At 43.4% G+C, this 57,671-nt stretch carries 60 protein-coding genes, 1 pseudogene and 1 riboswitch (2 of these 62 only partly in view); of the genes and pseudogenes, 52 read left to right on the top strand and 9 right to left on the bottom strand.

Going from position 1 to position 57,671, the window contains the following annotated elements; translation table 11 throughout:
* The 6 genes from BLV00_RS05295 to BLV00_RS05270 all read left to right on the top strand — a co-directional run.
* Nucleotides 1–99, top strand: the 3' end of a protein-coding gene (locus BLV00_RS05295; protein WP_093043156.1) for a hypothetical protein. Its footprint begins 186 nt before the window's first position; 99 of the gene's 285 nt are visible here — the last part of the coding sequence; its start codon lies beyond the left edge, outside the window; the stop codon is at nt 97–99.
* 59 nt (nt 100–158) lie between these two features.
* Nucleotides 159–536, top strand: a complete 378-nt coding sequence (locus tag BLV00_RS05290; protein WP_093043154.1) for a hypothetical protein — start codon at nt 159–161, stop codon at nt 534–536.
* 104 nt (nt 537–640) lie between these two features.
* Nucleotides 641–1,063, top strand: coding sequence for a DUF4181 domain-containing protein (locus BLV00_RS05285; RefSeq protein ID WP_093043152.1), 423 nt, complete (start codon nt 641–643; stop codon nt 1,061–1,063).
* 15 nt (nt 1,064–1,078) lie between these two features.
* On the top strand, nt 1,079–1,603 hold the full coding sequence (locus tag BLV00_RS05280) for a hypothetical protein (protein WP_093043150.1): 525 nt from the start codon (nt 1,079–1,081) through the stop codon (nt 1,601–1,603).
* A gap of 3 nt (nt 1,604–1,606) precedes the next feature.
* Nucleotides 1,607–2,281, top strand: a complete 675-nt coding sequence (locus BLV00_RS05275; protein WP_093043148.1) for a VOC family protein — start codon at nt 1,607–1,609, stop codon at nt 2,279–2,281.
* A 243-nt stretch (nt 2,282–2,524) separates the two neighbouring features.
* Complete coding sequence (locus BLV00_RS05270; RefSeq protein ID WP_093043146.1) at nt 2,525–3,337, top strand: helix-turn-helix transcriptional regulator; 813 nt, start codon at nt 2,525–2,527, stop codon at nt 3,335–3,337.
* Here the strand turns inward: BLV00_RS05270 and BLV00_RS05265 are convergent.
* Nucleotides 3,272–4,510, bottom strand: coding sequence for an MFS transporter (locus BLV00_RS05265; RefSeq protein ID WP_093043144.1), 1,239 nt, complete (start codon nt 4,508–4,510; stop codon nt 3,272–3,274). The genes BLV00_RS05270 and BLV00_RS05265 overlap by 66 nt on opposite strands.
* 99 nt (nt 4,511–4,609) lie before the next feature.
* Between BLV00_RS05265 and BLV00_RS05260 the strand changes: the two genes are divergently transcribed.
* The gene (locus tag BLV00_RS05260; protein ID WP_093043142.1) at nt 4,610–5,326 is read left to right on the top strand and encodes a hypothetical protein; all 717 of its coding nucleotides are present in this window, start codon (nt 4,610–4,612) and stop codon (nt 5,324–5,326) included.
* Nucleotides 5,327–6,005: 679 nt separating this feature from the next.
* Here the strand turns inward: BLV00_RS05260 and BLV00_RS05250 are convergent.
* Both BLV00_RS05250 and dapA read right to left on the bottom strand, forming a co-directional pair.
* Complete coding sequence (locus BLV00_RS05250; protein WP_093043138.1) at nt 6,006–6,401, bottom strand: SET domain-containing protein; 396 nt, start codon at nt 6,399–6,401, stop codon at nt 6,006–6,008.
* A gap of 470 nt (nt 6,402–6,871) precedes the next feature.
* Nucleotides 6,872–7,759: a 4-hydroxy-tetrahydrodipicolinate synthase gene (gene dapA, locus BLV00_RS05245; RefSeq protein ID WP_093043136.1), complete on the bottom strand. Its 888-nt coding sequence runs from the start codon at nt 7,757–7,759 to the stop codon at nt 6,872–6,874.
* Between the two features lie 130 nt (nt 7,760–7,889).
* Nucleotides 7,890–8,068: riboswitch (Lysine riboswitch) on the bottom strand.
* Between the two features lie 392 nt (nt 8,069–8,460).
* On the opposite strand from dapA, the gene BLV00_RS05240 reads away from it, so the two are divergent.
* From BLV00_RS05240 to BLV00_RS21885, 4 genes are all read left to right on the top strand, one after another.
* On the top strand, nt 8,461–8,910 hold the full coding sequence (locus BLV00_RS05240; RefSeq protein ID WP_245728833.1) for a DUF5392 family protein: 450 nt from the start codon (nt 8,461–8,463) through the stop codon (nt 8,908–8,910).
* 55 nt (nt 8,911–8,965) lie between these two features.
* Nucleotides 8,966–9,571 carry a TetR/AcrR family transcriptional regulator gene (locus tag BLV00_RS05235; protein WP_093043134.1) on the top strand — a complete coding sequence of 202 codons (606 nt, stop codon included), beginning with the start codon at nt 8,966–8,968 and terminating at the stop codon, nt 9,569–9,571.
* Between the two features lie 291 nt (nt 9,572–9,862).
* Nucleotides 9,863–10,777, top strand: coding sequence for a VanW family protein (locus BLV00_RS05230; RefSeq protein ID WP_093043132.1), 915 nt, complete (start codon nt 9,863–9,865; stop codon nt 10,775–10,777).
* A gap of 20 nt (nt 10,778–10,797) precedes the next feature.
* Entirely contained in the window at nt 10,798–10,968 is a 171-nt protein-coding gene (locus tag BLV00_RS21885; protein ID WP_176791330.1) for a hypothetical protein, read from the top strand.
* 97 nt (nt 10,969–11,065) lie between these two features.
* On the opposite strand, the gene BLV00_RS05225 is transcribed toward BLV00_RS21885, so the two are convergent.
* The 3 genes from BLV00_RS05225 to BLV00_RS05215 form a co-directional block, all read right to left on the bottom strand.
* The gene (locus BLV00_RS05225) at nt 11,066–12,049 is read right to left on the bottom strand and encodes an MBL fold metallo-hydrolase (protein WP_093043130.1); all 984 of its coding nucleotides are present in this window, start codon (nt 12,047–12,049) and stop codon (nt 11,066–11,068) included.
* Between the two features lie 124 nt (nt 12,050–12,173).
* A complete protein-coding gene (locus tag BLV00_RS05220) occupies nt 12,174–12,419 on the bottom strand; it encodes a ferredoxin (protein ID WP_093043128.1) in 246 nt (81 codons plus the stop codon).
* A 51-nt stretch (nt 12,420–12,470) separates the two neighbouring features.
* Nucleotides 12,471–13,469: an NAD(P)/FAD-dependent oxidoreductase gene (locus tag BLV00_RS05215; RefSeq protein WP_093043126.1), complete on the bottom strand. Its 999-nt coding sequence runs from the start codon at nt 13,467–13,469 to the stop codon at nt 12,471–12,473.
* 306 nt (nt 13,470–13,775) lie between these two features.
* Here BLV00_RS05215 and BLV00_RS05210 point away from each other — a divergent pair, with 306 nt between their 5' ends.
* From BLV00_RS05210 to BLV00_RS05180, 7 genes are all read left to right on the top strand, one after another.
* Nucleotides 13,776–14,570 (top strand): enoyl-CoA hydratase/isomerase family protein, encoded by a 795-nt coding sequence (locus tag BLV00_RS05210; protein WP_093043124.1) that lies wholly within the window; start codon nt 13,776–13,778, stop codon nt 14,568–14,570.
* 86 nt (nt 14,571–14,656) lie between these two features.
* Entirely contained in the window at nt 14,657–15,571 is a 915-nt protein-coding gene (locus BLV00_RS05205; protein WP_093043121.1) for a CoA transferase subunit A, read from the top strand.
* Between the two features lie 15 nt (nt 15,572–15,586).
* Nucleotides 15,587–16,342 (top strand): CoA-transferase subunit beta, encoded by a 756-nt coding sequence (locus BLV00_RS05200; protein ID WP_093043119.1) that lies wholly within the window; start codon nt 15,587–15,589, stop codon nt 16,340–16,342.
* Between the two features lie 18 nt (nt 16,343–16,360).
* A complete protein-coding gene (locus tag BLV00_RS05195) occupies nt 16,361–16,804 on the top strand; it encodes an acyl-CoA thioesterase (protein WP_093043117.1) in 444 nt (147 codons plus the stop codon).
* A gap of 67 nt (nt 16,805–16,871) precedes the next feature.
* Nucleotides 16,872–17,750: a PaaX family transcriptional regulator gene (locus tag BLV00_RS05190; protein ID WP_093043418.1), complete on the top strand. Its 879-nt coding sequence runs from the start codon at nt 16,872–16,874 to the stop codon at nt 17,748–17,750.
* Nucleotides 17,751–17,780: 30 nt separating this feature from the next.
* Nucleotides 17,781–18,557 (top strand): enoyl-CoA hydratase-related protein, encoded by a 777-nt coding sequence (locus BLV00_RS05185; RefSeq protein ID WP_093043115.1) that lies wholly within the window; start codon nt 17,781–17,783, stop codon nt 18,555–18,557.
* A gap of 44 nt (nt 18,558–18,601) precedes the next feature.
* Nucleotides 18,602–19,582, top strand: a complete 981-nt coding sequence (locus BLV00_RS05180; RefSeq protein ID WP_093043113.1) for an MBL fold metallo-hydrolase — start codon at nt 18,602–18,604, stop codon at nt 19,580–19,582.
* 203 nt (nt 19,583–19,785) lie between these two features.
* Here BLV00_RS05180 and BLV00_RS21880 read toward each other — a convergent pair.
* A pseudogene (locus tag BLV00_RS21880) lies at nt 19,786–20,027 on the bottom strand (IS5/IS1182 family transposase); the annotation flags it as partial.
* A gap of 243 nt (nt 20,028–20,270) precedes the next feature.
* On the opposite strand from BLV00_RS21880, the gene BLV00_RS05175 reads away from it, so the two are divergent.
* The 16 genes from BLV00_RS05175 (at nt 20,271) to BLV00_RS05105 (ending at nt 34,293) form a co-directional block, all read left to right on the top strand.
* A complete protein-coding gene (locus BLV00_RS05175) occupies nt 20,271–21,209 on the top strand; it encodes a Phenylacetic acid catabolic protein (RefSeq protein WP_093043111.1) in 939 nt (312 codons plus the stop codon).
* Nucleotides 21,209–21,532 carry a metal-sulfur cluster assembly factor gene (locus BLV00_RS05170; protein ID WP_093043109.1) on the top strand — a complete coding sequence of 108 codons (324 nt, stop codon included), beginning with the start codon at nt 21,209–21,211 and terminating at the stop codon, nt 21,530–21,532. The genes BLV00_RS05175 and BLV00_RS05170 overlap by 1 nt, the downstream gene beginning before the upstream one ends.
* A complete protein-coding gene (locus BLV00_RS05165; RefSeq protein WP_093043107.1) occupies nt 21,529–21,759 on the top strand; it encodes a hypothetical protein in 231 nt (76 codons plus the stop codon). Before BLV00_RS05170 ends, BLV00_RS05165 begins: the two co-directional genes overlap by 4 nt.
* Nucleotides 21,760–22,398 carry a Phenylacetic acid catabolic protein gene (locus BLV00_RS05160; protein WP_093043105.1) on the top strand — a complete coding sequence of 213 codons (639 nt, stop codon included), beginning with the start codon at nt 21,760–21,762 and terminating at the stop codon, nt 22,396–22,398.
* Nucleotides 22,361–22,555 (top strand): PaaD-like zinc ribbon domain-containing protein, encoded by a 195-nt coding sequence (locus BLV00_RS22740; protein ID WP_425441645.1) that lies wholly within the window; start codon nt 22,361–22,363, stop codon nt 22,553–22,555. The genes BLV00_RS05160 and BLV00_RS22740 overlap by 38 nt, the downstream gene beginning before the upstream one ends.
* A gap of 16 nt (nt 22,556–22,571) precedes the next feature.
* Nucleotides 22,572–23,432, top strand: a complete 861-nt coding sequence (locus tag BLV00_RS05155) for a 3-hydroxyacyl-CoA dehydrogenase NAD-binding domain-containing protein (RefSeq protein ID WP_093043103.1) — start codon at nt 22,572–22,574, stop codon at nt 23,430–23,432.
* Nucleotides 23,416–24,165, top strand: a complete 750-nt coding sequence (locus BLV00_RS05150) for a 3-hydroxyacyl-CoA dehydrogenase family protein (protein WP_093043101.1) — start codon at nt 23,416–23,418, stop codon at nt 24,163–24,165. Before BLV00_RS05155 ends, BLV00_RS05150 begins: the two co-directional genes overlap by 17 nt.
* Complete coding sequence (locus BLV00_RS05145) at nt 24,162–25,361, top strand: thiolase family protein (RefSeq protein ID WP_093043099.1); 1,200 nt, start codon at nt 24,162–24,164, stop codon at nt 25,359–25,361. The genes BLV00_RS05150 and BLV00_RS05145 overlap by 4 nt, the downstream gene beginning before the upstream one ends.
* 24 nt (nt 25,362–25,385) lie before the next feature.
* On the top strand, nt 25,386–26,894 hold the full coding sequence (locus BLV00_RS05140) for an aldehyde dehydrogenase family protein (protein WP_093043097.1): 1,509 nt from the start codon (nt 25,386–25,388) through the stop codon (nt 26,892–26,894).
* A gap of 36 nt (nt 26,895–26,930) precedes the next feature.
* Nucleotides 26,931–27,731 (top strand): enoyl-CoA hydratase/isomerase family protein, encoded by an 801-nt coding sequence (locus BLV00_RS05135; protein WP_093043095.1) that lies wholly within the window; start codon nt 26,931–26,933, stop codon nt 27,729–27,731.
* 98 nt (nt 27,732–27,829) lie between these two features.
* Entirely contained in the window at nt 27,830–29,404 is a 1,575-nt protein-coding gene (locus BLV00_RS05130) for a benzoate-CoA ligase family protein (RefSeq protein WP_093043093.1), read from the top strand.
* Between the two features lie 326 nt (nt 29,405–29,730).
* Nucleotides 29,731–30,942, top strand: coding sequence for an ABC transporter substrate-binding protein (locus BLV00_RS05125; RefSeq protein ID WP_093043091.1), 1,212 nt, complete (start codon nt 29,731–29,733; stop codon nt 30,940–30,942).
* 28 nt (nt 30,943–30,970) lie between these two features.
* Nucleotides 30,971–31,843: a branched-chain amino acid ABC transporter permease gene (locus tag BLV00_RS05120; RefSeq protein WP_093043416.1), complete on the top strand. Its 873-nt coding sequence runs from the start codon at nt 30,971–30,973 to the stop codon at nt 31,841–31,843.
* Entirely contained in the window at nt 31,843–32,820 is a 978-nt protein-coding gene (locus tag BLV00_RS05115; protein WP_093043089.1) for a branched-chain amino acid ABC transporter permease, read from the top strand. Before BLV00_RS05120 ends, BLV00_RS05115 begins: the two co-directional genes overlap by 1 nt.
* 16 nt (nt 32,821–32,836) lie before the next feature.
* Complete coding sequence (locus BLV00_RS05110; RefSeq protein ID WP_093043087.1) at nt 32,837–33,601, top strand: ABC transporter ATP-binding protein; 765 nt, start codon at nt 32,837–32,839, stop codon at nt 33,599–33,601.
* Nucleotides 33,601–34,293 carry an ABC transporter ATP-binding protein gene (locus BLV00_RS05105; protein WP_093043085.1) on the top strand — a complete coding sequence of 231 codons (693 nt, stop codon included), beginning with the start codon at nt 33,601–33,603 and terminating at the stop codon, nt 34,291–34,293. The genes BLV00_RS05110 and BLV00_RS05105 overlap by 1 nt, the downstream gene beginning before the upstream one ends.
* Nucleotides 34,294–34,349: 56 nt before the next feature.
* Here BLV00_RS05105 and BLV00_RS05100 read toward each other — a convergent pair whose 3' ends face one another.
* Nucleotides 34,350–35,411: an SDR family oxidoreductase gene (locus BLV00_RS05100; protein ID WP_093043083.1), complete on the bottom strand. Its 1,062-nt coding sequence runs from the start codon at nt 35,409–35,411 to the stop codon at nt 34,350–34,352.
* A 292-nt stretch (nt 35,412–35,703) separates the two neighbouring features.
* On the opposite strand from BLV00_RS05100, the gene BLV00_RS05095 reads away from it, so the two are divergent.
* From BLV00_RS05095 to BLV00_RS05050, 10 genes are all read left to right on the top strand, one after another.
* Nucleotides 35,704–37,029, top strand: a complete 1,326-nt coding sequence (locus BLV00_RS05095; RefSeq protein ID WP_093043081.1) for a phenylacetate--CoA ligase family protein — start codon at nt 35,704–35,706, stop codon at nt 37,027–37,029.
* Nucleotides 37,030–37,253: 224 nt separating this feature from the next.
* A complete protein-coding gene (gene paaI / locus BLV00_RS05090) occupies nt 37,254–37,655 on the top strand; it encodes a hydroxyphenylacetyl-CoA thioesterase PaaI (protein ID WP_093043079.1) in 402 nt (133 codons plus the stop codon).
* 329 nt (nt 37,656–37,984) lie between these two features.
* On the top strand, nt 37,985–39,133 hold the full coding sequence (locus BLV00_RS05085) for an acyl-CoA dehydrogenase family protein (protein WP_093043077.1): 1,149 nt from the start codon (nt 37,985–37,987) through the stop codon (nt 39,131–39,133).
* The gene (locus tag BLV00_RS05080) at nt 39,133–40,248 is read left to right on the top strand and encodes a CaiB/BaiF CoA transferase family protein (RefSeq protein ID WP_093043075.1); all 1,116 of its coding nucleotides are present in this window, start codon (nt 39,133–39,135) and stop codon (nt 40,246–40,248) included. Before BLV00_RS05085 ends, BLV00_RS05080 begins: the two co-directional genes overlap by 1 nt.
* Nucleotides 40,245–41,393 (top strand): thiolase family protein, encoded by a 1,149-nt coding sequence (locus tag BLV00_RS05075; protein ID WP_093043073.1) that lies wholly within the window; start codon nt 40,245–40,247, stop codon nt 41,391–41,393. Before BLV00_RS05080 ends, BLV00_RS05075 begins: the two co-directional genes overlap by 4 nt.
* Before the next feature lie 3 nt (nt 41,394–41,396).
* Nucleotides 41,397–42,164: a 3-hydroxyacyl-CoA dehydrogenase gene (locus BLV00_RS05070; protein ID WP_093043071.1), complete on the top strand. Its 768-nt coding sequence runs from the start codon at nt 41,397–41,399 to the stop codon at nt 42,162–42,164.
* A 51-nt stretch (nt 42,165–42,215) separates the two neighbouring features.
* A complete protein-coding gene (locus BLV00_RS05065) occupies nt 42,216–43,769 on the top strand; it encodes a fatty acid--CoA ligase (protein ID WP_093043069.1) in 1,554 nt (517 codons plus the stop codon).
* Nucleotides 43,770–43,981: 212 nt separating this feature from the next.
* Complete coding sequence (locus BLV00_RS05060) at nt 43,982–45,502, top strand: coiled-coil domain-containing protein (protein ID WP_093043067.1); 1,521 nt, start codon at nt 43,982–43,984, stop codon at nt 45,500–45,502.
* Between the two features lie 294 nt (nt 45,503–45,796).
* Entirely contained in the window at nt 45,797–46,549 is a 753-nt protein-coding gene (locus BLV00_RS05055; RefSeq protein ID WP_093043065.1) for a coiled-coil domain-containing protein, read from the top strand.
* A gap of 158 nt (nt 46,550–46,707) precedes the next feature.
* Nucleotides 46,708–48,153: a carbon starvation CstA family protein gene (locus BLV00_RS05050; RefSeq protein WP_093043063.1), complete on the top strand. Its 1,446-nt coding sequence runs from the start codon at nt 46,708–46,710 to the stop codon at nt 48,151–48,153.
* A gap of 48 nt (nt 48,154–48,201) precedes the next feature.
* On the opposite strand, the gene BLV00_RS05045 is transcribed toward BLV00_RS05050, so the two are convergent.
* Nucleotides 48,202–49,008 carry a LysM peptidoglycan-binding domain-containing protein gene (locus BLV00_RS05045; protein WP_245728832.1) on the bottom strand — a complete coding sequence of 269 codons (807 nt, stop codon included), beginning with the start codon at nt 49,006–49,008 and terminating at the stop codon, nt 48,202–48,204.
* A 217-nt stretch (nt 49,009–49,225) separates the two neighbouring features.
* Here BLV00_RS05045 and BLV00_RS05040 point away from each other — a divergent pair, with 217 nt between their 5' ends.
* The 8 genes from BLV00_RS05040 to BLV00_RS05005 all read left to right on the top strand — a co-directional run.
* Nucleotides 49,226–49,789 (top strand): CotY/CotZ family spore coat protein, encoded by a 564-nt coding sequence (locus BLV00_RS05040; RefSeq protein WP_093043059.1) that lies wholly within the window; start codon nt 49,226–49,228, stop codon nt 49,787–49,789.
* A gap of 123 nt (nt 49,790–49,912) precedes the next feature.
* A complete protein-coding gene (eutB, locus tag BLV00_RS05035; protein ID WP_093043057.1) occupies nt 49,913–50,893 on the top strand; it encodes a hydroxyectoine utilization dehydratase EutB in 981 nt (326 codons plus the stop codon).
* A 23-nt stretch (nt 50,894–50,916) separates the two neighbouring features.
* Entirely contained in the window at nt 50,917–52,593 is a 1,677-nt protein-coding gene (locus tag BLV00_RS05030) for a PucR family transcriptional regulator (protein ID WP_093043055.1), read from the top strand.
* A gap of 397 nt (nt 52,594–52,990) precedes the next feature.
* Nucleotides 52,991–54,196: a M24 family metallopeptidase gene (locus BLV00_RS05025; RefSeq protein ID WP_093043414.1), complete on the top strand. Its 1,206-nt coding sequence runs from the start codon at nt 52,991–52,993 to the stop codon at nt 54,194–54,196.
* A gap of 11 nt (nt 54,197–54,207) precedes the next feature.
* Nucleotides 54,208–55,155, top strand: coding sequence for a cyclodeaminase (locus BLV00_RS05020; protein WP_093043053.1), 948 nt, complete (start codon nt 54,208–54,210; stop codon nt 55,153–55,155).
* Between the two features lie 20 nt (nt 55,156–55,175).
* The gene (locus BLV00_RS05015) at nt 55,176–56,375 is read left to right on the top strand and encodes a cystathionine gamma-synthase family protein (protein ID WP_093043051.1); all 1,200 of its coding nucleotides are present in this window, start codon (nt 55,176–55,178) and stop codon (nt 56,373–56,375) included.
* A gap of 15 nt (nt 56,376–56,390) precedes the next feature.
* Nucleotides 56,391–57,611, top strand: a complete 1,221-nt coding sequence (locus BLV00_RS05010; protein ID WP_245728831.1) for a M20 metallopeptidase family protein — start codon at nt 56,391–56,393, stop codon at nt 57,609–57,611.
* On the top strand, nt 57,604–57,671 hold the start of the coding sequence (locus tag BLV00_RS05005; protein ID WP_093043049.1) for a homoserine dehydrogenase. It continues 982 nt past the right edge of the window; 68 of the gene's 1,050 nt are visible here — the first part of the coding sequence; the start codon lies at nt 57,604–57,606; its stop codon lies beyond the right edge, outside the window. Before BLV00_RS05010 ends, BLV00_RS05005 begins: the two co-directional genes overlap by 8 nt.

Here is a 57,671-nt window from a genome sequence, read left to right as displayed (position 1 = left end):
TTCCTGGTTGATGGCGAGGATTATCTGCTGCGTGAAGCGCATGTCAGAGGGGATCAACGGCTGTTTCTGAAAAAAATCGATCGCAGGAAGAACCATTAAATGGAAGGCTGGTGCATAATATAGCGTATATAAGTTTTAAGATTTTGTGGAGGTGAACGATGAAAGTAAAGCTCTGGATGATTCTATGTTTTATGATAGTGATGATGGCCGGTTGTTTCGGTCAAAAAACACTAGAGTTTCATGGTAAAAGTGAAAGATGGGAAGTCAAATACCAGGCCGATATTAGAGGAGAAGACAGTGAATCGACCAGCTTTAAAATAAGGTTTATAGGTGAAGGAGAGCCACCGGAGAAGATTGGATATAAGATTGATAGTCCATCTGGGGGAGCCGCTGGTAATGATCATTTAAAAAATGGGGTCCTGGATTCTGCTGGGGCCAGTTGTTCTGGCTGCGCGATTACCAGGGAAGATCATAAGATAAGTGTAACGATTGAATGGGATGGAGAAACAGAACGGATGGTTTTAGAAAATGAATAAAAAGACTTTATTTAGCGCTGCTTTTAATAAGCAGGCGCTTTTTTACAGCAATAAAGTATTGTTTTAATTTTCTGTTTTTGAAATAATTGGTAGGGATAGAGTTGATGGAAATGGAACAATATGGCCCTCCACCTGGTTTTTGGCTGGATTTCCTAAATGTCATGGCATTGGTGATTTATATGGTGATCCTAATCCCAAGTTTCCTTCGCCGTATTATGAAGGCAGATAAACAACCATTGTTTTTCCATAGTTATCTGAACCCGCTTCACAAAAAAGGAGCTATTGGGATTCGTATAGTTGGATTAATAGCATTTATTATTTTAGTCATCTTATATCCGACTCAGTATACACTTTTTGTCGTCCCGTTTGTCATTAATATGACTGAGTTAGGCTTTAGGGCTTATATGGAATGGGATGTTTCTGATAACCGTAGCAACTATAAGGTGACGCTGATTGAGATATTTTTATCAACCCTGGCGATTTCATGGGTTTTATGGTGGCTGGGGAACAATGTAATGTCATGGTAAAGAAAGAGGTTTTGTATGAAACGGCTAGTATGTTTGCTGTCAGTTTTTATCTTTATAGCAGGATGTCAGAATAAAGAGTCAGAAATGACTACTATGACAGACATGTTAGATAAGGAGGAGCCTGTAGCATTCCTTGAGATGAATAGTAATGACTTTCATTATAGTATGGATGAGCAGGCAAAAACTACAGAGGAAGATAAAATTCAAAAATTCAAAAATATGATCAATGGGTTTGAATTACAAGCAGTAAAGAAAGAAGAGAACAGTGAGGTATATAAAGGGTTGAATAAGCTAAGAAACGAAGGAAAGTCGCTTATTACTTTTTTGAGACCCGGTAAAAACTCGGAAGATTCATTAATGCTTGAATTAACTGCTGATGGTTCAGGTTTGTTCGTCAATTTTGACAAAGGTAATGCCGGTCCCTTATATAAGGTAGTAAATGGAAGTTCGGAAATATATGAAAAGTTGCATTCGTACTATTTATCTATTAATAAAGAAGTGCCTCTGCAAGAAAATGAAGGTAAGGAGAGGGAGGGTTAAGCATTGAATATTAGGAAAGTGGTGTTAGAAACGACGGAGTTGAAAGAGATGAAAGATTTCTATGTCAGCAGGCTTGGTTTTCTGGTATTGCAAGAGAATGCTACCAGTTTTCGTATCGCAGTCGGTACCAGTGAATTAGAGTTTACATCAGAAAACGTTGAAGGAGATCCTTATTATCATTTTGCTTTCAACATCCCTTCTAACAAATTTACCGAAGCAAAAGCCTGGGCGAAAGAGAAGGTTCGTTTAAATGTGGAAGATGGAGAAGATGACGTATATTTTTCTCATATGGATGCATATGCATTTTATTTCTATGATCCTGCTGGAAATATAGTAGAGTTTATTGCCCGATCAACTTCAGATGAAAAGATGGAAGCTTTTTCGGCAGCAAGTATTTTGAACATCAGTGAAATGAGTTTAACAGTCGATGATGCGATAACTGCCGGGAAAGAGCTTAAGGATATTGGGATTAAGGAGCGAGACGATGAGTCCATAAGTTCCACCTCCCTTAACTTTATGGGAGATAGGGCATCAGGAGTGTTTCTTTTATTAGTACAGCCAGGGAGGAAGTGGATTTTCTCGGATAAAGTATCGGTGACTTTCCCTCAAGAGATTACACTTCAAGGCAATAGTCAGATAAGTATTAATAAAGATAACAAATTAACCATAGATCCATAACAGGTCAGCTTAGGAGGGTTTCATGCGTTACACACTAGGGGTTGTTTTAATGGCATTTGCTCTGGGTTTTTTTCCTATATCAAATACCACCGGTGCAGGTGTTCTTTTCTTCCAATGACTTGAACGGAATGTTCCAGCTCGCCAGCTTTTTGATATTGGTTCATATCCTTTACCTATTGATTAAGAGAGAAAGAAAGTAATAATTAATTAAGAACTGTAATTCTAAGTGCCGGGGGATTATGCATGATATTAGATAATGAAAATGGCTTACTGCTGATGCGCCATGATGGCCTGGAAGAGCGGACCTGGAGAAGCGACACTTGTTATAAATTGATATTCTCCTATTTTGGAAGAGGGGCGTATCAGACACACAGTGGCGACCTGTCCATCGAAAAAGACGAGTTCTTCATTTTCAATCCAGAGATAGACCATAAACAACTGAGCGTTACCCAGGAAAAGTTCCTTGTGGAAATCCAGCCATCATTGCTCAGGGAGGCGGCCGAGCGGATGGGAATCAAACAAGCGGAACCTGAGTTTGCTTTGATTTCTTATAAGCATCCTCAGGTTCGCCAGTGGGTGTCATTTATTCGTGATTTTCTTTCCATCCACGAACTCTCAGGTTCGATTTCTGGTCAATTTTTTTTAGATAATAGTCTGACACAACTTTCTATTCTGATGCTTCAATTTGGTCCAGGATCCCATATGAATACGTTTCCTGCGGTCAAATGTGAAGCAAATATTAACCTGGTGCTAACTGCCCTACGTGAAAGTTATAATGAAGACTGGACTTTAGATCAAATGGCAATGGTAGCAAGAATGAATAAGTATCAATTTGCACACATGTTTAAGTCAGAGCTCGGGGTCTCTCCCTATTCCTGGCTGCAATTGTATCGGTTGTTTCGCAGTCAGTATTCCCTTTTGAATACCCATGAATCGATTCTTTCCATTGCTCTTCAGCACGGTTTTAAAAGTGTCTCTTCCTACAACCAGCTATTTAAGAAAGTGTATCGTAAAACGCCTGGTGAATTTCGAAGATTTAATGGGCTTAAAAAGTAATGCCCCCGTACTTATGATAATGATGAATAAGCCGCTGGAGATCATTAATGTTTTTATTGGAACAATTAAAATTAAGAGACCATACAGCCCTAAGGAAATCGTGTTGGAGAAATACAAGAGCACAGCATTAGAGCTGAAGGCTCTACCCAGTTTTTCTTCGGGAACCAGTGTTTGCAAAAGATAAACACGTGCCAGCCCTGCAATTGGAAGTCCTACACCTACGATTGCAGCTCCGATAAAGAAATGGGGAATATCATAGAGAAGACCATAATATAAAATCCCTGTTCCCCATATCAACGCCCCGATCAAGTAGTGACGCAGCGTCATGGTTTTAATGAAATAAGGGAGCAGGAGGTTTGTGACGATAACTATTCCACCAAACACCCCCTGCAAAATACTGTACAATTCTTCGCTTTGCACATTCATTTCTGTTAGTGCAAGCAATAGCCCGACTTGCCAGACCCATGTATTGAAAAAGACAGTGATAAAAGTGAATAGAAATAACTGCCGGATAGTACGGTGTGCTTTTATCCATTCGGCAAAGTCTATAATTGTAGCATACACGGCCTTAATTGATTTGGTAGCAGTGTTTTTTGTTTCCTTTAAATCGACCTGGTATATAAAAAGGGCACTGATAGCATAGGTAAATGCATCCACTGTAAAAAAGTGTACGACGCCAAATGAGTTTAAAAGCCATACGGATAAAACAGGACTGATCACTGTCACACCTCGTGTCAGTGTGTCATTTACACTATTTGCAGCTGTTCGTTCTTGTTCCCTGGTTATGGCAGGTAATATAGAGCGATGAGCCGGATTGAAGAAACAGCCGATACTCTGGATGAGAAAACTTACAATCAGTAAGTAAATATAGGTAAGCATGTCAAAGTAGTATAGGAAAACAATGGACGAAATTAACGGAATGCGGGCAATATCCAAATAGATTAACCATTTCTTTTTTGGCAGCCAATCTGCCATAACTCCCCCAATCAAACCGAATAGTAAATAGGGGATAGTCTCAGCCATCGCCATCCCTGTTGTATGGAAGCTGGATCCAGTCAGGTCATAGGCTAAGAACAAGAAAGCCATTCCAGAAAGGATGTCACCCAGACGGGATATGCCTCCAGCCAATAAATAAAAGCGAATATTTTTATTTTTCCAGATTGTCTTATACATACAAATCACCTCACTTCTAAGCGTAAAAGGAAGTGAGGAGGGCGTCTTTCTGATTATTGCTGAAATATGGAGCAACATTTCGAATAAGGAGGAAAACAGATGAGAAATAAGCACTTTTTATTATATGGGTTGATAGCGGTGCTGGTTGTTTCCGGCGGGTGGGCCTATCAGAAAATTACAGACGATACTTATGAAGGAATGAGCATCATTCCGGAAGAACATAAAGACATTCCGGTATTTGAGGGATTGGAACCTAAAAGGAGCAGATATGTTATCCAAGGAAATCGATGGAGAGAAATTTACACCTTTTATTCCAACGCGCTTCCTGATTACGGCTGGGATGTCGAATATGAGGATTCTGCGCTTGCAGATAGCAATGAAGAGAATGACTGGTCCGGGTTTCAGTCATATTGGAGAAAAGAAGGGTTTGACGGTGAACTTGGAATTTCCGCGAGCTATAACCGCATAGAAGATGAGACGAAAGTGATTTTTGATAAAACTCCTATCTATCAATCTACTGCATGGTTCGGTAAAGTGCCTGAAAGCATCTGTGTGGACGGAAAACAAAACAGCGAAAATTGCGAAGCAATCGAAGAAGAGGCGGATAGAGAGAAAATCGTCAACTTCATCAATGACGCTATAGACTGGGAAAGCAAGGGCGCACCTGGTGTGGAAATGAGTGTAATGACCTTAGGGGATATCGAGGTAAAAGTTTTGTATGGGAAAGATAAAGAAATCTTTTTTCAGTCTGAAAAAGGGATGAAAATGATGAAACCGGACCCGGATTTTTTTGAAGCAGCCAACCTTTCACCGTGAATTTCCTACACAAGACGAAGGAGTGATTCCTATAAAGGAAGAGAAACACCACCCCATTCTGGATGACCCATACACAAGAACGCCGGAGATTACATGGACGAGCATTATAGCTGCAGCTATTTTTTTCCTGTCTCCGTATATCTTTGCTCTACAACATATAACGCAGAGTTTCGCTTTGGCTTATATTCCTTTTCTAATTAAACATATCTATGATAAGGAAAAATGGAAGGTAATAGCAGGGGACATCATTAAGATCACATTTCTTTTGCTAATATGGTTTCTTAGCTATAGATAATGCTTCTTTACGGGGGATAAGCACGGTTACATGCTTGGTGAAAAATTGGATTCCTGCTGTTATTGGAATAGTAGTTGCTATTTGCATTAAGTTTGTGGGTGCAAGAAATGTTTGCAAGTGGCGTAACAGTTTGGAAAGGAAATAAAATAAATATCAACCTAGCCTTAGGGTTATAGAAAAAGTTTCACCAGGCCACCGATCAGCAAAAGTATCGAGCCAGCTAGAAGGGCTATTTTTGTGGGCCGGTTAGCTTTATGAAATATACGAGGGAACATTTTACCACCTCACTTATGGTAGTTGACTTCCTAATAGTTATACGTGTGAGGTATTTGAAACGCTTCATTTTTTATAAAAAAATACACCCGAAAAACCCGGGTGTAATGCTCAATCTTTCTTTTCTTCGGAATCTTCATTGAACCATAGCGGGGAATCGTTCTCGGCTTCTCCATTATAGTTGATGAAGATTTCTTCGCCTGCTTTTATATCTTTGAAAGCATAGAAGTCAAACGAGTCATTGTCAAAATTTATTTCGTAAATCGCGTTCGGCTGGTAGGAATGGTTGAACATCATCCCATAGCCTAACAAAAATGCTGTGTGGTTCTTACCATACTCGAAAGCATAATCGGCCAGGTACGTTTTCTCAATGTGTTCATGTTCTTCATTAGGATAAGGAAGCACTGGTGCCTGGTGGATCAGTTCCCCTTCCGCTATATCTTGTGTGGCGAATACGCCTTTATCGAGTTCATCATCAGAAATGGTAGATGTTTTTACTTCAATCAAATTTTCACCGTCGCCTTCTTTATTATTAGTTATTGTTTAACTTTCCCCAGTCTGACAGGTAGTGTGCAAGAATGCAATCCCATTACGCCAAGGGAGTATCTTGATTACCCGTACTGTTAGTGAAAATGCGTATATCTAGTTTTCCTTTTGAATACAGGTATTATGTTATATCTTCGGAAAAGCGGGACAGTTATAAGATAAAACAAAGGGGATAAGGACATGGGCGAAAAAAAAGAAAACGAATAGCAATGCGGTATTTTCATTAGTATTAGGAATACTGGCTATCATGACTCCAGTGATCGGATTAATTCCTTGGTGCGGTTGGTATGTTTGTTTCGAGATAAGCACTTTGTGAAATTTTTAGGAGTGCTTTGCATTTTCACATCGAAGAAAATGGATAAGTAACTATATCTACATAGATACAAAAAGCGATGAAACCAGTGGAAGGATCCATCGCTTTTATACTTTTCTCAACCAGCAGCTGTAAATTTATAAGCTGGCAGGTTTTGCTTTAATGCATTTATTTCTTCGCTGTTCAGAGGAACCATCGGCAGTCTTACATCACCAACAGGGATGCCCATCAGGTTCAAGGCTGCTTTTACCGGAGATGGACTTGGCTGGGCAAACATCGCTTTCATCACCGGAAGGATTTCCTGGTGAATGGCTGCTGCGCGTTTGACATCACCGTAATTGTAGCTGTTGACCATTTCCTGCATTTCATTTCCGAGGATATGAGCGGATACAGATACAATCCCTGTGCCGCCGATTGCCAGTACCGGTAGGGTCAATCCATCGTCACCACTGTACAAGGTGAAATTATCAGGAGTTTTCGTGATGATTTCTGTCATGGCATCCAAATCTCCGCTCGCTTCTTTGACAGAAACGATGTTGTCGATTTCGGACAAGCGGATAACTGTTTCCGGTGCTATTTTTGCAGCGCTTCGTCCTGGAATATTGTACAGCATCACTGGCAGGGGGGTTACTTCCGCTACTGCTTTGTAGTGCTGGTACAACCCTTCCTGAGAAGGCTTGTTGTAATATGGCGTTGTAAGCATAATCGCATCGACGCCCGTCTGTTCTGCCTGTCTTGTCAACTCGACCGATGCTCGTGTATTATTCGAACCGGTCCCTGCAACTACAGCTACTCTTCCGTCTGCTACCTGTGCGACGAAACGGAATAACTCAAGCTTTTCTGCGTCGGTCAATGTAGGGGATTCACCTGTAGTCCCCGCTACCACTAATCCGTCCGAGCCGTTAGCGATTAAGTAATTGACTAATGTACGTGTAGCATTGAAATCGATCTCACCATTCTGGTCAAATGGGGTAACCATTGCGGTTAACACTTGGCCGAAATTCATAGCATTTCACACCCTTTTGGAAAAATTTTAAATAAGAGGCGTTTTATAGAGCCATTCCCATTTATCGCATTAAAAAAACAACAACGAGGGTTCGCTGTTGCAGTAGAAACGTCAATTGATGCGTTCCATTGCGTAAGATAGCCCTCCATATAGTCGCCTATATGACAGTCCTGTATTTATTCAATACCAGAACCAACTTCGAGAACATGAGATTCTCTCCGCTTCGGCGAATTCCCCTTTCCACAATTTTCGCTGGACCTCATGATCCTCCTACTGTGTACTGATGGTTTTCGCACCTCTATCCCGCTTCAACTTATTGAAGCAAGAAAATATTTAATTGACTGTACTGTAACAAAAATTCATTATAATTACAAGGGATTTGAGAGGAAAAATTGTGATTATCCTTCATTGGTTTGGGGAAAAAGGAAGGTAGTGGAAGATGACGCACTGTCATTGACTAATTGACCTATGACAAGGTGTCATATATAGTATAAACATAGAACATAGATGACATAATGTCACATAGAGGTGCATAAAAATATGGAAATTAACCCTGTTTATGTAGAGAAGCTAAAGAAGCTAGCCTTCGATTTACGACACAAAGGTGTAGATGTGAAAATATGTAAAAAACCGATGATTAAGCAGCTTGTACAAAGGGAAGATTGAATACTAACTTTATTTTTTAGAAAAGGGGAAATCACATGAATTTTTCCATGACGGATATGCCGAATTCTGTGAAGCGAGAGGTCGAGGAATTAGAAAAAAACCTGTCACCAGTTACTAAAAAAGCTGCAAAGTATGTATTTTTGTCATTCCCTTTAATCGCAATCGCAACCGTTAACCTCCTCACATTGTTATTCATGGTACCGGAGGAAGAAGTAAGATTATCCTCCATTGCCATTTATGCGTTTATCGGTGCAATTGGTATGGCTTTATCAAAGGAAGCGAAGCATAAACAAAAAGAAATCCAGAAGCGAAGTGTCGATTATATCATCGACCGAATCCGAAAAAGTAATATCGCGACGGAGCGAGCCAAAAAGGATTTTACTGATCAGGTAAAGTCCCAGCCGATGAATGCCATGAAGCATTTTGTTGCCTTCTTAGAAGAAGAAAAAAGACAAGAAAAATTGAATTTATATAGAGGATATTAGAAAAAGAAACACCACTTGCTGGTGTTTTCTTTACATAGAGAATGGTGGGAGATTATTGCCGAAACAAACTTTTTTCAATTTGCCAGAAGAAAAGAAACAGATCCTGATACAGTCCGCGGAAAAAGAATTTTCCCGCGTCCCATTATTTCAAGCATCCATATCCAATATCGTCAAAGCTGCCGGCATTCCACGCGGCAGCTTTTATCAGTATTTTGAAGGAAAAGAAGATATCTACTTTTATTTGCTGGATGAACTGGCTAAGGTGCGCAAGGACAAATTTATCGCCTTTTTGCAAAAACATGATGGAGACCTGGTTGACGCAATGATTGCGATGTTCGAGTGTATGCTGAACGAGGAAGATAACGTCAACTTTATGAAGAATGCCTTCCTGAATATGACATACAAAGTGGAACATAGCTTTCTCGGTATTTACAGTGATAAAGAAAGCATCGATGAATTTGGCGAAGTGAGTGAGCAGATAGATACAAATAAGCTGAATATATCAGGGGAGCAGGAGTTGTACCATGTTATGCAAATCATTACAGCTGTGACGTTCCGAAACTTCGTCGAGAAATTCGCCCATGGGTTGTCTGAAGATCAGGCGATGAAGTCTTATCGTATGGAAATGACCCTGTTGAAAAAAGGCATCTATATCGGTTAATAGTAAGGCTGCCTCCAGCATACTCAGAGGCAGTTTTTATCCCATTAGAATAGTCAGTGAACTGGGGGAAGGATGAGGAAGGTTGTGAGGTGCAGCAGCGGCACGCTATGAAAAAAGCGGCCAGCTTTCCCGGAATAGACTAGGAATTCCGTATAAAGATAAAACCATTAAGAGGATATAAAAGCCGAGGAGGAGATTATCTTCTCCTTTTTTAATGCCAAAATTTAACTTGTGTATCTCTTTCACATGAACATCGAGCATCTTTGCCATACTATCCGTGGGAGGATGCCTATGTTAAATGCATTTTTAATGATGTTATTATTTATACAGCCAATGATTCATGATCAAGATTTATCAATTACCCATGATGACCAGTTGATTCAGCATATCAATCGCAATCATTTCCTGGAGAATGAGATGCTCAAACCATTTATTGACCAGGGAAAGATCAGGCAGTTAATTTTACAGGTGGAAAAGGAAGTTCATCAACAAGCCCGGAATGCGAAAATCACGCCTGAAGGGAATATTAAGCCTGAAAAAGTCGGTTACCAATTGAACCGTGAGAAGTTCACAGAAGGATTGTTCAACTATTTATTTGGGAGTGGCAGCTATAAGATGGAAGTGCCTGAACATACTGTCCACCCAAAAGTAGATAGTGAACTTCTGGCGAATATCCGAACACAAGAGATCGGAAGTTACATCACTTACTTCAATCCCAATAATAAAGAGCGGTCGCACAATATCAAGCTGGCTGCTGAGGCAATCGATAGTCACGTCGTGTTTCCAGGGGAGACTTTTTCTTTTAACGAAGTAGTTGGGAAACGGACGAAAGAAAAAGGCTATAAGCCTGCTCCTGTGATTGTAAAGGGAGAAGTAACTGAAGGGATCGGAGGAGGGATTTGCCAGATTTCTTCGACGATGTATAATGCAGTGGATAATGCCGGAGTGAAAATTTTGGAACGGTATTCCCATAGTAAACGTGTACCTTATGTGCCTGAAGGCCGGGACGCTACAGTAAGCTGGTATGGGCCTGATTTCACATTCAAAAATGTTTATAATCAACCGTTGTTGATCCGGACAAAAGTGACCAATGGACAAGTGAGCATCACCGTGTATTCGTCGGACGTAGTCGACTTTGAATCACGAAAAATCCCGGGCTCAACAAAGAAACTGCCCGAAGAAATTGAGTTGGATTCCCAAGATTAAAAAGAAGGAAGGTGGAGACCATGGAATGGGAAATAGCTGATTTGTCAGAACAACAGACAAGAAGGATCATGGAACTGGAGAGTGAATTGGGTTATGTATTGATAGCCTACAATAACGGGAAACAAGGGTTTACAACCTCCGATGAAAAAGTTGATTATTATGCAATGCTGCATGGCAGTGTTGAAGAATAGTGAAAGCTGACAGTCTCTTGAACTGTTAGCTTTTCACCTTTTTACACTTGGCAATCCTAATTGCCTTTCTACTGAAAAAAAGTTCCACTGAAAAGCTTCAACCTCCTATCACTTTATATCGAAATACACCGTTTTCGACTGTCTTAGTCACTATTTCTTGGTGTTCCAGATAGTCGAGTTGACCGATTATTTCCGACATTACAAGAGAGAATTGCTGCTTATAAGTGTTTCCGTAATAGGTTTTTGCGATTTCACTTCCGGTAGAAGCTCCATTTTTGATCAGAGAAATGATTTTATTTCCTTTTTCATCGATGCGGCGAAGGCGTTTAGCAATAAGTGCATGAGGGTTTTCGATAGGAACCCCGTGTCCTGAATAGACAAGATCAACCGGAAGGGAAGCTATTTTATTAAGGGATTGGACACTCTGGTGTACCGTAGGAAGCCGTCTGCCTTTCTTGTCTGGTTCAACTAATGCGTTGCTTGAAATGTGTTGAATTAATACGTCTGCCCCGAGTAATATGTGATTTTCTTCATCCCATAGACCGATTTGATCGGGAGCATGGCCTGGAAAGTGAAAGACTTCCAGGTTTTGCAGGGGCGCATCTTCTATAGATTTGATAGGAGGGATGATCGCGGCATCACGGTTTTTATAAAATGATTCAATCAGGTAGTCGACCTGCCATTTTCCTCGTTCGCCGCAATCGAAACGTTCGTATAAATCTTCATAAAAACCGATCCGCATCTGCAAGAAATCCGGGTCCCGTTTCAGTCGTGGAATCGCCTTTTCATGGCTGTAAACAGGGACGTCGTGTTTTTCCACGATTTGATTGACGAGGCCGCAATGATCAACGTGGTTGTGACTGATGACAATCCCGGTCAAATCATTTAAGTTGAAGCCATTTTCTTTCAATGTGTGCTGTAAAGCTTGCCAGTATTGATTGCCGTCCCAGCCAGCATCATATAATATCAATTGATCATCGTAAGAAAGAAGATAAAAGTTCACGGTTTTCAAGGGATTCATTTCCGAAAGCGTAACCGTTATCGGATAATACTTGTATGTTCTCGTTTTAGAGTCGTACATGATAACCCACCTTTGAAAAATAATTTCATTGCTCCCAATTCGATTTTATATTTGAATTATAGTTTACTTTACTCTCAGGCGTAAGGGAAAAGCTGGTACATCCTGAAAGGAGTACCAGCTCTTTTTATTTATTAGTTACAGGTGTCTCGAAAGGCTGATCAGATACTTGAATAGATTCCGTAGGGCAGCCTTCTTCAGCATCTATCAGGTCTTCTTCTAAATCTCCAGTGATTTCTGTAATTCCTCTGTTGCCATCCAGAATCGCTTCTGCCAAACCTTCTTCATCATAGTCGAAAATATCTGGAGCAGTCGCTCCACATGCGCCACAAGCAATACAAGTATCCTTCTCCACTTTAGTATAACAAGCCATTCTTTTTTACCTCCTTATTTTATGTGAAAGCAGATCATCCAATATTAAAGATCAAGCAAACACGCTTGTGCTGTGCTTCGGCTGGACTTTCGCTTTCGGGTCGATATAGGCTTTGGCATTATTCACTGCTGTAGGTCCTTCTCCGAAACCAGTAGCTATCAATTTTATTTTACCGTCATAAGTGCAAATGTCTCCGGCAGCATATATGCCTGGAATATTAGTTTCCATCCTTGAGTTTACTACGATTGAATTCTTTTCAATTTCAAGATTCCATTGCTTCATCGGACCGAGTGAAGCGAGGAAACCGTAATTGACAATGACATCATCTACGGGAAGGGAATGTTTTTCCTCTTCTTTTTTGCTATGGACGAGTACGGTTTCCCGTATGCAGGCTTCATCACCGTTAAAGCATTCCGGTTTGTATGGGGTTTTTACTTCAACATTGCTATTGAAGAGCTGTTTGACACTATGCTCGTGTGCCCGAAATTTATCGCGACGATGGCATAGTGTCACTTTTTCAGCAATCTGTTCGAGCATCAGCGCCCAATCGACAGCGGAATCGCCTCCTCCTAACACCAGGACATTTTTCCTTTTGAAGTCATTCAGGTTTTTAATAGAGTAATGAAGGTTTTTTCCTTCATAATGAAGAGCGTTTTCGAGATCGATTTTTCTAGGACTGAAAGCACCGTTGCCAGCTGTGATCACAACTGTTTTCGTCAAGTGAGTACCTTTGCTGGTGGTAAGCTCGATCGTTTCATCTTCGAATCGTTCCACATCTTCTACCCTTTCTTCCAGGCATATGGCTGGGTTGAAATAGTTTGCCTGTTCTGTCAATTGGTCGACCAGGTCCTGTGCTTTCACCTTCGGGAAGCCGGCGACGTCATAAATATATTTTTCTGGATAAAGAGCAGTCAGTTGACCTCCTAAATGTGGAAGACTCTCTACTATCTTTACCGACATCTGCCTCATCCCGGCGTAAAAAGCGGTGAATAATCCTACAGGTCCGCCGCCAATGATGGTGATATCGTAGATCTTTTCTTCGTAGTACATAGACATCCTCCTATTAATATTATGTTTATTGAACTTTCGTAATTATAAAATAATATAGTTTAGATTCATTTAGGTGTCAAGTAATAAAAAGGAATTGATTTTACGTAATTTATATAGATATAAGGTGATATTTTGATATTTTCAAAAAAAAGAGTAAATCTATGTAAAAGTAAGATATTAATAGTTATTACATTGTAAATGAGTGAAATGGACGGAAATAAGGATTTGAAAAATGATGGAGAATCATTTACATTATGTACAAGAAACGAAAGAAAAAATATCATAATGAAAATAGGAGGAATTTAAATGAGCACTGCAACTGAAACGAAAAACTTGACTGTTAAGAAAGAGGACGGCATCGCAGAAGTACACATCCATGTGAACAAATCTAACTCTTATAATCTCGACTATTACCGAGAGTTCAATGCGGCCATCGACGATATACGTTTTGATCAGGACATAAAAGTAGCAATATTGATGAGTGATATGCCGAAGTTCTTCTCGGCTGGAGCGGATGTAAGTTTTCTGAAGTCAGCGGACCCCAAATTCAAAACGCAGTTCTGCCTGTTTTGTAACGAGACATTAGATAAAATTGCACGTTCTCCGCAAATCTGGATCGCCTGTCTGGAAGGCCATACCGTCGGCGGCGGTTTGGAAATGGCGCTAGCCTGCGACCTCCGTTTCATGGGTGATCAAGCGGGTCAAATCGGGCTTCCAGAAATCAGCCTTGGCGTCCTTGCCGGTACGGGTGGAACACAGCGTTTGCTTCGTCAGGTAGGACACTCGAAAGCACTGGATATGAACATCACCGGTGAAACTGTTTCCCCGCAGGAAGCACTGGACATCAACCTTGTTGATAAAGTGTACCCTCAGGAGGAAATCCGCCAGAAGACATTAGAATATGCAGAAAAGATTGTAAATAATGCGACGTATGCGGCATCCAACATTAAACTTTCCATTATGAATGGGAAAGAAATGCCGCTCAATGCAGCTATCCGTTATGAAGGGGAATTACAGAACTTATTGTTCCGTTCTGAAGATGCACAGGAAGGTCTTGGGGCATTCTTGGAAAAGCGCCAGCCAGATTGGAGCGGTCGGTAAATTGCTGCAGTAGAAAATGAATGGCGGTACCGGCGTCCCGGTATCGCCATTCATTTTCCTAATTATTAAGATTGAGGTGATGGTAAATGAAAGAGAAGTTAGAAACATTAGAGCAAGCCATAAAGAATCATATCAATGATGGGGATTCTGTCGTCATGGGTGCTTGCCTGGAACCGATGATTCCTTTTGCTGCTGCCTATGAAATCCTTCGTCAAAAGAAGAAAAGTTTGAATGTCATCGCTCCGATTTCAGATATTCTTTTCGACATGCTGATTGGGGCTGGAGCTGTTAAAAAGGTGACAGCTGCCTGGGCGGGCAACGTTAGTGCCGGTCTTGGTCATAATTACCGTCGCGCAGTAGAGAAAGGTGATCCATTTCCGATTGAAATCGAAGACCATAGCAACTTTTCGATTGGTCTTGCATTGTTAGGGGGAGCTATGGGGGCACCTTTCTTGCCGACTAAGTCGTTGTTGGGTACAGGAATTGTAGAGAGCAATCCTAATTTGAAGCAAGAAGTATATAACGGTGAGAAGCTTATATATGTTCCTTCCATCAATCCTGATGTAGCAATTCTCGGCGTCCAGAGGGCAGATAAAAATGGTAATGCCCATCTATGGGGAAACTTGGGGATTGCACAAGATGCCGCTATGGCTGGAAAGAAAGTGATTTTACTTGCGGAAGAAATCGTGGAAACCAGTGATGTTGATAGTGACCCGAACCGTGTGCTGGTCCCAGGATTCAAAGTGACTTCGGTAGTGGAATGTCCTGGTTTTGCCCATCCATCACCGGTACAGGGCTATTACCAGCGTGATCATGAATTTTTCCATACGTATCATAAGGAAACGAAAACAGTTGATGGTTTCAAACACTGGCTTGACCAGTATGTGCTGAGTGTTTCATCCCATGAAGAATACTTAAAACAAGTGGGCAAAGAGCGATTAGATAGTCTTCGTATCAAACAGATAAAACTTGCCGCACCTGTAAATTATGCTGCGGATTAATAAGGAGGGATAGGTATGGATTATACGACAGGAGAATTGATGGTGGTGGCCGCTGCCAGAGAAATCCAGGATGAGGAAGTAGTATTTGTCGGCATGAGGCTTCCGATGCTTGCCTTCGCTGTTGCTAAGCGTACCCATGCACCAAATGTCGTTGGATTTTATGAATGTGGAATTGTCCGTGATTTTCCTTCAGAGCAATTACTTTACACCATGGGAGACACGCCGAATATAGAAGGGGCTCAATGGTGTACCTCGACCAACCATCTTATGTTCCTCATGCAGCAGGGAAATGTCGATTGTGGTTTCATCGGCGGAGCCGAAATCGATCGGTTTGGAAATGTCAATACTTCCTATATTGGCAACCATAACAACCCGAAGGTCAAGCTTCCAGGAAGTGGAGGTGCGGCGGATATTGCCGGGCTTTCCAACCGTTTGCTTGTTATCATGAATCACGAGAAAAGAAGACTGACTGAAAAAGTAGATTACATTACCTCGCCTGGAGCAGGGGAGGGAGGAAACTGGCGTGAAGAGCAAGGGATTCCGAGGGGAGGCATCGGATCCTTGATAACGACGTTGGGGGTCATGCGTCCTGGGGGAAATAACGAACTTGAACTGGCGTCGATCCATCCTGGGATAGCCCTTGAAGAGGTTAAGGAGAATACGGGATGGGATTTGAAAGCGGGAAATAATTTAACGGAAACAGATCCGCCAAAACCGGAAGAGCTTGACGTTATCCGATCCATCGACCCGGATGGTTTCTGGACTGGGTGATAAAAAGGAGGATCTATCATGCGTACAAATGAAATTCAGTTTTTAATTAATTGGGGTGATACGGATATGGCAGGTATCGTCTACTACCCTAATTACTTCAAATGGTTTGATATTGCTGGCCACCAATTTTTCCGGGACTGCAACCTGGCACCGAATCAACTGGATCAGGAGCAAGGGATCATCCTGCCGATGATCGATACCCGCTGCAATTTCGAAAAACCTTTGTATTATGATGATACGATTACGGTCGTCACCACTGCAGAGGAAGTGAACAATAAAACGATCAAATTGAGACATGAAGTATATCGAGGAGAAGAAAGGACAGGTCATGGCTATGAACTGCGAGGCTGGGTAAAGAAAATGGATGATGGCATCAAAGCAGTCCCCATTCCGGATGACGTCCGGGAAATATTGGAGACGGATAAAATTACGAAAGCCAAAAAACCGCAGTTTAATGCATAACCCATAATATTCCTCTATAATAAGAAGTAGTTTTAGCATAAGTAATGAAGGTATGGACGGTGAAAATATGAAACCAAGGTCACTGATGTTCACTCTTTTTGGGGAGTACATCCAATATTATGGGGATGAAATATGGGTAGGAAGTTTGATTCGGATGATGAAGCGCTTCGGAGTATCGGAGTCATCCGTCCGTGGGGCAATTTTAAGGATGGTTCAAAAAGACTTGATGACTGTCCGGAAAATTGGCAACCGCAGTTATTATTCCTATACTTCCCCTGCTCTGAAACAAATCGATGAAGGGGTTAAACGAGTCTATAACCAGCGGAACACTAGCTGGGATGGCAAGTGGAGGATTCTGACGTATTCCTTTCCAGAAGCAAAACGGGATATGCGCAACGAAATCCGGAAAGAACTGTCATGGACCGGCTTTGGACCAATTTCCCACAGTACATGGGTCAGCCCTAACCCGATCGAAGACCAGGTGCTGGAAATGATGGAATACTACCAGCTTCAAGATTACATGACATTATTCGCTTCTTCACAAGTGTTGTCCCATGATGATCAGACGATTGTCAACAAAGGATGGGACCTGCAAGCGATTTCAGAAGAATACGAACGGTTCATTGAAACTTATTCCGAGAAATTCGATCAGCTGCAACGTAAAGCATTGCAAAATACATTGACAGACGAAGAGAGTTTTATCGAACGGACCAAGCTTGTACATGAATACCGGAAGTTTCTGTTCCAGGATCCAAGTTTTCCGGATGAATTATTGCCAGAAAATTGGCTGGGGAATAAGGCGAGGGAGCTGTTTTGGAAAATCCATCAGATGCTCTCTATATCTGCTATCCGCTTTTTTGAATCATTATATGAAGCGGCACCGGATAGGGAAGTAGAAGCACACCGGGAAAAAGCCATCAATCCATTCGATAAAGTTTATCTCTGATACTTATGAAATAAAGTTGGGGGATGCTATATGGATAAAGTAATGTTTGAAAAGGAAGGTCATCTGGGCTTGATAACAATCAACCGCCCGGACCGACTGAATTGTTTCGATTATGAAACGCTGGTGCAGCTTAGCGGATTTATTGAGGATATCCAAATGGATCAGGATATCCGTGCTGTCATCATCACTGGTGCAGGGAGGAAAGCATTCAGTGCCGGTGCTGACTTGAAAGAAAGAAGGACACTTTCTGAAAAGGAAGTCCGCCGTAATGTACGGGCGATCCGAGATGTTTTTACAGCGATCGAAAACCTGCCTCAGCCGACAATTGCTGCCATCAACGGTTATGCACTCGGCGGAGGGCTGGAACTTGCACTCGTTTGTGATTTCCGCTACGCCGTAAAGGGAGCTTCCATGGGGCTGACGGAGGTGAGCTGGGCGATCATCCCAGGTGCAGGAGGTACACAGCGGTTGACTCGGCTGATCGGCTCGTCCCGGGCAAAAGAACTGATTTTGACTGCCCGCCGTATCGAAGCTGAAAAAGCATTGGAAATTGGGTTGGTCAATGAGGTGTTTTCAGAAGAAGGTTTAATGGCTGGAGCCCATGCCCTTGCAAACGAAATAATGAAAAATGGTCCACTTGCTGTAACACAGGCAAAGTATGCCATCAATCAAGGCAGCAACGCTGATATCAACACAGGTCTGGCAATCGAGGCAAAAGCATATGAAGTGATAATTCCAACAGAGGATCGAATCGAAGCGCTGGAAGCTTTTAAAGAAAAGCGACCGGCTGATTTTAAAGGAAAGTGATGCGGTTGACATCTGGCCAAATAAATAGTCAGGAGGCGGGGAAGTTGAATTTTACTAAGGTTGAGGGGGGCGGATACCGGATCGGCATTCCGGTTCCTTTTCCGATGCAATATGTCTATTGCTATTTATTGCCGAAGGAAGATGCTTTTGTTTTGATTGATACCGGTTATAATTACCGAAAAGCCCGGGAAGCATGGGAAGAGGTCTTTCGTGAACTCAGTTTGTCACCGGGCAGGATCGAGGCGATATTTGTCACCCATTTCCATCCGGATCATTCCGGCCTTGCTGATTGGATGCAAAATAAAACAGGCGCACCCGTATATATGCACACGCTTGATCTTCAAATGATGGAGCAAGTGTGGGGAGAAGGCAGCATACAATCGCAGCGGATCAGGGTGATGGCAGAAAGGCATGGGGTACCAGAAACACTTAGCAAGGAAATTGCTTTGCATATGGATAAAATGGCTGAGACTATGAGACCGCTTCCTTCGATTCAGAAGTTGGACCATGAGCCTGTTTTTATGGGTAGGCAATGGAAGGTACTTCTTACTCCTGGTCATAGCGACGGTATGTTTTGTCTATATGAAGAAAGTACAGGGACAATATTCCTTTCTGATTTGATTCTCGATCCGATCACCCCCAACATCAGTGTGTGGCCGGGGACCAGCCAACGCCCGCTCCATGAGTATTTCGAATCCTTAGAAAAAATCAGAGAACTGCCGATCAACATAGCCTATACGGCCCATGGAAATCCAATATATCACGTGAAAGAACGGATCGATGAATTGATAAAACATCATGAAAAAAGACTTTCAGCTATGGAAACGTTGGCTGATCATAGTACTGTCTATCAAATAGCATCAGCCATATTCAGTCACAGAAAGTTGAATCCTCATCAATGGCGGTTTGCCATCGCAGAAACCATCGCTCATATGCATTATTTAGAAGAAGAAGGCAGGGTCAAACATATAACTGATAAGCATGGAGCCATCACTTATCAGCAGAATCACCAGCCTGCAACCTGAATACGGAAGGTTAACGAACCTTCCGTCAGCTTGTAGAGAAACCCTATGTTTTTTACAAGCTTTTTTGTGCGCACGGGCGGGCAGCTATCGGTAACATCTTTTCTCGTACATTTTCCTTTCCGCATAAAAGACAATAACGCAGCCTATGCAGTTTTTTGAATCTGCGAAGCTACGTTCCACTTTCTCTTTTCTTATTCTATAAATTTTCCACGATCTTCTCGATCCTTGCGTACAGCCCTATCTAACTCTTCCATATACTCGGCTGTTGCTACTAACACTTCTTGTTTGGAGAATTTTTTCTTATTCGCATTGGCCTTTAAATGGGTGAAATCCGTAAATAGGATACGCCCGGATACCATCGGTGGGTCATGGCCTGAAGAACAATTTTAACGGAAATTTCCTGGAAGATATCCGTACCTTTGAAACGAATTCGAAGTGAATAATTAAAAGCCAACTGAAATAAATAAGGCTGTTGAGAGTTTCTCGACAGCCTGACGGAAGGTTAACCAACCTTCCGTGTTTTTTTATGTCTTTTAACCTTGGGTTTTAACTTTTGACAAGGTTAATACTATTGTTAATTTAATTATCGTCAAAAAAACATAATATAACCATTGACATTCACTGTGACTTATCTTATATTATTATTTAAATACGAAAATTAAAAAAACATAATAAAAGAGGTGGAGTAATGAGCAAGTCAGAGGTTTTGCAGGAAAAAGTACGTAAAGGCTTCATGGTAGAACGCATGGAAGATATGGATGAAGATTATTTAAAAGCTTTAAAACAAACATTGATGATTGTAGGGGATACCGAATTGTTGAGTGTTCCACCATTATTGACGGTTTATCAGGAAGCGCCGAACTTGAATTATAAAATTACAGCGCTGGCGGTCATGCAGGATGAACTTGGGCATGCACATATCGCCTACCGGTTACTGGAGGAGCTTGGAGAAGATACGGTAAGACTTGTTTATGAGCGGCCATCAAATCGGTGGAAAAATCCATACGCATTCGACTTCAAGCTGAACAATTGGATCGAACTTGGAGTATTTAACGGGTTGTTCGATAGGGCAGGTTATACGCTTTTGGGAGATGCTTACGAGAACACTTCTTACGGCCCTTGGAAGCGGGCTTTGGTTAAAGTGGATAAAGAAGAACTGTTTCACTTGAGAAATGGCGAAATCATCATGAAAAGTGCGATGAAAAAACCAGAGACAGCCAAACAAGTCCAGGGAGCGGTGGACTGGATGTTCATGATGGGATTGGAATTCTTTGGAGTATCCGATCAGAAGAAGAGCCGTTCGGCACAGATCGATTATCGCCTCAAAGGGAAAACGAATGACGAGCTTCGTCAGAAATGGTTATCGACCGCTGTACCTTTCTGTGAATCCATTGGAGTAAAGGTGCCGGCTCATTATGATGAAGACCAGGAAAAATATGTTGTAGATGTACCGTTTCCATGTAAATTCGATGTAGAAAACAGAAGATGGAAATTTGACGAGCCGGATACATGGGAAGGTATGATTGAACGATTCAAGAAACGTGGACCAGAGAACGAAGAATTTGTTGCGCGTATTCAAAAAGGCGCAAAAGAAATGGAAAAGATGCGCCAAGAGGAGGCTTCATAATGAACGATACAAAACAAGCGACTGAAAAGTACTGGGACGCTCTTAAAGAAGTTATGGACCCAGAATTCCCTATTAGCGTAGTGGATATGGGGTTAATCAGAGGGATTGATAAAGAAGGCAGCATGATTAAGGTGACAATGACCTATACATCTACTGGATGTGCATGTATGGTATGGATCGAAAGTGATATCAAAGAGCGCCTTTTAAAGGAAGAGGAAGTTGAAAACGTAGAAATCGAAGTGCAATGGAGTCCCGCCTGGACGGTCCACGATATGACGGAAGAAGGGAAAAACAAAATGCAGCACTGGGGGGTTCGTTCATGAGCTATTCTTCTGAAGGGAATGACTACTTCCTTTTCACTCGCATCAAGCGGGGGGATGATCTGGTACAGGTCGGTTCCTTCCGGGCAGGAAGTGATGAGCTGGCAAAGGTCTATGCCCAGCGAATATATGACGAGGAAGATTGGGTGGAAATGCACCTTGTAAAGAATTCCGATTTGATCCCTGTTCGAGTACCAGAAGGACTTTTTGAAAAGGAAGGAGTGAAATAAATGAATGAACAACAAATCAATGCACTGGTAGAACTGGCTGAAACTATAGCAGATAACAAGTTCATTATGGGAGAACAACTTGTAGAGCTTGGTGTAAGCGGACCTAACCTGGAAGCCTCATTAGCATCAATTTCAATGGCACAAGGAGACCTTGGTCATGCGCGGTTGTTGTATCGGTGGTCTTTCGAAGTACAAGGAAAACGTGCCGGCAAAGTAGATGTGAAAGAACAGACAGGGAAAGCCTTCAACCAAATTGTAAACGCCTCCAACTGGGTGGAGCTGCTCGCTGGTTTATATGTGAATAATGTTGCTATCAATCTAGTGATGGAAGAGTTGATGAAGAACAAAGGGGAAGAGCTTAACGCGCAGTTTGCTAAAATGTCCAATGAATTGACAGAGCACGTTATGTATGCGAAAAACTGGTGTCTCCAGCTGCTTGAAGACCAGGGATCGATTCCGAGGAGAACAAGAGTGGATCTCGAAAAAGCTTATCACCATGCCGGTGAATGGATAAGACAGGTAGAAGGAAGCCAACCATTGATAGAAGCAGGTGTAGTTTCCGAGTCTAGCAAACTATCATCCGCATTCGCTTCAGCGATGAATGAAGTACTTGGTGAGCGGTATGTTTCCCATGTCTGAGACAGACAAAAAAATCGCCTGTCCCTTCTGCTCTTCGGATAATGTACAAATCATCGCCCCGTTTGGCACGGCCCAGCTGGTAAGGCAATATTACTGCAACGCATGCAAAAGTTGTTTTGAATATATCAAATGGCAAGAAACGACGCACAAGGAATGAGGGTGAGAGAGCCGAAATGGTAAAAATCAAACATATTGCTGTCATTGGATCAGGTACCATGGGGGCCGGAATTGCCCAGGTCGCGGTAGAACATGGTTTTGATGCCACACTTTATGATATCGATCAGCAGCAGGTAGACAAAGCGATGGCAAGCATTTACAAACGGCTGGACCGCCATGTGGAAAAAGGCCGTGCTGAAGCCTCGGTTATGGCTGAAGCCAAAGAAAAGCTGTCAGTCACAACTGACCTTCTCAGTATCGGTAGTGTGGATCTGGTGGTAGAAGCGGCTCCAGAAAAACTGGAGATCAAACAATCGATTTTTCAACAATTGGAAGAGTATTGTCCCTCTGAAACTATTTTTGCAACCAATACATCTTCTTTATCAATCACGGAAATTGGCGGAAAGGTGAAAGATCCATCCAGGCTGGCCGGCCTGCACTTTTTCAACCCAGCTCCCCTTATGCTGCTTGTCGAAGTCGTTCGGGGAGTGGAAACCGGACAAGAAACAATCGATATCTTGACAGCTTTCTCAGAACAACTGAATAAATATCCGGTCGTCTGCAGGGATACGCCAGGTTTTATCGTCAACCGGGTAGCGCGTCCATTTTATAATGAAGCGCTGAGGATTGAGAATGATGGCGTTGCCAGTGTCGAACAAATTGACCGAATTTTGAAAAAAGCAGGCGGTTTCAAAATGGGACCGTTTGAACTGCAGGATATGATCGGCATCGATATCAATTTTGCTACAACCAATACTGTTTACAGCAGCTTCTACGGAGATAGTCGTTTCCGTCCGCACTATAACCAGGAACGGATGGTACAGGCGGGGCGGCTTGGTCGTAAAACAGAAGGAGGGTTTTATGACTATGCCACATAACATCAGCATTATTGGTAAGAACAAGGTTGCTGAAGCGTTGTTCACATATTGGAAGGATCACGCGGATAGTAATGTGTCCTGGAATGATGAACAACGGCTGGCCGAAGCGGAGCTGGTAATAGAAACTGTCAACCTTGATCAATACGATAAAAGGCAGAATCTAAGCCTTATTGAGTCTATTGCTCCGAGAACAACTACTATTCTATCGACCTCTTTTCAATGGACAGCAAACGAATTGGCTTCCTGGCTTAAGCATCCTGAGAGGCTGGTAGGATTTGCTGCTTTCGATAACTTTGCTGACACCAAGCTGACAGAGTTGGCTCCAGCTCTTCAGACGGATCCTGCGCATTTAGAGGCTGCGCGTAAACAGTTGGAAGCTATCGGAAAGGAAACGGAAACCGTCGACGATGAACCAGGAATGGTTTTCCCAAGAATCATCAGTTTAATTATCAATGAATCAGTGTTTGCTTATATGGAAAAGACAGCAAGAGCGGCAGATATCGATACAGCGATGAAAAAGGGAACGAATTATCCTTATGGACCGCTGGAATGGGTAGAAAAGGTAGGCATAGAGAATGTCTACGCGGTGCTTGAAGGATTGCATCGTCACCTTGGGGAGGAACGGTATCGTCCCGCTTCTCTGCTACGTAAGTTTGTTTACGCAGGCTGGGGTGGATCCGGACGAGGATTTTGTGAACATGAGAAGAAAGAAGTCAAGGAGCTAGTGAAATGAGAGATCCGGTAATTGTAGATGCACTAAGAACACCGATCGGCAAGTTCAATGGAACACTTACAAATGTCCGGCCGGATGACCTTGCAGCCCACGTAGTCAGGGAGCTGGTCAAGAGGACCGGCATAGACCCTGAGCTGGTGGAAGATGTTTTCATGGGGTGTGCCAATCAGGCAGGAGAGGATAATAGGAATATCGCGCGAATGGGCGCACTGTTGGCGGGTCTGCCCAAGAGTGTGCCGGGAGTGACCGTAAACAGGCTGTGCGGTTCAGGCCTTGAAGCGGTAAATCAATCAGCGATGTCGATCCAGTCTGACCGTGGTGATTTGTTCATTGCCGGAGGGACAGAAAGTATGTCCCGTGCCCCATATGTGATGATGAAACCTCAAGTAACCGGGGGGCGAGGCGACGAGAAGCTTTATGACACGACGCTCGGCTGGCGGCTCGTCAATCCGGAAATGGAAAAGATGTACCCGCCTGTCAGCTTGGGAGAAACAGCCGAGAATGTCGCTGGGGAATACAAGGTCGATAGGAAAGCGCAGGATAAACTGGCTTTAGAAAGTCAAAAGCGCGCAGCATATGCGATTGAGGAAGGCCGCTTTGACGATGAAATTGTACCGATAAATGTGCCGCAACGTAAGGGGGATCCGGAAACTTTTACTAAAGATGAGCACCCGCGTCCCTCAGCTTCAATGGAAGGTTTGGCGAAACTGAAACCAGTTTTCAGAAAGGACGGGACTGTCACTGCAGGGAATTCATCGGGCATCAATGATGGAGCGAGCGCCTTGCTGGTTGCGGAGAAGAACACAGCAGAAGAATTAGGATTGAAGCCGAAAGCTCGTATTGTTACCTCCGCGGTCGCAGGGGTCGATCCAGCATACATGGGAGTAGGGCCGATACCAGCGTCAAGGAAAGCATTGAAAAGGGCAGGGCTGACAATTGACGATATCGACTTGGTAGAATTGAATGAAGCCTTTGCCTCTCAGGCAGTTGCCTGTATTCGTGAGCTTGAGCTTGATCCCGCGATTGTCAATGTAAACGGCGGGGCAATTGCACTTGGTCATCCGTTAGGGTGCAGTGGTGCTAGAATTTTGACGACACTTGTCCATGAAATGCAAAAGCGGGACTGCCGTTATGGTTTGGCCAGCATGTGTGTCGGCGTAGGACAAGGAATTTCGGTAATTATTGAAAAAGTGTAAAAAACTTCTAAGGAGGATTTTGAAATGGAGGTAGGAACTACGAAAGTAAAAGTAGTAAAAGATACGTATCAGCTTTTGATAAACGGTGAATATACCGACAGCAGCAAAGGAGAATTTTTTGAAATCTATAATCCAGCTAACGGAGAGAGGCTGGCAAAGGTAGCGAAAGCATCGAAAGAAGATGTCGACCGTGCCGTCGAAGCAGCCCGGGTTGCTTTCACTTCAGGAAAGTGGCCAAGGCATACAGCTGCCAAGCGATCCAGGCTTTTGAACAAAGTTGCCTCAATTATGCGTAAGCGCTTTAATGAGTTGGTTGAAGCGGAAGTGCTGGATACCGGGAAGACAGCCGCAGCTGCTCAAGGACAGATTTCCCAGGCGATTGAAGATTTCGAGTATTATGCTGGAGCGATCACTACGTTTGGCGGCAGTACAAATCCGATGCCAAATGGTTTTTTCAACTATACGGAAAAGGAGCCGGTGGGTGTCTGCGCTCAAATCATTCCATGGAACTACCCACTGATGATGGCGGCCTGGAAAGTAGCACCGGCGCTTGCGGCGGGATGCACCATCGTTTTGAAGCCTGCAAGTCACACACCCATCACCGCTTACATGCTTGCTGAAATCTGTCAGGAAGCAGGTGTTCCGGAAGGTGTATTAAATGTTGTCACCGGGAGCGGTTCCGAAATCGGTCCGTATCTGACTGAACATTCTGGTGTTGATAAAGTGGCATTTACTGGTGAAACAGACACCGGCAAGGATATCATGTCACGAGCTTCGAATACTTTGAAACGTGTCACTCTTGAACTAGGTGGAAAATCCCCGAGCATCGTCTGTAACGACTGCGACCTGGAAGGTGCAGTGGACGGTTCATTGTTCGGTATCTTTTATAATACAGGCCAGTCTTGTGAGGCCAGGTCCCGCGTCTTCATCCATGAAGATATTTATGATGACTTCGTCGATCGCTTTGTTGAAAAAGCTAAAAGGATCAAATTAGGAGATCCGTTTGATAAAGCTACCCATATGGGAGCGCTCATTTCTGAAGGACATCTTCAAACCGTCGATGACTATGTGAAGCTTGCCAAAGAAGAAGGCGGTGAAGTACTTTGCGGAGGGAAGCCTGTCAAAGTAGAAGGTTATGAAAACGGCCACTGGTATGAGCCGACTATCATTGCCAATGTGACTAATGATATGCGGATTGCACAGGAAGAGGTTTTCGGCCCTGTCGTCGTATTGATGAAGTTCAGCGATGAAAAAGAAGTATTGAAACGTGCGAACGACTCCATTTACGGGCTCGGTTCAGCAATCTGGACGAAAGATCATGGAAAAGCCCATCGCCTTGCTTCTGGTTTACGGGCTGGCATCGTAATGGTCAATAATCCGATCTCCGCGTTTCCGGGGGCTCCATTCGGAGGCTATAAACAATCCGGGTTCGGTCGTGAACTAAGTGCAGAGACCTTGGATTTATATTCAGAAACAAAAAGCGTCGTATCTTATATCGGTGAGAAACCACTTAATATTTTAGGTGTTGAATAAAGAATATAAAAGATTTAAATTACAAGGAGGATTATCATGAGTACAGAAACATTGACAGAAAAAAAGAATTTGACGGTGAAAAAGCAGAATGGAATTGCAGAGGTACACATCCACGTAAACAAATCCAACTCTTATGACCTGGATTATTACCGAGAGTTCAATGCGGCGATAGACGATATTCGTTTTGATCAGGACATTAAGGTAGCGGTATTGATGAGCGACATGCCGAAATTTTTCTCGGCTGGTGCAGATGTAAGCTTTCTGAAGTCAGCGGATCCGAAATTCAAAACACAATTTTGCCTGTTCTGTAACGAGACGTTAGATAAAATTGCACGTTCTCCGCAAATCTGGATTGCCTGCCTGGAAGGCCATACCGTCGGCGGCGGTTTGGAAATGGCACTTGCCTGCGATCTCCGATTCATGGGCGATCAAGCCGGTAAAATCGGACTTCCGGAAATCAGCCTTGGCGTCCTTGCTGGTACTGGCGGAACTCAGCGTCTGCTTCGCCAGGTCGGGCACTCGAAAGCATTGGATATGAATATAACCGGCGAAACTGTATCTCCACAGGAAGCATTTGACATCAACCTTGTCGATAAAGTGTATCCTCAAGAAGAAATCCGTCAAAAGACACTAGAGTATGCTGAGAATATTGCAAGTAACGCGACATATGCTGCATCCAATATCAAGCTTTCCATCATGAACGGCAAGGAGATGCCACTCAACGCAGCGATCCGTTATGAAGGGGAATTACAGAACTTGTTATTCCGTTCTGAAGATGCCCAGGAAGGACTCAGTTCTTTCTTAGAAAAACGTGAGCCGAACTGGAGCGGTAAGTAAGCTGATTGCCACAGAAAGAGTTAAGGCGATAAATCTGCCTTAGCTCTTTCTAAAGCTATTGTTTGAATGCGTTTTCAAATATAGATGGGAGGCTAACGATGATTGAATCTATAGAACAGCTCCGGGGTTTGGAGAAACACTATAATGCTGCAGTACACTTTGTAGATAGAAATGTGAAGAATGGAAATCATAATAAAACAGCTATTATTTGCGGGGATGAAGAGCTTACGTATCAGCAGGTACAGAGCCTTATGAATCAGTTCGGGAATGCTTTGAAGTCAATTCATGTCGAAATTGAAAATCGTATCTTAATATCCACAGCGGATTGCCCAGAGTTTGTCGCTTCGTTTTTTGGTGCTTTGAAAATAGGAGCCGTACCGATACCGGTTAATAATAAAATACAACCCCAGGATTATGAATATTTCCTTAATCACAGCCGGGCTAAAGTTTTTGTCGTTCACAAAGATATTTGGGAAGAAATAAAAGAATATAAATCGCGTTTTCTTTTCTTGAAGCATGTCATTGTTTTATCAGATGAGACCCCTTATACGGAAGAAATTGATTTTTATGAATTTATAAATAATCGATCCCCAGAGTTAGAAACAGCCTATACATCTTCAGAAGATACGGCTTTTTGGTTGTACAGCTCTGGTAGTACAGGAAAACCGAAAGGTGTTATCCACAGACAGGGAAGTATGGAAGCAGCTTTCAAAAATTATGCCTCAAATATTCTAAATATTCGTGAAACGGACCGGACATTTTCAGCTTCCAAGCTTTACTTTGCTTATGGACTAGGGAATGGACTGTACTTTCCATTTGGTGCAGGTGCAACATCGATCATGTTGAAGGACAAGCCGACCCCGGAAAATGTATTTAAGGTTCTCGAAGAACAACGCCCAACTATTTTCTTTGGAGTCCCGACCTTATACGGGGCGATGATAAATTACGTGAAAAAGACAGGTCGGTTACCTGATCTTTCGTCAGTAAGGGTTTGTGTGTCAGCGGGTGAAGCACTCCCGGCTTCGTATATTGAAAAGTGGAAAGATTTGTTCGGCATCGACATCCTCGACGGCATCGGATCGACGGAAGCATTGCATATTTTTTTATCTAACCGAAGCGGAGAAGTGCAGCCGGGAAGTACAGGTCGGATTGTCCCTGGCTATCAGGCGAAAATTGTCGATGAAGAAGGGAAAGAAGTCGAAAAGAATGAAATTGGTGATCTGGTCATCAAGGGAGACAGTATAGCTACTGCTTATTGGAACAACCTTGAGGAGAACTACCATAAATTCCGAGGCGAATGGATGTTTACCGGAGATAAGTATTATGAAGATGAAGAGGGATGTTTCTGGTATTGCGGACGTTCAGATGACATGCTGAAAGTCGGAGGTATTTGGGTCTCTCCAGTTGAAATCGAATCAACTTTGCTGGAGCATCAATCCGTACTGGAAGTTGCTGTTGTAGGTGAGAAGGATCAAGATGGTCTTCTTTATCCAAAAGCTAACATTGTACTGGTTGATAGCGGAGAAGCCTGCGATGATTTGTGTGAAGAACTTAAGCAATTTGTCAAACAGAAATTGGCTCCGTATAAATATCCCAGAAAAATCCAATTCATTACAGATTTACCTAAGACAACTACCGGGAAAATCCAGCGATTCAAATTGAGACAACCATAGTAATAAAAGATAACTCACTTATTTTTAATGCTGATACCTAAATAGAGAGGGGCTCGATTGGGCCCTTTCTTTTTATGATGTTTAATTATGAAATAAAAACGAAAGTTAAAATAACGTTTGTTTATTTGATGTTATTAAGTAGTTAAGTAGCTATAACATCAAATAATAGAAATATTTCATAATGTTTTAATGACGAAAGTACAAAAAGCATTGTAATTTTCAGAATATTAGGATACTATAAAACTACCAATAAAAAAAGAGGAGGACAGTTTTTTGAAAGCGGTTTCTAACTTAGTCACATTAAAAAACTTGCGAGGGGGAAAAACATGAAAATCACTAAGATAGGGTTCATTTGTACCATCCTGTTTGTACTTGTGTTATCTGCCTGTGGGAATAGTGCAATTCAACAGTCAGGGGGTTCGGGAGGAGAAGCTGATGCTTCAGAAGACAAGGTCAAAATTGGAGCAATTCTACCGTTTTCCGGGGTCTATGCTTCCCTTGGAAAAGATCTGTCAGATGGAATGAAACTGTACTTTGAAAGTGTCGACTGGGAAGCTGGTGGCAAAAGAATTGAGATGATTGAAGAAGATACAGGGGCAGACCCTCAGGAGGCGTTGAAGCGGACGAGAAAACTGATCGACCAGGATGATATCGACATCTTGACTGGGGCCGTAAGTACAGCTGTCGCCTACGCAATCCGTGACGAAATAGTTACGAATAAGCTGCCTTACTTAACCTCCCATGCTGGAGGGAATGATTTGACGAGGGAACAGAAAAGCGATTATATATGGCGCTCCTCTTTTTCTTCCTGGCAAATCGGCAATTCCATGGGGAAATGGGCTTATGAAAATATCGGTGACCGCATCTATGTAGCTGCTGCCGATTACGCTTTCGGAAGAGAGGTCTCTGCTGCTTTTATGGAATCGTATAAAGAGGCGGGAGGAGAGGTAGTCGGTCAAGTGTATCCACCACTTGGAAACAATGATTATGCTTCTTACTTGACTACTATACGTGATTCCGACGCAGATGGTGTCTATGCTTTCTTTGCAGGCAGTGATGCAGTGCGTTTCGTTCAACAATACGAAGAGTATGGACTGAAAGATAAGTTTCAACTATTGGGTTCGGGGTGGCTTGTTTCTGAAGATTTAAGAGAATCCATCGGAAATGCAGCAGAAGGAGTCCATGCAGCAAGTTTCTGGGATTACAATCTGGAGAACGAAGAAAATGGTAAATTCACAGAAGCCTATGAGGAAGCCTACGACAGACGGCCGACCATCGAGTCTTTGGAAGGGTATGATGCCGCTCGGATATTAGTAGAAACGATCGAAGCACTGGATGGAGATGTATCAGATCCAGAGGAAATAGTAAAGGCGATGGCGGCTGTAGAGTTCGATAGTCCTCGGGGACCGTTCGCTTTTGATCAGAATACCCATCATGTCATACAGGATATGTATATCCTTGAGACAATACAAGAAGAAGGACGTACAGAAAATAGCATGATCGATCAAATAGAAAATGTACAGGACCCTGGAAAATAATCAATCAACAACGTTGGAGGTGGACAAAATAGATATTCTCATTGCTCAGATGGTCAATGGACTGTCTTATGGAATGTTGCTGTTTGTTATTACATGTGGCTTAGCTCTTGTATTCGGAATTTTAGGAGTTCTTAATTTAGCACATGGATCTCTATACATGATTGGAGGCTATGTCGGTTATTCAGTAACAGCCACGTACACACAAAGTTTTTGGCTGGCACTCTTGACAGCGCCGCTTGTCGTAGCTTTTATAGCCTTGATCATGGAAAGGACATTACTGCACTATACGTATAAATTAGGGCACTTGTCGCAAGTTCTTTTGACTCTGGGAGTTGCTTATGTATTTCATGACATCGCTAAGATAATCTGGGGAACGAATGTCCTTTCCATTCGTGTCCCGGAATCATTGGCAGGATCGGTTTCCATTGCTGGTCAATTATTCCCGCTTTACAGGCTGGTGATCATTGCTGTGGGGATAGTGATTGCTGTGGGGATTTGGTGGGTACAAAATAAAACTAGATGGGGTGCTATCATCAGGGCCGGATTAAGCGATCGTGAAATGATTGGAGCATTAGGCGTTAATATCAGTTTGGTATTCACCTCTGTTTTTGTACTCGGTGGTATACTTGCCGGTTTTGGCGGCGTGGTCGCTGCTCCAATTCTTGGGCTATATCCAGATATGGAGTTCCAAACGCTTATTCTTGCTTTGGTCGTGCTTGTCATCGGCGGGCTTGGTTCCATTGCAGGAACGTTTACTGCAAGTATTCTGGTTGGAGTACTTGAGACATTCGGCCGTTATCTGGTCCCCGAGTTGAGTATGTTCCTCGTTTTCACACTGATGGCCATTATTCTCGTGTGGCGCCCAAATGGCCTATTAGGGAAGCAGGTGGCTGAAGGATAATGAAAATATACTTAAAATTTTCAACCGCTCTTCTGTTGTTCGCTGCTTCACCTTTTATTTTAACTTCTTTTCATATCAACCTGCTGACTGAAATTCTTATATTTGGAATTTTTGCCCTTAGTTTAAATGTCATTGTGGGTTATACAGGTTTGGTTTCCCTTGGTCATGCAGCCTTTTTTGGTGCAGGGGCTTACACGGCTGGCATCATTGCACAAAATATATCGGCAAACTTACTTTTCACGTTAGGGGGAGCGGTTTTACTCTCTGTCATTCTTGCCTGTATCATCGGTCTCTTTTGTTTGAAAGTAAGCGGGTTCTATTTTCTGATGCTGACCCTGGCATTTTCCCAAATGGTATATTCATTTGTCTATCAGTCTACTGGATGGACAGGCGGATCGAACGGGTTATCTGGTATCCCTAACCCGATTTTGTTTGGATGGGAGCTATCAAATACTGTCTGGGTATTTTATGTGGTAGCCTCGTTATTCCTGGTTGTGTATGCGATTCTTGGCATCATAACTGAATCCCCTTTTGGGAAAGTATTGGTCGGTATCAAGGAAAATGAAAAGCGATTAAAATCAATGGGTTATCACACAAATATCTATAAATATGCAGCCTTCGTCATCTCTGGTATTTTTGGCGGAGTGGCAGGTGCTTTATATACGTATTTCAACGGGTTCATAGCACCAAGTGATATTTATTGGACGATGTCAGGGACTGTACTGATCATGGTATTGATCGGTGGTGCCGGAACGATGCTTGGACCGGTTCTTGGGGCTGCATTGATAGTCCTACTTGAAACAATCGTTTCTACTTATACAAACATGTGGATGATGATTCTGGGAGCAGTGTTCATTATATTTGTCATCTTTTTTCCATCAGGGATATACGGGATTAGCAAAGATATTTTTAAAGGTATACAAAACCATACAGTACGTCCCAAAGTTAAAAACATAAGTAATGAAAAAGTTTCATAGGAGGGCGAGAAAATAGATGTATGAGGAAACTATATTAGAGGTGAACGCTATCAATAAACGGTTTGGTGGTCTTGAAATTCTAAAAGAAGTATCCTTTGATGTCTCCCGAGGAGAGCGTATAGGCATCATCGGACCGAATGGAGCTGGTAAAACCACTTTTTTCAACCTGTTGACCGGCGATCTTACTCCGACGCAAGGTACCATAGCTTTCCATGGAAAACACATCACAAACGAGCCTAATTACAAGCGGACAAGGCGAGGAATCGCCAGAACCTTCCAAAAGAATAATCTGCTGGAAAAGTTATCGATATTCGAGAATCTATTATTGGTACTTCAACGGAAGCATGGAATAAAGAGTACCTGGTTCAAAGTACGAAATAACCGATCCTATCGAGCTCTTTATGAAGAAGCTGAAGCATTGTTGGAAACCTGGGGACTTCATGGGCGAAGAAATACGAAAGTCGAAAACCTCTCTTATGGAGAGCAAAGGCAAATTGAAATCATGCTTGGAGTAGCTACAGATCCATCGGTGCTTTTATTGGATGAACCAACAGCCGGCATGTCACAATCAGAAACGGACTATATTGTCGAACTACTTAAAAACCTTCCGGAGGCCTTGACCTTGATGATTATTGAACATGACTTGGATGTGATTTTCGGTTTATCTGACCGGATGCTGGTTTTATACAATGGGCATGTGCTGGCCGATGACACGCCTGAGGCTATACGTGACAATCAGCAAGTCAACGAAATATATATGGGGAAAGCGAGGGTGGTTTGATGCTACAGATTAAAAACTTGAATGCCTATTATGGAGAAAGTCACGTGTTGCATAACCTTTCTTTGAAGGTTGGACAAGGTCAGGTCTGTGCCATTTTAGGGCGTAATGGGATGGGGAAAACAACTACTATATATTCCATTATGGGAATGGTTCCAAAAAGGGAAGGTACAATAGAGGTCGCAGGACGAAATATGGTAACAGCCAAAAGTTACCACATCTCCAAGTCAGGGGTCGGCCTGGTACCTCAGGGCAGGAGGATATTCCCCAATTTGACAGTGAAAGAGAACCTGCTTACCACAAAAACGAATACCGAAAATGGATGGAAGCATGATGATGTTTTTAAATTATTTCCCCGTATAGAAGAACGCCAGCATTCAATGGGTGGAAATTTGAGCGGTGGAGAACAGCAAATGCTTTCTATTGGAAGAGCGCTATTGACAAACCCAAAACTCCTCCTTCTTGATGAACCTTCTGAAGGACTTTCTCCATTGATGGTGCAGGAAGTAAGTAAAATTATCAGGCAATTAAAACAAGCAGGCCTTACGATGCTGCTAGTAGAGCAAAACTTGGCGATGGCCAAAGAAATAGCTGACTATATATATATTTTAAATAAAGGCAGGATTGTCTTTGAAGGCGCTGTAGAGGAATTCAATGGCGATATTCAAAAGAAGCATCTTTCTCTCAGTTCCTGATAGGAAAATAGAAAAGAGGCCCCCTTTGATAGTAAGGGCGGCCTCTTTTATGGTGACTAACTTTCCGTTGTAAAATAGGCGTGAATGATCATTTCCAGCATTTCTCGTGACATATGGAGATGATGGATATCGGTGCCGTTAATCAACTTTTTTGTATTGTCATCTTTAAACGTGATATCACTAGCTAAATAAACTTTAAACGTATCGATCATTTCATTCAATTTTTCTTCTTCTGGACTAAGCTCATAATTATGATGGTCGTCTACTGTAGTCAATCGGTGGAAACCCAAAGCGTCCTGGAACATATCGAGCACTTCTGCGTTGGTCGGAGGGTTTGGATTGGTAATATTATAAATTCCGTAAGGTTCTGCTTTCGTTATAGCAAGTGCTAATATTTCCGCTACATAATCGACTGGAACAAAATTAGACGTGCCAATCGGGTTGGCGACCACACGGTAAACCCTATTATTTCCAGACTCATTTTTACGTACGATTCTACGTCTGAAAATATCCAATGCCCGCATAAAGCCGTAAAGCGTGAACTCCGAATCCGCTTCCCCGGTTTTTGAATCCCCCACAATGATGGATGGCCGGAAAATGGACACATCCATTTCATCTCCATAGCTGAACACGAGGTGTTCAGCTTTTACTTTACTCTCTTCATAAGGGTTATGGTAGCTGTCATCCTCCGGGTAGAGAACCTCGACTCCTGTGTGCCTTTTTCCGACGGTATAGGCGGTACTTACATAGAAGAATTTACGCACCCTGAGTTTTTTAGCCAGTTCCAGGGCATACTTTGTACCCTCGTAGTTGATGGCAAATAACTCCTCTCGTAGAGATTCATCAAATTTTACCAGAGCCGCGGAATGGTAGAAGCAATCAATTTTGCCAGTGAGCGAGCTGATAAGTTCATCTTCCATGCCGAAAGATGGAAGTGTGATGTCGCCGGTTATCAAATGGAGTCGGTGTTGTTCTTCAGTAGTGAAGCTGTCTTTCAACTGTTCTGCTTTTTTACGATTTCTTGCGAGGATATATAAGTGGTGGCCTGTCCCGTGGATCAGTTCTTTCATGACTTTTCCTCCGAGAAAACCGGTGGAGCCAGTTAATAATATATTCAAAGGTGTTCACTCCCGTAATTCATTTCCCTTATTCTTTCCCGATAAAAGATACTGACGAAACTCCTCGGTACCTGCTCCGCTAAAAATACTGTATTTTTTCTTTCCTGTCAAAACTTCATTTAACCCTATTAATTTCAGAAAATTCGAAAATAACATTGACTTTCTATTATTTTAACGGTAAATTTAGTGTTAAATAACATAATATTTATATGTCGTATTATTTACGTCATATTATAAGTCTATTTGTTTGGTGGTGTCTTGGGCTAATACAATGCAAGGGGAGAGATGGGGAATGATATTGCACGGAGTTGAAAGCGCTTCATCAGAAGAGATGAAAGGACTGCAGTTAAAAAGGCTTCAGGAGACCGTTCACCGTGTCTATGAAAATGTACCTTATTTCAAGCAAAAGTTTGACGAAATGGGGTTAGTACCTGAGGATATTCGTTCGCTGGATGATGTAACCAAGCTGCCGTTTCTGGAAAAAAAAGCCCTGAGGGATAACTATCCATTTGGATTGTTCGCAGTAGATCGTAGTGAGCTGGTGCGTATCCATGCTTCTTCCGGCACCAGCGGAAAGCCTACCGTTGTCGGCTATACGAAAAATGATATCTGCATGTGGTCGGAATTGGTTGCACGGGCAATTACGATCGGCGGCGGTAAGCCGGGCGAAGTACTTCATAACGCTTATGGTTACGGGTTATTTACAGGTGGCCTGGGGCTGCATTGCGGAAGTGAAGAATTGGGAATGGCTACTGTCCCGATTTCAGGTGGAAACACAGAACGCCAGATTAGCTTGATTGAGGATTTCAAACCGACTGTCATTTGCGGAACACCATCTTACCTTTTGAACATTGCCGAGCATATGGAACAGGACGGAAAAGATCCCCGTCAGACATCGTTGAAATTTGGCATATTCGGAGCTGAACCTTGGTCAGAAGAAATGCGACGTACCCTGGAAGAAAAATTCGATATCAAGGCTTGTGACATTTATGGGTTGAGTGAAGTGTTAGGGCCTGGGGTGGCGATGGAATGCCATGAAGCACAAGACGGGCTACATATTGCAGAGGACCATTTCCTCGCTGAAGTCATCGACCCTGATACACTTGAACCTGTACCGGATGGTGAAGATGGTGAACTGGTTTTCACCAGTTTGACGAAGGAAGCATTCCCGGTCATACGATACCGGACCGGTGATATTGCTTCTTTGCAGCGCGGCAAGTGTAAATGCGGAAGGACGACTGTCAAGATGTCCAGGGTGAAAGGGCGTATTGATGACATGCTGATTATCAGAGGTGTAAATGTGTTCCCTTCAGAAATTGAACATTATCTGTTGAGTGTAGAGGGCATCGTCCCTCACTATCAGCTCCATGTCTTTAAAAAGGGAAGCATGCAGCATGTAGAACTACAAGTCGAGGTAGACGAACCCTTTTTCAATCAGATCGAGGAAGATTTGGATCACCCCGACGTAGGGAAGCTTGGTAAGCACATACAGAAAGTGATGAAAAATAATTGTCTTATTTCCGTGGAAGTCAAAGTGCTTGGACCGAAGTCGGTTCCACGCTCAGAAGGAAAAGCAGTGCGCATTGTTGACCGTACCAATGATACGATCGAAGTATAAAAAGAGTATGTATATGATGAATATATTCGTCCGGTTAAATTACCGTAATGGAATTGCGTGCTCAAGGGAGAATAGATTTAATGACAGATTCGTTGCAATTTAAATTTCTGGACTATCAATCGGAACCATGCAAAAGTTTCCAGTGGAAATGAACGTAAAAAAAAATTAAGGAAGGAGGGGACGTCAAAAAGGATGTCCCTTTCCTGTATGGGGGAGAATGAAAAATGAAAGAAGCGATTTTAGAACGGGTCTCCAGAGACCCGTATGCCAGATTCCTGGGAATAGAAATTGACCATGTCGGTGAAGGAGCAGCGACAGTTTCGATGACGATTACAGAGAATATGATGAATTTTCATGGTGCGGCTAACGGAGGCGTCCTATTCTCCCTGGCAGATGTAGCATTTGCGATCGCCAGCAATTCTTATGGTCAGACAGCGGTCGGTATCAATGTAAATATGAATTATATGCGCGCGGGCATGCTTGGGGATAGAATTATTGCTACGGCCAAGGAAGAATCAAAGAACCCGAAGCTCGGCCTGTACCGGATGATGGTTAACAATGAAGCTGGAGAGCTGCTGGCAACTGCTGATGGGATGGTTTACCGTAAAAAAGAGATATTTGCGTAAAAGACGGACATGATGATGTCTGTCTTTTTTACACTTTAAGAAAGTTTAACTTTGTTAAAGGATTAAAATATAAGAAATTACTAAGGCTTTCGCCATAAGTACTTGGCGACAAGCCAAGTTTTAATAGAAAAAATGCCTGGGAAGAACATTGACCTGTTAGGGAGGAACACGCCTGAATTAAGTCAGAAGGTTACTGAAATAATTCGTAAGACAGCTTAAAAAGGGGCGTATAGTAACTAATCAGGAATAATTATTTCCCCTTACTGCAAAATAAGGTAAACTAATTATAGTCTGAATATTCATACGAATTAAATCCAAGGGGGGAGAACATGAAGGCAGCTTATATAAAAGAAGAGCATGATATGTTACGAGAATCATTGCGCAAGTTTTTAGAGAAAGAAGCTTATCCCTATTTTGAAGAATGGGAGCGGAATGGGCTGATTCCCAAATCTTTTTGGGAAAAGATGGGGGCACAGGGGTATCTATGTCCATGGCTGGATGAAAGATATGGAGGGGTTGAAGCAGACTTTGGTTACTCGGTTATCATCAATGAGGAGCTGGAGAAAGTAGGAACCGGCCTGATTGGAATCGGATTACACAGTGACATCGTTGTCCCATATCTGGAGCAGTATGGTACAGAGGAACAAAAGAAGTGTTGGCTGCCTAAATGCGCGGCAGGAGAAATTATAACAGCGATCGCTATGACGGAACCTGGTGCTGGTTCTGACCTGGCTGGCATCAAAACATCGGCAGTCCGTGACGGAGACAACTACATAGTAAATGGAGAAAAGACGTTCATCACGAATGGCATCCAGGCAGACTTAGTGCTTGTCGTCTGTAAAACTAATCCGAAAGCAAAGCCCGCTCATAAAGGAATAAGCCTGCTAGTGGTCGAAAAGGATAGTCCTGGTTTTTCGAAAGGGAAAAAACTTAGTAAAATTGGCTTACATAGTCAGGACACGGCTGAATTGATTTTTGAAGATGCCAAAGTACCCGCCTCTAACTTGATCGGCAAAGAAGGCGAAGGTTTCTACTATTTAATGAAAAATCTCCAGCAGGAGCGGTTGATTGTAGCTATCGGGGGAATCGCTGCATCGGAAAGGATGCTGGAAATCACTACGCAATACGTTAAAGATCGGAAGGCATTCGGGAGAAGTATTGCATCATTCCAAAACACACAATTCAAGCTGGCAGAACTCGAAACAGAAGTAGAAATCGGCCGGACATTCCTGGACCGCGTGGTAGATTCCCATATCAAAGGGGAAGATGTCGTCAAAGAAGTTTCCATGGCGAAGTGGTGGATTACCGATCTGACTAAAAAAGTGGCGGAGGAATGTATGCACCTGCATGGCGGCTATGGCTATATGGAAGAATACGAGATTGCAAGAAGATATCGGGATGCACCCGTTTCCGCTATTTATGCAGGGTCCAATGAAATCATGAAAACAATCATCGCGAAAAAGATGGGGTTGGAGTGATGGAACGGATGCTGGAGGGAATCCGTGTCCTGGACTTTTCGAGGTATCTCCCGGGCCCTTATGCTACATTGAGGCTGGCGGAAAAAGGGGCCGATGTTGTGCTGGTGGAACCACCTGAAGGTGAGCCGGCGCGAAGTTTGAATAGTATAGCCTTTGCTGTAAACAATCGAATGAAAAGAAGCTTAATGCTTGATTTGAAAGACGCAAATGACCAGGCTACAGCGTTTGAACTTGCTTCAACTGCCGATGTTATCGTAGAAAGCTACCGTCCAGGTGTTATGAAACGGATGGGCCTTGACTATGCAAAAGTACAGGAGCACAATCCCGGTATTGTCTACTGCTCGATTTCAGGTTATGGTCAGGCTACTGCCCAAATGAATACTCTGGCTAGTCATGATTTAAATTATATGGCCCTTAGTGGAATGCTGTCGCAACTGAAAGATAAGCAGGGAAAGCCAGTACACCCTTCGATCCAGATTGCTGATTTTCTCGGCGGTTTGACCGCGTCTGAGATGATACTCTCTGCGCTCGTAAACCGTTACCGGAATGGGGAAGGCTCCTATCTCGACGTTGCACTGACGGATGGTCTTTATGCGATGTTAAATACCAACGTTGCCCTTGCAAAAGAAAGTGGTTATAACAAAGGAATTAAAGAAATCAGTGGAGAAAAAGTATGTTATCACATCTATGAAACGATGGATGGACGTTATATCGCCCTTGCCGCATTGGAACCTAAATTTTGGCATTCATTTTGTCAGTTTGCTGGAAGAAGTGATTGGATCAAACATCAATTTACACGTGCGGAAGAGGGTTTTTCTATTTTTGAACAAGTAAGCGCTTACTTCCGTTCTAAGCCATTGGAAGAGTGGACGGAAATTTCGTTACAGGTGGATTGCTGTTTGACTCCAGTATTGGAAGTAGGAGAACTGGAACATCATCCATTATGGAAGCAGCGTGTGATGGAGATCAGGGAAGGCGGCTTGACACAACTGGCCACCATGTATCCAGTGCCTGCCACGAGTAAACGCTCCCCCAAAAAAGGAGAGCACCAAACAGAAATAGTAGAAACATGGCTCCAGAAAGGAGTCCATTCAACAGGAGGAGATAGCAAATGAGAGAAGTTGTCATCGTTGAAGCGTTACGCAGTCCGGTTGGAAGGAGAAAAGGGCTGCTGAGTCAAAAGCGGCCAGACGATTTATTAGGAGATGTTTTAAAGGAATTGTTGGATCAGGCGCAGGTTGATCCGGCGTCGGTGGAAGATGTGATTGCAGGCTGTGTGTCCCAGGTCGGGGAGCAAGGGATGGATATCGCGCGTACAGCAGCCTTGATAGCGGGATTCCCGAAAGAAGTGCCCGGAGTGACCATCGACCGCCAGTGTGGGTCGAGCCAGCAGGCGGTTCATTTCGGAGCCCAGGCGATTGCCAGTGGTGATATGGAAACAGTCGTTGCCTGTGGCGTTGAAAATATGACACGCGTGCCAATGTTCTCTAATATTCAAGGGACGGAGCACAGCAAAAGACTTACGGACAATTATGAAATCATCAATCAAGGGCTGTCTGCAGAACGGATTGCTGAGCACTGTGGCTTTTCAAAGCAGGAGCTAGACCAGTTTGCTGTAGAAAGCCATGAAAAAGCACTGAAGGCAATAAAGGAAGGACGTTTTAAAAAAGAAATCATGCCGGTGACCGATAGGAATGGAACCGTCAATTTAATGGATACCGATGAAGGACCGCGGCCAGGAACTTCGCTCGAAACGTTGGCAGAATTGAAACCTGCTTTCAAAGAAGACGGAAAGATAACGGCCGGGAACGCCAGTCAAATCAGTGATGGTGCATCGGCAGTATTGCTGATGTCCCGTGAAAAGGCGGAGCAGTTAGGTTTGAAGCCACGATTCAGGATTGTAGCAAGATCTGTAGTTGGTTCGGATCCTACATTCATGCTGACGGGGCCGGTTCCTGCCACTTATAAAGTGTTGCAAAAAGCTGGGCTTAGTTTAGAAGATATGGACTTGTTTGAAGTGAATGAAGCCTTTGCGCCGGTTCCTTTGTTCTGGCTGAAAGAGACAGGTGCAAATCCTGCTAAGCTTAATGTCAATGGAGGAGCCATCGCACTTGGTCATCCTCTCGGAGCGACAGGAACGAGGCTGATGACCACCTTAGTCCATGAATTAGAACGGACAGGAAAGCGGTACGGCTTGCAGGCTGTCTGTGAAGGAATGGGAATGGCAAACGCAACCATCATCGAACGATTGGAGGAATAATAAATGATGCTTAAAAATATCGTAGCAATCGTGACTGGCGGCGCTTCCGGACTTGGAGAAGCTACTGTAAGAAAAATTATCACAGCTGGCGGAAGAGCAGTGATTGCGGACCGAAATGAGGAACGTGCCGCAGACCTGGCCCAGGAACTTGGTGATCGTTGTCTGTTTCATACGACAGATATAACTTCTGAACAGGATATCAGCCAGCTGCTGGACTTGACAATCGATCAATTCGGAAGTCTTAACGCGGTCATCAATTGTGCCGGCATTGCTATTGCCGAAAAAGTTGTCGGGAAAGAGGGGGCCCATGATTTAGGGAGCTTTTCTAAAGTGATCGAGGTCAATCTGATCGGTACTTTCAATATGATCCGGCTGGCAGGGGAACGGATGCAAAGCAATGAGGTCAATGCTGATGATGAGCGCGGGGTCATCATCAATACAGCTTCCGTCGCCGCATTCGAAGGACAGATTGGACAAGCAGCCTACAGCGCCTCCAAAGGTGGAGTAGCCAGTATGACATTGCCGATAGCACGAGAATTTGCCCTCTATGGGGTGAGAGTCATGACGATAGCGCCGGGTTTATTTGAAACACCAATGTTCGCGACGCTTCCGGAATCCGCTCGTGAGGCGCTTGGTAAGATGACACCGTTCCCGAGCAGGTTAGGACGGCCGGCAGAATATGCCGAGCTTGTGGCAAGCATCATTGGTAATCCGATGTTGAACGGGGAGGTGATCCGGTTAGACGGAGCGATTCGGATGCAGCCAAAGTAAGGACAGTAGAGATGACTGGCAATTCAACTTTTAATAAGGGGAGACGAATCGATGGGACCAACTTTGCGTAGCATGTTTGAACAGACGGTGGCGAAATATCCGGAGAAAGAGGGATTAGTTGATGTTCGCTTAGGAAAACGGTGGACGTATCGTGAGTGGGATGAAGAAGTCAATTGTCTTGCCAATACACTGAAGGATGCTGGAGTCGGTAAGGGAGATAAAGTATCGACCGTTTTATTCAATACAGCAGAGTTTGCGACTACGTTATTTGCCTGTATGAAAATAGGAGCAGTTTTCAACCCGATCAACTTTCGTTTGACCGCGAAAGAAATCTCGTTTATCTTGCAGGATGCCCAGCCTAAGATTGTCGTATTTGAAAAAGCGACCCATCCCCAGGTAGAACAAGCAGCCGGGGAAGTGAAGAGTGTTCAGTTTTGGTCGATCGACCAGCATGATCTTGACTTTGCCGTGAATTATGAAGCCCAGATGGAGGGAGCTTCCCGGGAAAGGCCGGACTGTGAGCTGGATGAAAATGACCTATACGCCATCATGTACACCTCAGGTACGACCGGTCTGCCGAAAGGGGTGCTGCACACGCACCGCGACATGATCGATCAGGCGTTGATTATGGGGACGGTTATGCAGGTGACCGACAAAGAGCGTGGACTAAGTGTCGGTCCCATGTTCCATTGTGCCGAGCTGCACTGCGCCTTTTTCCCACGGGTGATGATGGGAGGCGCCAATATCATCATGCATCATTTCGAAACTAAGTCCGTGATTCGGACTGTCAAAGAAGAAGCGATCACTTCCTTTTTTGCTGCCCCGACGATGTGGAATATGATGCTGCAGGAAGACTTGGCTGAAGCTGACTTTTCCGCGTTGAATAAAGGTTTGTATGGCGGTGCTCCAATGGCGCCGGCACTAGTGAAGAAGTTACACGATACATTGGGAATCCGTTTATTTGAAGCTTATGGTATGACGGAAATGGGACCAGCCATTACAGTGCTGACCGAGGATGAACAGATTGATAAAGCTGGATCGGCTGGGAGACCTTTGTTGAATCATGAAGTAAGAGTGGTTCGCACCAGAGAAGACGGACCAGCAGATCCAGCAGATATTTGCGAACCAGGGGAGCTCGGAGAAATCATCGTCCAGGGTCCAAGTATGATGCCAGGTTATTATAACCGTCCGGAGGCGACTGAGGAAGTAATGTATAAAGGCTGGTACCATTCCGGTGACATCGGTTCCTTTGATGAAGACGGGTACCTCTGGGTCAGCGATCGTGTCAAGGACATGATTATCTCGGGTGGCGAGAATATCTATTCACGGGAAGTAGAGGACGTCCTGTTCGACCATAGCCAGGTAATGGATACTGCTGTCATTGGTGAACCAGACGAAATGTGGGGAGAACGTGTCGTGGCTTATATTGTAAAAAAAGACGATTCACTTACGGAAAAAGAGTTAGATGAGTTCTGTACCGCCAATGAGCGGCTCGCAAGGTATAAGCGTCCTCGGCGTTATGAATTTGTCGATGAATTGCCTCGTAACGCAAGTGGTAAGCTGCAGAAATTCAAATTGAGGGAAGAATTGATGAAAGAAGTTTAATTGGTTTAAATAGAGCCGGAGACAGATATATCAGAAATGCTAAAGTAATTTTACAAATAAAAAAATAGATTGATCCCCTTTATTGCCTGAAGTTAGAGACTTCGGGCTTTTTTATGTTCTCTTTGATACTGGTCATGATTACCCTGAAACATCATAAAAATGATAAGGAGGGATTTAATGAAATTATATTTTAGATAAAGGGGGAAGGCGGGATGAAAAAGAAAACAAGTATACGTTCAACGAAAAAAATGACGCCTCCACAGCTTCAGCAAATGGTAATTCATTTAAAATCTGAGCTATCTAAGTATCAGCAGGAACAAGAAGAACAGCGTCCGAAATTTAATCAAATTCGGGAAGAGAACAATCAGCTGATTGAAGAATTAGAAAAGCTTAAGCTGGCGAATGATGAGTTAAGTAAAGAAAATACGCGGTTTAAGACGAAACTCCCACAGCTTTATTTAAATAAGGAGCGTGTAACAGAGGAACTGAAGAAAAGCAATGAGAGTCTTAGAAATAAGCTTAGGGAAAGTAAAGAAAGTCATACCAAGCTAGAAGAAAAATATAAGAGTCTGGAATTGGATATAAGCTTTATGGAAAAGCAGTTAAAAGAAACGAATGAGCTGGTTCGTAAAGAGCAGGTGAAAAGGGAGATCAGTTCTTCGGAAAGTCGGGAACAGCTAGAGAAACAGCGGGAGAGAGAGCAGCTTTTATTAAAACAAGTAAAAGATTATGAACGGAAGGAACAAGAAAATGAGCAAAGCTTTCAAGAGTTCCAGCACTATATGCAGGAACTTAAGGAGCGGCTGACTTCAACAAATGAAGCACTTGAAAAGGAAAAAAGAGAAAAAATAATGCTTAGTAATAAAAAAGAATCCTGCCAAAAAGAAATCAACCAGCTTAAGAAATCTATCGATAAAGAAAGGTATAGGAATATAAATTATGCAAATAAACTGGAGGGCTTGAATAAAGATTACGGGCTTCTTCACCAGGACTTCTTAAGGGTCAGAAAGGAATTTGAAACGAGTAAAGCAGAAAACCATAGCCTGGAAGAAAAGTTGCAGAGTCATTTTAATAAAGTAAGTACGCTTCAGCAGGAAAAGGAACAGACTGGAAAAATTGTAGATGAGCTTAAGGTTAAAGTGGATAAAGCTCTAAAGGACTTAAAAAAAGAGGAAGAACATACACAGGCATTACGTAGTGAAAATGAGCAGTTAAAAAAGGAAAATTATCTTGAATTAAGCGAGCGAATGGATAGAGAACAGAATCTTAAAGCCACCTACGCCCAGCTGAACAAGCACTATAAGGCCGCTATTCATAAAAAAGAAGAACTATTAGAAGAAAATAGAAATCAGAAAATGCAATTGAAAGGTCTGGAACAATTTTATCAGTCTTTAGCGGAATACCAGGCAGAACATTTAAAGAAACTGGATTATTTGGAAAAAAAGTTAAAGGAAGAACAGAAAGAAAACAAGTCATCTGATACGAGAATTGAAACGCTTGAAAGTAAGCTTGATGCTTTGGAAAAGGAGTGTGATAGGCTACAAATCTTAAAAGATAAACAAGAGGAAAAAGTTAAAGAGTGGGAAGCAGGTTATAACCAGCTGGAAGGAGAACTCGAAGAAGATAAAATGCTAATACAAAAACTAGAAAAAAGTATAAGGCAATCAAAAGACAGGGAAGAATCTCTGCGAAACAAAGTCAACCGGTTAAAAAGTGAAACAGTCAATTTTTAAACCGGAATATCTGTCTGCAGGATATCCCAGGGCTGAATAAGCATCATTACATTCAGTAATTAGTGGCTGAAATAGATGATTACCGGAAGGAAAGCGTCAGTAGTGATGCGTAATCTGGAGAAAGAAATCCATACTCCCCGGTGAGATAACGGTAATATAAAAGCGGGACATTTGATTGTCCTGCTTTTTTGCCTGCCTCAAGATCATGATCAGGCTGTCAGTAACCTTCGATGGAATTATTACATATAGATAATATACACGTCAGCCCAAGCATACATTACGGGAGGTTACGGTATGAATAAAAACAATATGGGGGACCCGGTTCAGCTTCAGCAGAAGATTATTTATTTCAAAGCAGAGCTAGCGAAGTATAAAGAGAAAGTGAAGGATTACCAGGAAAACTATCATTATGCCCAGCTTGATAACTTGAAAGAACAAAATATTAAGTTGCTGGAAGATAAAGCAGAATTAGATTACCAGGTAGAAAAAATGGAGAAAGAGCTGCAGACAGCTGAGGAGATCATCGCAGAGCAGCAAAGTGATCGTTCGCGGATGCATATTAAAAATAAGTCGTTACAGGAACTGCTGCAAAAACAAGAAAGCGAATTCCGTGTCATGAAAGAAAATCTTATAGCGAAAAATGAACACATCATGAAAGAGAAAGAGAAAATTCAAAATAAGGCTATCGAGTTAGAACAATCCAACCGGGAGCTGCAGGAAAAATACCAGAAAATTGTAAAGCAGTTGGAAAATAATATGAATGTAAAACAAAAGGAAGAGGGAGCTCTCGAAGAGAAATGCAAAGAATTGGCGGGGACCATCGATCAATTGAAGGAGCAGATATCTGTTCATGAACAAACAGAAACACAGCTGAAAAGCAAGTTGGAGGAATACCATTCCAAAAAAGAAGCTTCTTCGACGGAATCTCTAGATTGGAAAAAATGGAAGCAGGCAAAGGAAGAAACAATTGAATCGCTGACCCAGGATAATCTGATTTTGAAATCACAAGTGGATAAATTGAAACAGAAATTGGAGTCTAATAAGTAACCATAAAAACGGTGGGAAAACCACCGTTTTTTCCTTGCTGTGGCAATGTAACCGCTTAATATTAAAGAATAAAGAAAATTTTCAGAAAAAATGTTGTTTTTTGTCTGATTCCGTTATAGAATACTCCCTATCATTAATTTTTGAAGGGAGGCTCAGCGATGCTTACATTTGTCGCATCCATCGCATTATTACTCGCAGGTTATTTCGTTTACGCTAAGGTGGTCGAACGAATTTTTGGCATTGACGATGAACAAAAAACTCCAGCATACACCAACAATGACGGCTTTGATTACATGCCGATGAGCTGGTGGAAGGCAAGCTTGATCCAGCTATTGAATATCGCTGGGCTTGGTCCGATTTTTGGCGCGATTCTTGGAGCATTATATGGTCCGATTGCGTTCATCTGGATTGTCGTCGGTTCCATTTTTGCAGGAGCCGTCCATGATTATTTTTCAGGGATGTTGTCGCTTCGGCATAATGGAGCACAGTACCCGACCCTTGTAGGAAAATACTTAGGCAAACACGCTAAAACGATTATCAATATATTATCGATTGGATTAATGATCCTCGTGGCGGCCGCATTTACGGCTGGACCGGCACAACTGATGGCAGAGGTCACTCCACTAGGCTTTCTTGCATCGCTGCTGATCATTTTTGCTTATTTCTTAATAGCAACAGTATTGCCGGTCAATAAAATCATTGGAAAAGTTTATCCGATTTTCGGAGCAGTACTGATTTTCATGGCAGTTGCCATTGGTATCGGATTATTCTTTTTTGAAAATCCAGTCCCGAATTTAACAATCAATAGTCTTCATCCTGATAATCTGCCAGTCTGGCCGCTATTGATGGTCACCATTTCTTGCGGTGCTATCTCCGGATTCCATAGTACCCAGAGCCCGATCTTAGCTCGTACGTTGAAAAAAGAAAGTGAAGGACGCAAAGTATTTTACGGAGCGATGATTGCAGAAGGGGTCATTGCGTTGATCTGGGCTGCTGCCGGGATGGCGTTCTTTGGCAGTACTGGAGGTCTTCAAGAAGCATTGGCTGCAGGCGGACCAGCTGGCGTAGTCAATGAAATCAGCACCACCACGCTTGGCACATTAGGAGGCATCCTTGCTGTGCTTGGTGTCATTATCCTGCCAATCACTACAGGCGATACAGCGCTCCGTTCTTCGAGAATGATGCTGGCCGATTTATTGAAGCAAGTGAGTAAAAAGGAATTGAAGGGGAACTGGGCGAAAATAGGTCTTGTCTTTCCGGTAGCTATTCCAACATTTTTGTTAACACAAATGGACTACAGCTTCCTTTGGCGGTATGTCGGCTGGTCCAACCAGGTTGTCGCCACCGTCATGCTTTGGACAGCCGCTATGTATTTGCTTCAGCATAAAAAGTTCCACTGGATTGCCAGTGTACCGGCTTTGTTTATGACCGGTGTTGTGAGTACGTATATCTTCTATGCACCCGAAGGGTTCGGATTAGCTTATTCGACATCCATGATTATCGGTTCGGTCATCTGGCTGGCAGTCGCTGTCTGGTTTGTCGTACAAATCCTGAAACATAAGGGAATGCTCAGTAAACAAGTTATTGCCAGAAAAGCAAGCTGATTATACGAAACCCCGATCCTCTGATAGCTGGATCGGGGTTTTTCTGTACTAAAAAGTTACCGGGGTTCGGACAAGATCTTGTATGCTGTTATCCTTCGCACTTCTACTAAACACCCAAACTTCCCCCGTACTGCTTGTCGGCTGCCGGTCAAACGGGAGCGTACTGCTGAAAAAACCATAAGCAGGAGCACCTTCGGAAGCGGTCGTGAAGCGTTCCCGGGAAACGACTACATTATTACTATCACGAACCTGGTGTTGTACGGAAGCCTCAAATACCCGCGCAAACCCTTCTAACTGCTGGCCGTTCTGGATTTGTGTACCAGGCAGGGGAGTAGTGACGAAAATATTATCAGAAATAGGAATGGGAATGGCAAGATAGTAGCCAGGCCAGATGACATCTCTCTGAAAACCGGGCCTGTCACTATTGGCCGCTTCTATCTCAGCGACTGTTACTCCAAACCGTGTGGCAATTTTATAAAGGGTATCACCAGTTTCGATTTCATTCGCGAATGCAGGGACAAGCAGCAGCTGATCAATATAAATGAGGTTCGGATTAGCGATGTTATTAATCCCTGCAAGCAAATCTACGGAAGTTTGGAAAGAAGCAGCGATTCCTCGCAACCCGTCCCCAGGGTAGACAACATAACTCATAATTGATGGCTGATCGGCAGCAGGGATAACCAGGACATCTTCAGGAAAAATCAAGCCACGGTCCGTAACAGGCGGGTATAAGTGGTTGGCCTGTTCAATCGCTTCAACAGTACTATCGAATCTCCTGGCAATTGAATATAACGTATCCCCACGCTTTATTGTGTACATGTAGCTTTTCTGCTGAATTATTGGCAAAATACACACCTCCTCAAATACACACTATGAGGAGAGTAGGAAGGAATAGAACAGGAATATGATGCAGTTGAATGGTTATCCAAGAAAGGAAGGCTTGGATAAGTAGAAACAAGTCTGAACAACTCACCCATTTTTCTTATAAATAGACGATTGTACAGCCATTATTGCGGTATCTCCATAGATTATTAGTGCAACAAAAATAAAAGAAAAAAAGGAGAGATTTTTAATGAGCTGTGGTGGCGGAAAAGATTTTGACAATTGTGTTTGCGAAACTGTTCGTGAAATCATCAAGGCACAGGATGAAGTAGCTGGCGTAGGGGATGATTGTTGTGATACAGGTTGTGAGCAGTCCATTCGTGACTTGCTTTCACCAGTAGGAAACGGCAATGGTCCAACTACAATTCCATTCAGTCTAATTTGTAAGGGGGACTGTGAGCCATTTATCGGAAGAAGTGTCGTCTTCAGGGAAGTGGGAATGAGTGACAATGCTACGTTTAACTGCGTAGAAACCCCTATCTTCAGAGCAAAAAAATTCGTTGATGAAGATGAATGTTGTGTTCAACTTGAATTGCTAGTACCAGTAACTCAAGGACAAAGCACTCCTGGACCAGGTGGCGATGACTTCTGCGCTTACTTCCCTGGTAACTCCATCCGTAACTTTGTAGCATCTGGGCTTTGTATTACTGTAGATTTAGACTGCTTCTGTGGTATTGCTTGTCTGGATCCTGTGACTCCACTTCCTTCATCTGAATTACCATTAGGAAATGGCGGCGGTTCATCTAAACATTAATTTAAATGGTAAAGTGAAAAAGCCAGAGGAAAATTATCCTCTGGCTTTTTTTATAAAAAATTTAGAATTGACCGACAATTGCATTGTTATATATAATTCAGAAAAGGTATTGGGGGTGAGCGAATGGAAAGTGTACAAACAGCTGGCGTAACGTTCAGGGATATTTGGAGGGCAAAAAAACGAATTACTAGTGTGGTAGAGAAAACACCGTTGCTATATTCGCAACCTTTGTCGGACAAGGCTGGCACAAATGTATACTTGAAGCTTGAGAATATGCAGCCGACCGGTGCATTTAAATTGAGAGGTGCGGCCAATAAAATGCTATCACTATCAGAGGAAGCACGGAAAAAGGGAGTTGCTACTTTCTCGACAGGAAACCATGGGATTGCCGTAGCTCATGTCGCAGGGTTGAATAATATCCCGGCGACCGTGTGTATTTCCAGGAGAGTGCCACAGGAAAAGGTCAAAAAGCTGAAACGACTCGGTGCACATGTAGAAATCGTCGGTGAAAATCAGGACGATGCCGAACAGTACTGCTATGAGCTGGAAAAGCAGTCTGGGATTACGGTGGTCAAGCCATTTGATGACCCTGAAGTGATTGCGGGACAGGGTACGATAGGGCTGGAGATTTTAGAAGAATGTCCGGAGGTAGATCAAGCTATTATTCCCCTTTCAGGCGGAGGATTGCTTGCCGGAATCAGTCTGGCATTGAAATCTGTTGATTCCAAAATTGACATCACCGGTGTGTCCATGGAAAAGGGGGCAGTCATGCATGAAAGCCTGAAGCGCGGTAAGCCAGTTGTTTTGAAAGAATCTGATACATTAGCGGATAGCCTGCTAGGCGGGCTTGGCCCGGACAATCGCTACACGTTTCCCGTGGTCCAACAGTTGATGGATAAAAGTGTATTGGTCTCAGAGGAATCGATTGCAAAAGGAATAATGTTTATGCTCGAGTATCATAAAATGGCAATAGAGGGGGCGGCTGGAGCAGGAATTGGCTGGCTGCTGGGAGAAGAAACTAGTAGACATAAGCACATTGTCATTGTCATTAGCGGAAATAATGTGGATCATGACACAATCCGTTCCTTGGCCGACAAGTATTAGCTTAACAGGGATGAGGTGGGGATATGGGGTTAACGGTGAAAGATATCATCCAGCTTCCGATTATGGAAACAGCCAAAGTAAAAGCGGGGAGGGCTGTTTTGAATGAAAAAGAGGTTGATTGGATATCGGTGATCGAGACGCCAGTGGAGAATTTTGTCCGTAGTAATGAATTTGTCCTGAGTACTGGGATTGGCTGTGAGAATGATCCGTTGTTATTAGAGGAATTCACCAAAGATGTCATCCAGTCGGGAGCTTCTGTTTTGGCATTTGCCACAGGGCGCTATATTTATGATATTCCAGACCGTATTCTGCAGCTGGGCGAGCAAAATGACTTGATTATTATCGATCTCCCCTGGGAAGTCCGTTTTGGGGATATCCTGCAAGTGGTTTTGGAAGAAATAAGCCAGGAAAAAAAGGCGGAAAGACAGCAAGCCGAGGAAATCAGACAGGAATTGATCACGTTTGTTTTGAATGGGAAAGGACTGCAGGAGATTTCCAACCTCTTATACCAAAAGACAAACATTCCGATTGCGATCAGCGATCATAATAAGCGTATCCGGGCAAATCATGATGTCGACCCCCACCTGCTTGATGTTTTCAATGGTAAGGTAGATGGACAGGTCCAGCAGATTCCTCAAACTGACATTCAGTTCAGTGAACACCCGTTGTATCATCATATTGAGGAGTTTGTCATCGACCAACAGACGTGCTATCAGCTGCCAATCTTGTCGAATCAGAAAAAACAGGGGTATTTGATTTTTAAACCAGACGACCGTCATCAGCTGACATGGCTGGTGATGAATATTCTGGAACATGCACTGACCGCATGTGCTCTTTACTTTTTGCAGGAAAATGCCATAGAAATGACAGAGATTCGCTTGAAGGATAATTTCTTATTGGATCTTGCTAAAAATGAAAATGACATTACCAAACAAACATTATCGAAAGGCCAATTGCTGGGATATGACTTGACGAAGTCCTATATCTGTATGGTAGGAGAAATCAGTTTCATAGAAACCAATAAGCAATTGAAAAAAACCGATCGATCAGCCGGATCTTCGCTGCACAGCAGGAATTATTATATTCAGAAAGAAATCACCCAGGCTGGAGAACTGTTGAATCGCAGTACGATGGCTACCTTTGAAGACGGGGAAGTAATCGTATATTTGGAAGCAGACCACCATCCGTATATGGAGGCCTCTAATCAGTTCCTGGATATGGTTGAAAGACGGTTGAACGACTTGTTGGCCGGGATTGAAATTTCCTGGGGAATAGCGATTCATAAGGATGGCCATTATTCGTTCCATAAAAGTTACCAGGAAGCGAAGACGGCTCTGGATATTGGGAAGCAGCAGTACGGAAAAGGAGAGCGGACTTTTTTCAGCGACACTAGGATCAACCGATTGCTGATGGCTTTATCCCACGATCCTGATATTTCATCGATTGTCAAAGACACATTAGAGAAGCTGATTGAATACGATAAGAAGCGGCAGACAGATTTGATTCATACATTCATTGTCTATAACAAGTACAACAGCAATGTCAGCCAGACAGCCCGTGCACTGAATTTGCACCGTCAATCTTTATTGCACCGGCTAAGGAATATTGAACATCTGACCCAGCTATCTTTGGTAGACTCAGATGACCTGTTCCTATTGGAATTAAGTGTCCGCTTATGGATGCTAAAAAAACTTGAATAACTATCAGGACATGGCGCGCCAGGGAGAACCAATATATGGTTCTCCCTGGCGCGCCTATTTGCTGTGACATAAAAGTAAATTATTACTGTTTGTAATAAAGGGGCTTCGTCCAGCTCCATCGTCCAGCTCCATCGTCCAGCGACTAGTGTACTTCCCTCCCCTCTGTACGATAAGTCGATATCGAATCGCTGCCGCTCATCGTATCTCCTTTATCTCCTACGGGTCAGTCCAGTGCATACGTCGCTGAACGGCCGCTTCCGCTTTAGTCTAATTAATTTGTATAAAGCCTAGCTGTAAAAGTTCATACAGATTGGACATTACATCTGAGGAGTTAGATGAATACAATGATAAGTAAGAATTATATAAATATTCAGTTATTGTAAGGAGGGATATGATGATGCTTCCGTTTGATATTTTGGAATATCATGAACGTCTGGAAAAAACGAAGAAGCGTATGGAAGAGAAAGGGGTAGAGGTGCTGCTAATCACAGACCCCGCCAATATGAACTACCTTTCCGGATACGATGCGTGGTCTTTTTATGTCCATCAGATGCTTGTGATTATCATTGATGAAGCACAGCCGCTATGGATAGGCAGATTCCAGGATGCCAATGGTGCCAGGAAGACGACCTGGATCTATGATGAAAATGTAATCGCTTACCCGGATTATTATGTGCATTCTGCTATATACCATCCGATGGATTTTATTGCCGAAATTTTGACGCAGATCGGTCAAGGCAACCGGACGATCGGTGTGGAAATGGATAACTATTATTTTTCAGCGAAAGCTTTTGAACAGTTAAAAAATAACCTGCCGAACGCGACTTTCAAAAATGCGGACTTACTTGTTAATGGGGTTCGGATCGTCAAATCGGACCAGGAAATTGAATACATGAAACGGGCAGCTATAATCGCCGAACATGCCATGGAAAAAGGTATTGAAAGCATTTATGCAGGTGCAAAGGAATCTGATGTAGCTGCAACGATATATTATCACTTAGTAAAAGGTTCCAATGGTCATGGGGGTGATTATCCGTCAATCGTTCCGCTGTTGCCGGCAGGAGAAAACACGTGTACCCCGCATCTTACCTGGTCAGAGCGAGCATTTATGAGCGGAGAAGCTGTGATCATTGAATTGGCTGGCTGCTATAAACGCTACCATGTGCCTTTAGCAAGGACGGTCTCGATCGGGACGCCTTCAGAAGAAATGACGACACTTTCTCCGATTGTGACAGAAGGGATACAGGAAGTGCTGGCATCGATCAAACCTGGAATCACCTGTGGCGACATTGAGGAAACGTGGCGTAAGTCTATTAAAAAATATGGGATGGAAAAAGAATCAAGACTCGGATATTCAGTCGGATTAGGCTACCCGCCTGACTGGGGTGAGCATACGGCAAGTCTGAGAAAAGGTGATCAAACCGTGCTTGAGCCGAATATGACATTCCATCTGATTCCAGGGTTGTGGTTCGATAATTACGGTATTGAAATCTCTGAGACATTCCGGGTGACGGATACAGGATGTGAACGGTTCACCAATTATCCGCAAGGGTTGATCGTACGGGATCCATTGAATATCAATCCAACCGATAAGATCAGCTAGGGGGTCTGGTTATGAAGCTTTTCACTAAGGAGGAGATCGAAAAAGTCATCCGTCTCGACAACAGGGTAGTCGCTGTGGTCGAGGAGGCATTCAATGATTTGGTTCAGAAAAAGGTACAGATGCCACCGATCATGCGGATAGATGTCCCCGAACATAATGGGGAAATTGACATCAAATCGGCTTATGTAGCAGGTTATGACAGTTTTGCCGTCAAGCTGTCTTCTGGTTTTTTCGATAACGATAAACGAGGACTGCCAAGCGCTAGTGGGATGATGCTGCTGTTGAATTCAGAAACAGGGATTCCCAAAGCGGTGCTTGCTGATAACGGTTATCTCACAGAAGTCCGGACGGCAGCTGCCGGAGCAGTCGCAGCCAGACATTTGGCGCGAGAAAATATTAAAACAGTCGGGGTTATCGGAACAGGAGCTCAAGCACGTCTGCAAGTCAAAGCGCTTAAGCTAGTCCGTGGTTTTGATAAATTGCTCGTTTACGGACGTACGCCTGAAAAAACGGCACAGTATCAAAAGGATATGTTACAGGACCTGGACATTGATGTAGAAATTGTCAGTTCCCCCGAAGAAGTGGTGACGGAAAGCGATGTAGTGATTACAACGACACCCTCTACAGAACCGCTGATACAAGCTGAATGGTTCCACCCAGGTTTGCATATCACTGCTATGGGATCGGATGCCGAGCATAAGCAGGAACTCGAAAGCAGCGTATTGGAGAGAGCGGACTACGTTGTATGTGATGTCAAAGCGCAGTCACTTCGACTCGGAGAAATGAGGTCCTGTAACGACCAGCGAGTGATCGATGAAGCAATTGAACTTGGGGAGATCACTGCTGGCAATAAACAAGGCCGCATAAATGAAAACCAAATCACTGTTTGTGATTTGACTGGAACGGGTGTTCAGGATACAGCCATTGCCAGATTTGCCTACGACAGGCTTACTGAATAAAGATAAGGGAGGAATTTAGGATGAAAAAAACAAATATCGGCACACGTGCCATTTGGGCGGGAGAAAAGGATTCATTAGCATTTGGTGCAACACAAGTACCAGTTGTGCACAGTGTATCGTTCGGTTATGACGATATGGATGATTGGTATGAGGTAGCCGTAGGCAATAAAGAAGGACACATCTACGGACGTAACACGAACCCGACCGTCCAGGCTTTTGAAGAGAAAATCAGAATCCTGGAAGATGCTGAAGCGGCAACCAGCTTTTCGACAGGGATGGCAGCCATCAGCAATACACTTGGTACCTTGCTTTTCCCTGGCGACCGGATCGTATCCATCAAAGATACGTACGGTGGCACGAACAAGATTTTTACGGAATTTCTTCCACAACAGCACATTGAGGTGGAACTGTGTGATACAGGGGATCATGAAGCGATTGAAAAAGAGGTAATGAAAGGCTGTAAAGTGCTGTATTTGGAGACACCCACCAACCCGACTGTCAAAATCACCGACATTGAGCGAGTAGCAAAAGTGGCCAAAAAAGTTGGAGCCATCGTGGTGGTCGATAATACGTTCGCAACTCCTGTGAACCAGAATCCATTAGCACTAGGTGCGGATCTTGTCATCCACAGTGCAACCAAGTTCTTAGGCGGGCATGCAGATGCACTTGGTGGTGCCTTAGTCGGCAGCAAAGAGCTGGTCGAAAAAGTGTACCATTACCGTGAAATTAACGGTGCAACGCTCGATCCAATGGCAGCATACTTGCTCCTTCGCGGTATGAAGACGTTAAAGTTGCGGATTGACCGTCAAAATGAAAACGCACTGGCCATTGCCCGTCATTTGAAAACTATCGATATAGTCGATGACGTATTCTATCCTGGGCTGGAAGAGCATAAAGGCCATGATATTGCTAAGACGCAAATGAAGGGGTTCGGAGGCATGCTCAGCTTTTCTGTCAAGGGTGGCATGGACACTGTCCGTCACTTGCTGCCAAAACTGAACTATTCCAATCGTGCGGCTAACCTTGGAGCAGTCGAAACAATCGTCGGCCCAGCCAGAACGACTAGTCATGTGGAGTGTACGCCGGAAGAGCGGGCAGCGATGGGAATTCCGGAAGGGTTGATCCGCTACTCGGCTGGTATAGAAGATATCGAGGATTTGAAGGAGGATTTAAATCAAGCATTCCAGTCGCTGCCAGAGAGCTTGACAGTGAAAGGCTGATAGGGAGGGATCCTGTTGCAGATCAAACATGATCCAGTAACCGTAAATGTAGAAAGAATCAAAGCAGATTTAATCCGGTGGCGGCGTCATTTGCACCGCCATCCGGAACTTAGTTTCCAGGAAAGAGAAACGAGTGCCTACGTCAGGCAGGAATTAGAAAAGATGGATGCTTTTGATTTTGAAACCAATGTCGGAGGATACGGTATTATCGCTACCTTGACTGGCAGAGAAGGCCCTACGGTCGGATTACGTGCAGATATGGACGCTCTGCCTATTAATGAACACAATGATTTAGACTATCAATCTGTTCATCCCGGGGTCATGCACGCTTGTGGCCATGATGCTCATACCGCTATTTTGCTTGGTACTGCCAAACTGCTGAGTGAAGAGTCCAAAGCAGGTAAACTGGCTGGAACCATCAAGTTCATTTTCCAGCCTGCTGAAGAAGATACCAATGAAGCTGGAATGACAGGGGCGCCATTGATGCTGAAGTCGGGGCTTTTGGATGATATTGAGGCTTTCCTGGCATTGCATGTATGTCCCTGGCGTCCAACCGGAGAAATCCAGGTGAACGACGGACCGAGTATGGCGAATATCGATAACTTCCGGATGACCATCAAAGCAACAGGCGGGCATGGCGGGTATCCTCACCTGGCTACCGATCCGATATGGATGTCGAGCTACTTTTTGCAGGCCTTGTATAGTCTGATCAGTCGTAAAGTCGATCCATTATCCGTAGGTGCGATCAGTGTAGGTGAAATACACGGAGGGGAGACGGCGAACGTCATTCCCGATGAAGTGACGATTACTGGCACGATGCGATCTTACACAAAAGCAATGCGGGCGCAGTTAGTCCGGGAATTGGAACAGATAGCTGGCGTCATTCCTCCACTTGGTGGCTCCTATGATTTATATATTGAAACAGGAGAGCCTGCTTTGGATAACGATAAAATTGTAAATGAACAGATTAAAGCAGCTGCTAAACACCTTTATCCGAATATGAAAATCCATGAAGGGCCATTTGGTATGGGGGGCGAAGATTTCGCCCATATGATCGATAACAAACCCGGTGCAATGTTTTTCCTGGGATGTGCCCAGAAAGGTGCCCCGGAACGAAAACTCCATACAGGAGATTTTCAAATAGATGAAAATGCGCTTCCTATTGGTGCAGCAATTTTAACGAACTGTATTCACCGGTTGTTACAAGTTCAAGAAGGGAGGAAGGTCGATGACTAAAATAGCTTTTGTCGGCTTTGGTGGTGTCGGTCAGGCGCTTGCCGAAATTTTACTGGAACG

It is taken from the genome of Thalassobacillus cyri, assembly GCF_900107755.1.
Classification (GTDB): domain Bacteria; phylum Bacillota; class Bacilli; order Bacillales; family Halobacillaceae; genus Thalassobacillus; species Thalassobacillus cyri.
This window is presented reverse-complemented; position numbering and strand designations above follow the sequence as displayed.

What these genes read in the sequence shown, in the direction of transcription:
- BLV00_RS05040 (WP_093043059.1), top strand. Translation starts at nt 49,226, where the DNA reads ATGAGCTGTGGTGGCGGAAAAGATTTTGACAATTGTGTTTGCGAAACT.
- BLV00_RS05215 (WP_093043126.1), bottom strand. Translation starts at nt 13,469, where the DNA reads ATGTACTACGAAGAAAAGATCTACGATATCACCATCATTGGCGGCGGA.
- BLV00_RS05130 (WP_093043093.1), top strand. Translation starts at nt 27,830, where the DNA reads ATGATTGAATCTATAGAACAGCTCCGGGGTTTGGAGAAACACTATAAT.
- paaI (WP_093043079.1), top strand. Translation starts at nt 37,254, where the DNA reads ATGAAAGAAGCGATTTTAGAACGGGTCTCCAGAGACCCGTATGCCAGA.
- eutB (WP_093043057.1), top strand. Translation starts at nt 49,913, where the DNA reads ATGGAAAGTGTACAAACAGCTGGCGTAACGTTCAGGGATATTTGGAGG.
- BLV00_RS05285 (WP_093043152.1), top strand. Translation starts at nt 641, where the DNA reads ATGGAAATGGAACAATATGGCCCTCCACCTGGTTTTTGGCTGGATTTC.
- BLV00_RS05110 (WP_093043087.1), top strand. Translation starts at nt 32,837, where the DNA reads ATGTATGAGGAAACTATATTAGAGGTGAACGCTATCAATAAACGGTTT.
- BLV00_RS05105 (WP_093043085.1), top strand. Translation starts at nt 33,601, where the DNA reads ATGCTACAGATTAAAAACTTGAATGCCTATTATGGAGAAAGTCACGTG.
- BLV00_RS21885 (WP_176791330.1), top strand. Translation starts at nt 10,798, where the DNA reads ATGGAATGGGAAATAGCTGATTTGTCAGAACAACAGACAAGAAGGATC.
- BLV00_RS05260 (WP_093043142.1), top strand. Translation starts at nt 4,610, where the DNA reads ATGAGAAATAAGCACTTTTTATTATATGGGTTGATAGCGGTGCTGGTT.
- BLV00_RS05050 (WP_093043063.1), top strand. Translation starts at nt 46,708, where the DNA reads ATGCTTACATTTGTCGCATCCATCGCATTATTACTCGCAGGTTATTTC.
- BLV00_RS05150 (WP_093043101.1), top strand. Translation starts at nt 23,416, where the DNA reads ATGACTATGCCACATAACATCAGCATTATTGGTAAGAACAAGGTTGCT.
- BLV00_RS22740 (WP_425441645.1), top strand. Translation starts at nt 22,361, where the DNA reads ATGAAGTACTTGGTGAGCGGTATGTTTCCCATGTCTGAGACAGACAAA.
- BLV00_RS05095 (WP_093043081.1), top strand. Translation starts at nt 35,704, where the DNA reads ATGATATTGCACGGAGTTGAAAGCGCTTCATCAGAAGAGATGAAAGGA.
- BLV00_RS05170 (WP_093043109.1), top strand. Translation starts at nt 21,209, where the DNA reads ATGAACGATACAAAACAAGCGACTGAAAAGTACTGGGACGCTCTTAAA.
- BLV00_RS05225 (WP_093043130.1), bottom strand. Translation starts at nt 12,049, where the DNA reads ATGTACGACTCTAAAACGAGAACATACAAGTATTATCCGATAACGGTT.
- BLV00_RS05075 (WP_093043073.1), top strand. Translation starts at nt 40,245, where the DNA reads ATGAGAGAAGTTGTCATCGTTGAAGCGTTACGCAGTCCGGTTGGAAGG.
- BLV00_RS05135 (WP_093043095.1), top strand. Translation starts at nt 26,931, where the DNA reads ATGAGTACAGAAACATTGACAGAAAAAAAGAATTTGACGGTGAAAAAG.
- BLV00_RS05015 (WP_093043051.1), top strand. Translation starts at nt 55,176, where the DNA reads ATGAAAAAAACAAATATCGGCACACGTGCCATTTGGGCGGGAGAAAAG.
- BLV00_RS05200 (WP_093043119.1), top strand. Translation starts at nt 15,587, where the DNA reads ATGGATTATACGACAGGAGAATTGATGGTGGTGGCCGCTGCCAGAGAA.
- BLV00_RS05125 (WP_093043091.1), top strand. Translation starts at nt 29,731, where the DNA reads ATGAAAATCACTAAGATAGGGTTCATTTGTACCATCCTGTTTGTACTT.
- BLV00_RS05115 (WP_093043089.1), top strand. Translation starts at nt 31,843, where the DNA reads ATGAAAATATACTTAAAATTTTCAACCGCTCTTCTGTTGTTCGCTGCT.
- BLV00_RS05140 (WP_093043097.1), top strand. Translation starts at nt 25,386, where the DNA reads ATGGAGGTAGGAACTACGAAAGTAAAAGTAGTAAAAGATACGTATCAG.
- BLV00_RS05020 (WP_093043053.1), top strand. Translation starts at nt 54,208, where the DNA reads ATGAAGCTTTTCACTAAGGAGGAGATCGAAAAAGTCATCCGTCTCGAC.
- BLV00_RS05055 (WP_093043065.1), top strand. Translation starts at nt 45,797, where the DNA reads ATGAATAAAAACAATATGGGGGACCCGGTTCAGCTTCAGCAGAAGATT.
- BLV00_RS05265 (WP_093043144.1), bottom strand. Translation starts at nt 4,510, where the DNA reads ATGTATAAGACAATCTGGAAAAATAAAAATATTCGCTTTTATTTATTG.
- BLV00_RS05195 (WP_093043117.1), top strand. Translation starts at nt 16,361, where the DNA reads ATGCGTACAAATGAAATTCAGTTTTTAATTAATTGGGGTGATACGGAT.
- BLV00_RS05165 (WP_093043107.1), top strand. Translation starts at nt 21,529, where the DNA reads ATGAGCTATTCTTCTGAAGGGAATGACTACTTCCTTTTCACTCGCATC.
- BLV00_RS05210 (WP_093043124.1), top strand. Translation starts at nt 13,776, where the DNA reads ATGAGCACTGCAACTGAAACGAAAAACTTGACTGTTAAGAAAGAGGAC.
- BLV00_RS05175 (WP_093043111.1), top strand. Translation starts at nt 20,271, where the DNA reads ATGAGCAAGTCAGAGGTTTTGCAGGAAAAAGTACGTAAAGGCTTCATG.
- BLV00_RS05060 (WP_093043067.1), top strand. Translation starts at nt 43,982, where the DNA reads ATGAAAAAGAAAACAAGTATACGTTCAACGAAAAAAATGACGCCTCCA.
- BLV00_RS05070 (WP_093043071.1), top strand. Translation starts at nt 41,397, where the DNA reads ATGATGCTTAAAAATATCGTAGCAATCGTGACTGGCGGCGCTTCCGGA.
- BLV00_RS05230 (WP_093043132.1), top strand. Translation starts at nt 9,863, where the DNA reads ATGTTAAATGCATTTTTAATGATGTTATTATTTATACAGCCAATGATT.
- BLV00_RS05065 (WP_093043069.1), top strand. Translation starts at nt 42,216, where the DNA reads ATGGGACCAACTTTGCGTAGCATGTTTGAACAGACGGTGGCGAAATAT.
- BLV00_RS05280 (WP_093043150.1), top strand. Translation starts at nt 1,079, where the DNA reads ATGAAACGGCTAGTATGTTTGCTGTCAGTTTTTATCTTTATAGCAGGA.
- dapA (WP_093043136.1), bottom strand. Translation starts at nt 7,759, where the DNA reads ATGAATTTCGGCCAAGTGTTAACCGCAATGGTTACCCCATTTGACCAG.
- BLV00_RS05080 (WP_093043075.1), top strand. Translation starts at nt 39,133, where the DNA reads ATGGAACGGATGCTGGAGGGAATCCGTGTCCTGGACTTTTCGAGGTAT.
- BLV00_RS05270 (WP_093043146.1), top strand. Translation starts at nt 2,525, where the DNA reads ATGATATTAGATAATGAAAATGGCTTACTGCTGATGCGCCATGATGGC.
- BLV00_RS05190 (WP_093043418.1), top strand. Translation starts at nt 16,872, where the DNA reads ATGAAACCAAGGTCACTGATGTTCACTCTTTTTGGGGAGTACATCCAA.
- BLV00_RS05220 (WP_093043128.1), bottom strand. Translation starts at nt 12,419, where the DNA reads ATGGCTTGTTATACTAAAGTGGAGAAGGATACTTGTATTGCTTGTGGC.
- BLV00_RS05025 (WP_093043414.1), top strand. Translation starts at nt 52,991, where the DNA reads ATGCTTCCGTTTGATATTTTGGAATATCATGAACGTCTGGAAAAAACG.
- BLV00_RS05240 (WP_245728833.1), top strand. Translation starts at nt 8,461, where the DNA reads ATGAATTTTTCCATGACGGATATGCCGAATTCTGTGAAGCGAGAGGTC.
- BLV00_RS05185 (WP_093043115.1), top strand. Translation starts at nt 17,781, where the DNA reads ATGGATAAAGTAATGTTTGAAAAGGAAGGTCATCTGGGCTTGATAACA.
- BLV00_RS05155 (WP_093043103.1), top strand. Translation starts at nt 22,572, where the DNA reads ATGGTAAAAATCAAACATATTGCTGTCATTGGATCAGGTACCATGGGG.
- BLV00_RS05160 (WP_093043105.1), top strand. Translation starts at nt 21,760, where the DNA reads ATGAATGAACAACAAATCAATGCACTGGTAGAACTGGCTGAAACTATA.
- BLV00_RS05290 (WP_093043154.1), top strand. Translation starts at nt 159, where the DNA reads ATGAAAGTAAAGCTCTGGATGATTCTATGTTTTATGATAGTGATGATG.
- BLV00_RS05145 (WP_093043099.1), top strand. Translation starts at nt 24,162, where the DNA reads ATGAGAGATCCGGTAATTGTAGATGCACTAAGAACACCGATCGGCAAG.
- BLV00_RS05085 (WP_093043077.1), top strand. Translation starts at nt 37,985, where the DNA reads ATGAAGGCAGCTTATATAAAAGAAGAGCATGATATGTTACGAGAATCA.
- BLV00_RS05030 (WP_093043055.1), top strand. Translation starts at nt 50,917, where the DNA reads ATGGGGTTAACGGTGAAAGATATCATCCAGCTTCCGATTATGGAAACA.
- BLV00_RS05205 (WP_093043121.1), top strand. Translation starts at nt 14,657, where the DNA reads ATGAAAGAGAAGTTAGAAACATTAGAGCAAGCCATAAAGAATCATATC.